Below are 55,047 nucleotides of genomic sequence, written 5' to 3'. Positions count from 1 at the left end.
CTGGTCGTCGCGCTCGAGGGAAACGAGGTCGTCGCCGCGCTGTCCGTCCTGGTCTGCCGGCCCCGGCTGGCCCCGCGGTTCGCGCCGCCGCCCGGTAAGCGCTTGCTGCGGCCGTTCTGGGCCGAGGTCTACCAACCGTGGCTCAGCGGTCACCCCGGGGTGGTCTTCGCGCCCGGTTTCCGCGACCGGGCCGCGGTGCTGCGCGAGTTCGAGCGGCAGGCCGCCCGGCTGCTCGGCCCCGGGCTGATCGCCGTGGTCTACCGCGCGATCGGCGAGGACCTCGCCGGCGGGCTCGGTGGCCGCGGGCGGCTGGTCAAGCGCGTTGACCCGGTGGCCGTGCTGGAGAACCGGTTCGAGTCCGAAGAGGACTGGATCGCGACGCTGTCGAAGTCCCGCCGCGCCGGGCTGCGGCGCCAGCGCCGGCGGCTGGCGGAGGACACCACCCTGGTGGTGCGCGGCGGCCCCGCCCGCACCGACCTCGACGGAGCCGAGCTGGCCCGGCTGATCCGGCAGCACCGCGACCGGTACGGCCGGATCGCCCTGGACACGCGCACGATGCCGTCGTCGACGTTCCTCGACCGGTTCGTCCGGCGGCCGGACGTGCACACGCTGACCTACACCGGCACCGACGGGCGGCTGCTCGCGGTGCAGACCCTGCTCGACCACCCCGACACCCCGGTCCTGCAGCACTGGGCCGCGCTGCCGCCCACGGCGGGCGGCAAGCGGTGGCTGTACTTCGACTCCTACGTCCGCGCCGTCCGCTTCACCGCACGGCGGCGGGCGAAGGAGCTGTCGGCCGGGCGGGGGATGATCGAGCTCAAGCAGGAGCTGGGGTTCCGGCCGCGGCCGGTGTACACGGCCGCGGTGCCGAGGCCGGTGCTGGGCCGATGAGCGCGCCGACGACGACCGCGGTGTCGCAAGTGGACGTCCACGATCCCCGGACCGATCCGCGGCCGGAGGGGTGGGACGCGTTCCGGGCGCGGTGCCTGCCGCCGGTGTGGGACTACGAGCTGCTCCGGCGGGAGGCCTGGCTGGCGAAGAACCCGCCGGTGCTCGCCGTCGTCCGGGCGGGTGGCCGGATCGTGGGCGCGTTGGCGGTGATGGTGTGCCGGGGCTGGGGAGGACGGGCGTTCGGGCCGGTGACCGGCGGGCGCCTGCGGCCGCGCTGGGCCGAGGTCTACCTCCCGCTGCTGAGCGGCTACCCCGCGTGCGTGTTCGACGAGGCGTTCACCGGCCGGCACGCGGCGATCCGCGAGTTCGAGCGCGCGCTGCGGGCGCACGTCGGCCCCGGCCTGCTCGGCGTCGTCTACCGCGCGATGGACCCGGGGCTGGTGCCCGCGCTCGAGGGGCGCGGGCGGGTGGCGCGCGAGATCGATCCCGCCGCGGTGCTGGTCAACCGCTATTCCACTGTGGACGAATGGGCGGCCTCGCTCGCCCCGGAGGTCCGCCGGTACCTGAACCCGGACGTCGCCACCGAGGCGGGGTTCGGGCGCACCGACCTCGACCCGCACGAACTGGCCGTGCTGCTCAACGCCCACCGGACGCGGCAGGACGAGCGCGCCTGGGCGGGCGGCCAGCGGTCGCGGATCGGCGGGCTGCACCTGGACACCCGCAGCCCGATCGCCCCCGCCTACCTCGACGCGCTCGTCCGGCGACCGGACGTGCTGACCCGCACCTACCGGGACGTAACCGGCAGGCTGCTCGGCTTCAACACCATGATCGACCACGAAACCGGGTGCGCGGTGCACCACTGGGCGGCGCTCCCGAGCGCGGCCGGGGGCCGGAAGGGGCTCTATGTCGACTGTTACGCCCGGTGCGTGGCGCACATGATCGCCGGACGCAGGCCCGAACTGACCGCGGGCCGCGCCATGCTGCCGGAGAAGACGGCGCTGGGCTTCGGCAAGCGCAGCCTGTACTCGGTGGCCGCACCGAGGCCGGTGCTGGGCCGATGACGTTCTCGATCCGGGTGCTCGACCCGCGCACCGATCCCGAGCCCGCCGGCTGGAAGGCGTTCCTCGAAGCCCAGCAGGCCCCGCTGACCTGGGACTACTCGCTGCTGTGCACCGAGTCGCGGCCGTCGCGCAGCCCCTACCTGCTGACCGTGGTCACCGAGGGCGCGGACCTCGTCGCGGCGGTGCTCGCGATGGTCTGCCGGCCCACGTCGTCGTCGGACCCCGGTCCGGTCGGCGGCCTGGCCCGGTGGGGGCCGCGCTGGCTGGAGGTCCAGCACGCCTGGCTGTCGGCCTACCCGGCCTGGCTGTTCGCCGAAGGGCTCGACGCGGCCGCGCGCCGCGAGATCCTGCGCCGGTTCGAACGCGCGGCCTGCCGGCGCACCGGCCCCGGCTGCCTCGGCGTGGTGTACCGCGCGGTCCCCCCGGCCGAGGCCGGGCTGGTGTCCGGGCGCGGCAGGCTGGTTCGCGAGATCAACCCGACCCTGGTGCTGGAGAACACCTTCGGCGACCTCGAAGGCTGGCTCGCGTCGCTGAGCCGCAACCGGCGCTCGAGCCTGCGCGGCCAGATCCGCAAGATCGCCGCCGACCCCGGGCTCGTCGTCCGCGCCGGAACGGCCCGCGACGACCTCGACCCGGCGGAGCTGGCGGCGATGCTGCGGGCCCACCGCGACCTGAAGGGCCCGGTGAAGTTCGACCAGCGCGGCCCGGTCACCGCCGAGTACCTCGGTGAGCTCGTCCGCCGCCCCGACGTCGTCACCACGACCTACCACGACGACCGCGGCCGCCTGCTCGCCTTCACCGACCTGCTCGACCACCCGGTGATGCCGCTGCACCAGCACTGGGCCGCACTGCCGCCGGCGGACGGGCGGCCGAAGCACCTCTACTTCGACGTCGTCGTGCGGGGAGTGCGGCACATGATCGAGCACAACCGGAAGTTCCTGTCGCTGGGCCGCGGGGTCACCGACCTCAAGACCTCGCTGGGGTTCACGCCGAGCCCGGTGCTCGGCGTGGTCGTGCCGAGGCCGGTGACCCGGTGGTGATCGACGTGCTCGACCCGCGCCACGACCCGGAACCGGCCTACTGGACGGCGTTGCGCGAACGCGCCGGCCTGCGGGCCGACTGGAGCTGGGAGGTCCTTTCCACCCAGGCTTGGGCCGCGCGGACCCCGCAGCCGGTGACCGTGCTGCGCGAAGGGACCGAGCCCCGCGGGGTGGTCAGCGCGGCCTGGGTCACCGGCCGCACGCGGCGGCACCGGTTCACCGGGCCAGGCCGCGGCCGGCTCGGCGGCCTCGACGTCCGCGGGCCCGGCGCGGGATCGCAGCCCGGCTGGTGGTTCGCGGACGCGGGTGACGACGGCGGCGTCGGAAAGCTGCTGGAGTGCTACGTCCCGGCGATGCGCGCCGAGCTGGGCCGCGGGCTGGGCGGCCTGCTCGTCCGGCAGGTCGGCGAGTCCGGCGTGCCCGTCGTCGGCGGCCGGTTCCGGCTGGTCCGGCGGACCGAGGACGTCGCGGTGCTCGACGTCGCGCGGTTCGGCTCCCGCGACGACTGGATGAACTCCCTGGCCCGCAAGCGGAAGCAGAACCTGCGCAAGATCTTCCGGACCTTCGAGGCCGACCCGTCGGTCGAGGTGCGGTTCGTCCCGGGGAAGGAGTCCGACCCGGTCGCCGTCGCCGAGGTGCTGCGGCACAACGAGCGCAAGCACCACGACGTCCCGATCGTGCCGCTGCCGCACTTCACCGGCTACCTGACGGCGTTGCTGCGGCAGCCGGACGTGCAGGTGATCGAGTACCGCGACACCGGGACCGGCCGGCTGCTCGCGGTGGCGACCCTGCTCGACCACCCGGACCTGCCGATCGCCCGGCACTGGGGTGCGCTGCCACCGGCGGACGGCGGCCGCCCGAACCTGTACTTCCACTTCTACGGCGAGGCGGTGCGCTGGGCGATCGCGACCGGGCGCGCGTCGGTGGTGTTCGGCAAGAAGATGACGGAGATGAAGGCGACGCTCGGGGCACGGCTCGTCCCGCAGTACGCGGCGGCCGTCCCGGTGCTAGCTTCGCGGCGACCCGTCTAGCAGCAGGAGCCGCCATGCCGATGATCAGCGTTGCCATGTTCCCCGGCCGCACGCCCGCCCAGAAGAGCGCCCTGGTCCGGGAGCTGACCGACGCGTTCATCCGCACCTGCGGCGGCAAGCCGGAGGGGGTCCAGGTGACGCTCGTCGAGATCGGCGCCGACCACTGGGCCACCGGCGGCGTCCTGCATTCCGACCGCTGACGCACGCACTTTCACGTGAAAGTGCGGCCCTGGGGGCGGCACTTTCACGTGAAAGTGCGGGGTGTGTCAGCGCAGGCCGAGGGCCCGCAGCGCGAAGTGGACCTCGATCGACGTCTGCTTGATCGTCTCCGCGATCACCAGCGAGCCGTGGCCCGCGTCGTAGCGGTAGAACTCGTGGTGCAGGTCGCGGCCGCCGAGGCGGTCGAGATAGTTCTCGATCTGGCGGATCGGGCAGCGCGGGTCGTTGTCGCCGGCCAGCACGAGCACCGGCGCCGTCACGACGTCGACGTACGTGAGCGGCGAGCACTCCCGGTACACCGCCGGCACGTCCTCCGGTGAGCCGCCGAACAGCGCGCGGTCGAACGAGCGCAGCTGCTCCATCTCGTCCTCGTACGCGGCGACGTAGTCCGCCACCGGCACCCCGGCGACGCCCGCCGCCCACCGCGTCGGCTGCGTGCCGAGCGCGAGCAGGGACAGGTAGCCGCCCCACGAAGCCCCGTTCACGACGCACTTGGCCGGGTCGCTGAGTCCACTTTGGACGGCCCAGTCGTGCACCGAGGCGACGTCTTCCAGCTCGGTCAGCCCGGGCCGGCCCTCGATGGCGTCGCGCCAGGCCGAGCCGTACCCGGTCGAGCCGCGGTAGTTGACCTCGACCACGGCGAACCCGGCGTCCAGCCAGGTCGCCCGATACGCGGAGAAGCGGTCCTCGTCGGCCGCGTGCGGGCCGCCGTGCAGGGAGAACACCGTGGGCAGCGGGCCCTCCGGCGCGCCCGGCGGCCGCGAGACCAGCGCGTGGATCCGCCCGCCGACGCCTTCGACGAACGCGTCGGTCACCGGCTCCGACCCCGGCGCGCGCTCGCCCGGCGGCTCGAGCAGCACCGAGTCGGCGCCGTCGGTGGTGCGCGCCCGGACCGCGGCCGGCTCGGCGGCGCTGGACCACGAGTACTCGACCGTCCCGTCCGGACGGACGCCCGCGCCGCCGATGCGCCCGGCCGGGGTGTCCACAGAGGACAGTTCGGCCGAGTCGAGGTCGTAGCGGTACAACGAGCTGCGGCCTTCGTGGAAGTGGACGACGAGCAGGGCGCGCGCGTCCGGGTACCAGCCCGCGACGACTTCGCCGGGCAGGTCCAGCTCGATCTCGGTCTCGGTGTCCTCGCGAACGTCCCAGACGAGCAGCTCCTCGCGGCCCCGGCGTTCGTGCAGCACCAGCAGGCGCTGGTCGCCGGGCAGCGGGGAGAACTCGAGGGCGGACAGGCCCTTGCCTTCGCCGTCCCACTTCTCGGCGACGGTCCCGAACCCGTCGGTGGCGAGCACCCGCAGGGCGGGGTGGCGCGAGTCGCCGTGCTCGGAGTGGGAGATCGCGATCAGGCTCTCGTCGCGGGAGAGCGACGCGATGCCGGCGTCGTCGGAATGGCTGTAGAAGCGCTTCGTCTCGCCGCCGATGCGGGCGAACAGCTCACTGCCGTCGTCGGTCGAGACGCCGACCGCGACGAGGTTCACGCCGATCTCGAGGCCGGCCGGGTAGCCGTCGTGGACGTCCGGCACGGCCTTTTCGGGCTCGCTGCCCTCGGTCGCGGCGAAGGGCTCGCGCACCCAGGAGCCGAACTCGTCGCCGTCGGTGTCGTCGAACCACCAGATCCACGCGCCGTCCGGGGACGGCGTCGCGTGCAGGGTGCCGTTCGGCCGGTCGGTGACGCGGCGGTGCTCGCCGGTCGCGCGGTTCCAGGCGTAGACCTCCCAGACGCCGCTGGCGTTCGAGACGTAGATGTTGGCGTCGGGCGCGTCACGGGCCCAGTCGGGGGTGGAGATGCGCGGGGCGTGGAAGCGGGCGCGCCAGCGGTTCTCGGCTTCGGCGTCGTCGAACAGCCGGTCCGGGACCACCGCGGGCGGGTATTGGTTCGCTGACTGCGTGCTCACCCCTCGATCCTGCCACCTTCTGGCCGTACTGTGTGCGGGGTGCTGGAGGGTTACGCGCCGGGCTACGGGCGAGACGCGGTTTCGATGATGTCCGCGCGCACGGCGGCGGAGCGCGCGACGTTCGCCCAGCCGCTGTTCGCACCGGGGATGTGGGTGGTCGACCTCGGCTGCGGCCCGGGCTCGATCACCCTCGGGCTGGCGGCCGAGTCCCGCGTCACCGGGGTCGACCTCGACGCGGGTCAGGTCGAGCTCGCCCGGGCCGCCGCCCGCCGAGCGGGCAGGTCCACAGTGGACTTCGTGGTGGCGTCGGCGTACGACCTGCCGTTCGCGTCCGGCAGTGTGGACGTGGCGTTTTCGCACGCGTTGTTCGAACACCTCGCCCGGCCGCTGGACGCGCTGGCGGAACTGCGCCGGGTGCTTCGCCCCGGCGGCAGACTGGCATTGTCCACATCGGACTGGAGCAAGGCGAGGCTGCGCCCGAAGACGGCGAACGTCGACGCGGCGCTGAGAGGGCACTACCTGCTGCGCCGCCAGGCGGGCGGCAACCCGTTCGCGGGCCGGGTGATCGCCGACCAGTGTGCGGCGGCGGGGTTCACGGACGTGGTGTCGAGAGCCCGCTACCGCTCGGACATGAGCTACCGCGACCTGGCGAAGTACGTGGAGTCGCGGTTGGAGGCGGCGCTCAGGGAGGAGGGGCGCGACCGCGACCAGCTGGCAAGCGCGGCCCGCTCGGCCTGGATGTGGACCCGCGGCGGCGACGGTGATTTCAGCCAGTGCTGGGTCGAGGTGACGGCGACGCGATAGCCGGGACGCGCGCGGGGGTCCGGGGGCGAAGCCGCCCGGCGGGGTTTGGGGTTCGACCCCAAAAAACACCGAGAGGGCCAGCATGGTTGGCGTTTTCCGCCAACACACCGGCCCTCTCGGCGCTCTCGTCGGGGTGGCGGGATTCGAACCCACGACCTCCTCGACCCGAACGAGGCACGCTACCAAGCTGCGCCACACCCCGAGGTACTGCTTAACGGGTCGTGGAGAAGTCTAGCGGACGGTGTCGCGGGCTTTTCGGGGGGCCGTCTTACGCGACTTCGGCGACCCCGAGCCGCGCGGGACCAGGGTCAACAAGCTGGCCTCGGGCGGGCACGCGAACCGCGCCGGCGCCCACGGCGACGTCCCCAGGCCGGCCGAAACGTGCAGCCACATGTGCGCTCCCCACCGCGAGGCGCCCCGTGCGCGGCTGCGATCCAGCTCACAGTTCGTGACCAGGGCGCCGTACCCCGGGAGCCGGAGCTGGCCGCCGTGCGTGTGGCCCGCCAGGACCAGGTCGTAACCGTCCGTGGCGAACGTGTCGAGGACCCGCGGCTCCGGTGAGTGCGTCACTCCGAGGCGGACCGCCGCGCCGCTGTCGGCCGGGCCCGCGATGTCGGGGTAGCGATCGCGCCGCAGGTGGGGGTCGTCGACGCCGGCCGCGAACACCGCCTGGCCGCCGACGTCGATCGTGCGGCGGACGTGCGTCAGGTCCGTCCAGCCGTGCTCGACGAACGCCGCGCGCAGGTCACGCCACGGCAGCTGGACGCCGTGGATGCGCTTCTTCTTGCCCTTCGGCATCAGGTACCGGGCCGGGTTCTTGGGCTTGGGCGCGTAGTAGTCGTTGCTGCCGAAGACGAACAGGCCGGGCCGGTCGAGCAGCGGCCCCAGCGCGCGCAGCACGGACGGGACCGCCGTCCGGTGCGACAGGTTGTCGCCGGTGTTGACGACGAGGTCCGGGTTCAGTTCGTCGAGCGCGGCGACCCAGCGCTGCTTGCTGCGGTGGCCCGGCAGCATGTGCAGGTCCGAGACGTGCAGGATCGTGAAGGGCCGCGACCCCGGCGCGAGCACCGGGAGCTCGGCGGTGCGCAGGGTCCAGTGGCGCCGTTCGATGCCGACGGCGTAACCGAGGGTCGCGACACCGAGCGCCACCGTCCCCGCGGCGAGGCGCTTCGCGGTCGCCCCCGACGTGCTTGTGTTACTGAGCGTGCTCACGAAGTCCAGGATACGTGCTCAACGGTTGGGTGAACTCGCCGCCGTTCCGGGGAACCTGCCGCTTAGCATTTGCGTCGGCCCGGAGAAGGGTGTTCAAGCCGGGGGGCTTGGGGAGAACGATGGAGCAGTTCGGGCCGTACCGGATCGAGGGCCTGCTCGGCCGTGGCGGCATGGGCGAGGTCCACCGCGCTTACGACACCGCGCACGACCGCGTCGTCGCGCTGAAGCTGTTGTCCGATCCGTTCATCGCGGACGAGGCCTTCCGCGCGCGGTTCCGCCGCGAGTCGCAGATCGTCGCGCGGCTGCGCGAACCGCACGTGATCCCGATCCACGCCTACGGCGAGATCGACGGCCGCCTGTACCTCGACATGCGGCTCGTCGAAGGCAAGGACCTGAAGGAACTCCTGGCGGACGGGCCGCTCGAGCCGGCCAGGGCGGCCGGGATCGTCGAGCAGGTCGCGGGCGCGCTCGACGCCGCCCACGAGGACGGCCTGGTGCACCGGGACGTCAAGCCGTCCAACGTGCTGGTGACGAGCGCGGACTTCGTGTACCTCGTGGACTTCGGCATCGCGCGGTCGATGACCGCCGAAGGGACGTCGATCACGGGCACCGGCAACGTGATCGGCACGCTCGACTACATGGCGCCCGAACGCTTCGGGGACGCGCCGATCACCGGGCTCGTCGACGTCTACGCGCTCGCGTGCGTGTTCTTCGAGTGCCTCACCGGGCGGCGCCCGTTCCCGGCGGAGGGCGCGGCCGCGCAGATGGGCGCGCACCTGACCGCGGCACCGCCGGTGCCGTCGCAGGAACGGCCGGGACTGCCGCCGGCGCTGGACGCGGTGGTGGCGCGCGGGATGGCGAAGAACCCCGCCGACCGCTACCCGACGGCGAAGGCGTTCGCCGACGCCGTCCGGAGCGCCCTCGCCGTGCCGGCACCGCCGATGCCGACGTGGCAGCACACCACGCCGGCCCCGGCGCCGCTGACCCCGCCGCGCCCGATGCCGATGCCGACCGCGCCTTACGGCGGCCCGCCGACGGGGACGTACGCGGGTCCGCCGACCGGGACGTACGCGGGTCCGCCGACCGGGCCGCGCGGCGTCCCGGCCCCGGTCCGGCCGCAGCCCGGCCGCCCGCCGAAGTCCCAGCGGAACCGGTGGATCGCGCTGTGCGCCGCGCTGGCCGGGGTCGTCGTGGTCGCGTTGGTGATCACGTACGTGGTGGCCAGGGACAAGGCGGTGCAGACGGGCGGCCCCGGACCGACGCCGCCGGTGACGGTCACCAGCTCCCCGCCGCCGTCGCCCGTGACGACTTCGGGAACCACGACCCCACCGTCCACTTCGGAATCGAAACCGGCCGCCGACGAGAAGCTGTTCGCCGCGCTTCCCGCGGTCTACCGGCAGTACACGTGCGTGCCCGCGAAGGCGCCGCCCGGAACGGCCGCGGCGGCCGAGTGCACGGACTCCAACGTCGGCGACGTCAAGATCGGCAACGTGGTGTTCCAGCAGCCGACCGGGGCGAGGTTCCTGCGCTTCGCGGACGCGGCGGCGATGGACGCGTTCTTCCAGGACGTCGTGAAGACCCAGGGGCTCACCCGCAACGACGCCCAGGGCGCGTGCCGGCCGGACAAGTACCCGAAGATCTGGGGGACGTACTACCGCGCGGAGGTCCCGAACCCGGTCCCGGGCGAGTACCTGACGTGCTTCCTCGGCGACCCGGCCCAGCTGGTCTGGACGGAGAAGAAGAACCTGGTGGCCGGGATCCTCCTGTCCACCAAGGTCACGGACAACGACGAGCTCGACAAGCTCTACCAGTGGTGGAACACCGAGATCCTGTCGGAGATGCCGCAGAGCTGAAGAAGGGCCCGCGGTTCCCCGCGGGCCCTTCTTCAGCGCAAGCTACCTTGCGCCACCGCCCATGTACTGCGGATCCGGTTGCGGTAGCGGCAGGACCGGCTGGCCTTCCATGATGTTCTTCATGGCGCCGAACCACGTCCGGGCCGGGGCCTTGCCACCGAAGATGTTGCCGGTGGGACAGACCCGGACCGTTCCCGGTGCGTTGCCGTCGCAGATGCCGCCCTGGCCGCCGCCGAACTTGAACGTCATCGCCGCGCCCGCCAGCTGCGGGGTGCCACCGACGAACGTCGCCGAGACGTTGCCCTGCGTCGTGCCCGTCTTGCCGATCATCGGCCGGTTCCAGCCGGCCGCCCCCGCCGCGCCGGCCGACGTGCCGCCCGGCTGGTCGTCCTTGCTCATGCCGACCGCGAGGGTGTTCGCCAGGCCTTCGGGCACCGCCTGCTCGCACGGCGCTTCCTTGATCGGCACCGGCTGGCCGTTGCGGTCGGTCACCGCGGCGATCGGCGTCGGCGGGCACCAGACGCCGCCGGACAGGATCGTCGCGGCGACGTTGCCCAGCTCCAGGCCGCTCAGCGGGCTGAAGCCCAGGGTGAACGCGCCGTAGCCCGGGCTGCGGCCGTTTGGCCCGTAGGCCTCCGCCTGGCTCGTGTTCTTGGCGCCGTCCTCGGACTTCGGGTCGACCGTCCCGCCGCCGATGTTGCTCGCCATCGTGTCGCGCATGCCGAGCCGCTTCGCCATGTCGATGCCCGGAGCGGTGCTGCCCAGCTGGTCCTCGATCGCGACGAACGCGGTGTTCGGCGAGGTCGCGAGGGCCGTCTGCAGGGTCGCGCCCTGGGCGATCCGGCTGTAGTCACCGGCGTTGCCGACGCAGTACCACTTGGAGTTCAACGGGGGTCCGGTCGGCGGGCAGCTCTTGCCACCGCCGGTGAACACGTGCGAAGTGTAGGTGTCCGGCACGATCACCGGCGAGTAGATCCCCGCGACGCCCTTTTCCATCGCCGCGGCCGACGTGAAGATCTTGTACGTCGACCCCGCGCCACCGGTGTTGTAGACACCCGTCGGCAGTGCGTACGTCGTCTGCCCGGCGTCCTGGTTCTGGCCGTAGTCGCGGTTCGCGGCCAGCGCGACCACCTCGTGCCGGTCCTTACCCGGTTTGACCAGCGACAGTGTGTTCGCGACGTACTTCTGGGTCTTGCCGACCTGCGTCTCCGCCGAGACTTTCGCCTCGTGGTTGGCCCGCTCGTCCAGCGTGCTCTTGATCGTGTAACCGCCGGTGTAGAGCTGGTCCTTCGTCATCCCGCCCGCCTTGAGCAGGTAGTCCTCGACGTACTGGCAGAAGAACCCGGACTCCGGCCCCGCGCCGATGCAGTTGGCCGCGGGCTTCGCCGGGGTGTCCGGCACGACGCCCAGCGGCTCGCCCTTGAAGCGGTCGGCGTCGGCCTTGGCCAGCTTCTTGTTCTCCACCATCCGGTCGAGCACCAGGTTGCGGCGCGCGGTCGCCTTGTCCGCGTGCTTCCACGGATCGTTGTTGATCGGGTTGTTCACCAGCCCGGCCAGCAGCGCGGCCTGCGGCACGGTGAGCTTCTCCGGCGTGGTGTCGAAGTACGCGTGCGCGGCGGCGCCGATCCCGTAGATCTGGCGGGAGAACTCGACGATGTTCAGGTAGCCCGCGAGGATCTGCTGCTTGGTCAGCTTCGTCTCGAGCTGGATCGCGATCCGCGCTTCCTTGAGCTTGCGGGCGATCGACTGCTCCTGGGCCTTCTTCTGGCCGACCTGGTCGTTCCGGTAGACGACGTTGATCAGGTAGTTCTTGACGTACTGCTGGGTCAGCGTCGAGGCGCCCTGCGTGTCGGCGCCCGTGCTGTTGCTGACCGCCGCGCGCAGCGTGCCCTGCCAGTCGACGCCGTGGTGGTCGTAGAACCGCTTGTCCTCGACCGAGACCAGCGCCCACTTCATGGCTTCGTTGATCTGGTTCTCGTTGATCGGCAGCCGGTACTGGTCGTACAGGGTCGCGATCGGCTTGCCGGTGCTGTCGGTGACCGTCGTCACCAGGGGCGGCGGGATGTCGGCGAGGTCGGAGGAGGTCTTCTCCACCGTCTCGCTGGCCTGGTTGGACATGACGCCGGCGGCCCCCACGACCGGGAAGAGCATGCCGGCGACGAGCACCCCCGCGAGCAGACAGAGGCCGATGAGCTTGAACAAACCATCCGCTTTTCGCACGAGGGCCAGGCTACCCGGGGCGCGTGGGGCGCCGGTGACGCCGTGTCTCCGAGGGTGTGAATTCAGTGACAAAACCGACCCCCTTCGGTGACATCTGGTAACGGAAGGCATCCTGGGTCTCGACGGGGGGAACCGAGGGCCCCTACAGTCCGTCAACGTCTCACGAAGAAAAGCCGACGGATGGATCAACGCGGGTGGGAGCTCGCCTGGTCCGGACGGCGGCACCGGCACCGGGGAGGTGCCCGGGAACCGACGTGAGCAGAGGGAGACACGCTCGCGGGGGCAAGGAGCGCAGTGCCTTTCCCCGCTGGTGCGTCGATCACCAGGGTAGGGAGCTGGGGGTATGGAAACCAACCAGTCGAGCTGGCGAATCAACGCGTCCTGCCGGGACGCCGACCCGGACGGCCTGTTCGTCCGGGGCGCGGAGCAGAACCGGGCCAAGGCGGTCTGCATGGGCTGCCCGGTCCGGACGGAATGCCTCGCCGAAGCACTCGACGGCCGGATCAACTTCGGCGTGTGGGGAGGCATGACCGAGCGGGAGCGGCGGGCGTTGCTTCGCCGCCGCCCCGACGTGGTGAGCTGGGCTGACCTGCTCGAAGCGGCCAAGAGGGACGCGGAGGAGCGGGTCGAGGTCGGCTGAGGCCGGCCGTGGGTGGCGCGGCCCTGCCGCCGCGTCACCCACGGCGCTTCACTTACCGGGCCGGCTCACCTCGGGAGCCGGCTCAACCGGCCAGCTTCACGCCGATGTCGCGCAGGCCGTCGAGGTCGTGCACGTCACCGGCCAGCGCGGGCACCCTGGCCAGCGCCACCTCGGGGTGGGCCCGGGTGAACCGCGCCAGCAGCCGCTCCTCGCGGGCGGCCAGGTCGACGCGGTCCGCGTGCAGCCGCAGCACCGCTTCGGCCAGCGGGGCGTTCTGCAGGTTCTCGGCCGCCGCGAGCGCCTCCGCGCCGGACAGCGACGCCAGCACCGGGTGCGTCCGGTTCGCGATCAGCCCGGCCAGCGGCATCGACTCCGACGACAGCCGCTCCACGAAGTAGGACGCCTCGCGCAGCGCGTCCGGCTCCGGCGCGGCCACCACGAGGAACGACGTCCCGGAGGAACGCAGCAGCTCCGCCGTCTTGCGGGCGCGCTCGCGGAAGCCGCCGAACATGCTGTCGAACGCCTGCATGAACGCCGAGGCGTCGGTCAGCAGCTGGCCGCCGATGATCGTCGAGACCGCTTTGGCGAACATCGAGAACCCCGCGTTGACGACCTTGCGCAGCCCCCAGCCGCCGGCCTTCGCCGGGCCCGTCAGGAGCCGGATCATCCGGCCGTCCAAAGCGGACGACAGCCGCGTCGGCGCGTCCAGGAAGTCCAAAGCGGACCGGCTCGGCGGGGTGTCCACGATGATCAGGTCCCAGTCGCCGGTCGCCGCGAGCTGGCCCAGCTTCTCCATCGCCATGTACTCCTGCGTGCCGGAGAACGACGTGGAAATGGTCTGGTAGAAGGGGTTCTTCAGCAGCGCTTCGGACCGCTCGGGGCCGGCGTGCACGCGCACCATGTCGTCGAACGTGCGGCGCATGTCGAGCATCATCGCCCACAGCTCGCCCTTGGGTTCGAACCCGTCGACCTGCACCTGCTTCGGGTGGTTGCCGAGTTCGCGCAGGCCGAGGGCCTGGGCGAGCCGCCGCGCGGGGTCGATGGTCAGCACCACCGTCTGCCGCCCGCGCTCGGCCGCGCGCAGGGCCAGCGCCGCGGCCGTGGTGGTCTTGCCGACGCCGCCGGACCCGCAGCAGACGATCACGCGGCTCTCCGGGTCGTCGAGCATCGCGTCGATGTCGATGGTGGTCACAACCGCACCCCCTGGTCGGTCAGGGCTTCGGCCAGGTCGTACAGGGCCGCGACGTCGACGCCGTCGGTCAGGTCCGGCAGTTCCAGGGTCGGCAGGTCGGCCTCGGCGAGCTGCTCGCGCGCCCGCTGCTCGGCGGCGACCCGCACGGCGTGCTCGACGGTCTCGTCGACCAGCGCGTCCAGGGTCTCCTGCGGCAGTTTCAGCCCGGCCGACGCGAGCCCGTCGCGGACGCGGGAGGCGTCGACGCGCCCGTCCGCGGCGGCGGTCACCGAGCGTGCGGGCAGCCGCGGCGGCCGGACCCGGTTGACCAGCACCGCGCCCGGGCGCAGGTCGGCGCCGTCCAGCTCGGCCACGGCCTCGACGGTCTCGCGGACCGGCATCTCCTCCAGCAGCGTCGCCAGGTGGATCACCGTCTCGCCGGAGTGCAGCAGCCGCACGACCCCTTCGGCCTGGCCGCGGATCGGGCCGGTCTTCGCGAGGTCGGTGAGGGCCTTGGTGACGTCGAGGAACTTGACGACCCGGCCGGTCGGCGGCGAGTCGACGACGACGGCGTCGTAGGTGTGCCGCCCGTCGGACTCGGTGCGTCCGACGCACTCCTTGATCTTCCCGGTGAGCAGGACGTCCCTGAGCCCGGGCGCGAGCGTGGTCGCGAACTCGATCGCGCCCATCCGCCGCAGCGTCCGGCCGGCGAAGCCCAGGTTGTAGAACATCTCGAAGTACTCGAGCAGCGCGGCTTCGACGTCGACGTGCAGCGCGCGCAGCTCGCCCCCGCCGGGGACGGCGGCGATGCGCTGCTCGGCGTAGGGCAGCGGCTCGGTGTCGAAGAGCTGCGCGATGCCCTGGCGGCCTTCGACCTCGATGAGCAGCACACGCCGGCCTTCGCGGGCGAGCGCGAGGCCGAGCGCGGCGGCCAGCGTCGTCTTGCCGGTCCCGCCCTTGCCGGTGACGAAGTGCAGCCGGGCGCGGGCAAGCTCGTCGGTCCAGCCGGCATGGGGAATGGTCACTTCTTCACCCTAAATCAGCTCTCAGCTGGCCAGCAGCATGACGCTGACCGCAGCGGCGACCGCCGCGACCAGCACCCAGGCGACGGGCCCGGGCAGCACCGTGAGGGTGAGCACACCCACGACGAGCAGCAGCGTGAAGGTGATCACGCCGCCGAGCGCGACCTGGCCGGAGCTCTGCGTCCGGTCGCGCACTTTCGCCATCACGACGAGCACCAGGGGCAGCCCGGCCGCCGCGAGCAGCGCCGTCGCGATCACGCGCCATGTCTCCACCCGCTCACGCTAGCGGCGTGAGATGAACCACACCCCGGCGCGTCGCGCGTCGTTTTCCGGCGGCGGCCCCCGGCGGTCTTGCCCGCTTGGCTACGCTCCCGGTTCATGAGCGCCACCAAGTGGGAGTACGCGACCGTCCCCCTCCTGATCCACGCGACGAAGCAGATCCTCGACCAGTGGGGCGAGGACGGCTGGGAGCTGGTGACCGTGCTGCCGAACCCGAGCGGCGAGCAGCACGTCGCGTACCTCAAGCGTCCGAAGGGCTGATCCGCGTGAGCTGGAGCGAACGGCTGAAGGAGCTCGGCATCGAGCTGCCCGGCGTGGCCGCCCCGCTGGCCGCCTACGTGCCCGCCGTCCAGAGCGGGAACCACGTGTACACCTCCGGCCAGCTGCCCTTCGTCGACGGCGTGCTCGCCGCGACCGGCAAGGTCGGCGCGGAGATCAGCCCCGAAGAGGCGAAGGGCCACGCCCGCACGTCGGCGCTCAACGCGCTCGCGGCCGTGCACGCCCTGGTCGGCATTGACAACGTCACGCGGATCGTCAAGGTTGTCGGCTTCGTGGCTTCCGCGGAGGGCTTCACCGGCCAGCCGGCGGTCGTCAACGGCGCGTCCGAGCTGCTCGGCGAGGTCTTCGGCGACGCGGGCATCCACGCCCGCTCGGCCGTCGGCGTCGCGGAGCTGCCCATCGGGTCGCCGGTGGAGGTCGAACTGATCGTGGAGGTGCAGTGATGGACCCGGACATCGAGCAGTCCACCCACGAGCTGCTGCTCCGGCTGGCCGGGCGGCTGCCCGACCAGCTGCTGTGGCGGTTCCGCGACTGGCTCGGCGAGGGCGCGATGGGCACCCTCGCCCGGACCCTGCCGAGGTCTTTGCTTAAGCACAGGATTGACCTCGACCAAACGGAGTACCGCCTGCTCGTGGCCGGTCTCATCCCGCACGGCGCCGACTGGCACCAGGTCAGTTCGACGCTGGGGGTAGACGACGTTGCCGAGAACCGGTACACATTCACGGCGAGTGCGCCCGAATGGGTTAACTCGGTCGACTCCGTATCCGTGTTGATCCACGCAACGTTGCGAGGTCGCCCGGACGTGGGGGAAGTGCGGCAGAGCTGGCGACACGTCGGTGTGGTCGGGCAGGGCACGGCCAAGCGCGTCCTGCTGATCACCGCGCTCACCGGTCTGCCGAGGTTGACCGGCGAACTGCAGCGGGTGCTGCGCGTGCTGGGCGACGAAGAGCCCAGCGTCGAGGTCATCCCGCCGCGCTTCGACCTGCCGGAGTACCACCGGGCCGCGCTGGCCGATTCGGAACTGGTCTGCGTGGGCGCCGCTGCGGGGAACCGGCTAGTAGCCGCATAACGCTCGCCCGCCAGCGAGCTGGGAGGGAGCAAGGCAATGGTGGAGGTCCACGACGGCCCGCCCATGGACGGGTTTTCGGTGCCCCTGCGCCTGCACAACCTGTTGCTGGCCCTGGCGGGCCGGATCGACGACAGCGCACTCACCGAAGCGCGTGAGCTGATCGCCCGGGCCCACATCGACGAGGCGGTCGAGCTGACCACCGGCACGCTCATCGCGGGCCGGATCCCGGTCAGCTCCGCCGAGCAGCGCGAGCTCGCGCTCGTCCTCGAGATGAGCCGCTCGGACGCGACGCTGGCGAACGACCTGCTGGTCGACGAGGCCGAACCGGTCAACACGCACCGGTTCAGCGGCGAGAACTCCCCGGAGTTCGGCATCGCCGAGGCGCTCGACCGGACGCTGCAGGTGCTGCCGGACGTCCGGTCGGTGCACGCGGTGTGGCGCAACACGCCGGCCGGCAGCGTGCCGGGCGCGCTGCCGCAGCGGGTGGTGCTGGTCGAGCTGGGGCCGGAGGGCAACCCGCCCGCCGTCGCGTTCCGCGTCGACACGGCGCTGCGCCGGGCCGGGATCCACTCCGTCGTCGAGGTCAGCGGTCCGGGTGTCGCGCACTCCGAGTACCACCAGGCCGCTTCGGCGGCCGCATCACCGGCGTGGGTGACCGGGAACACGACGTCGTCCGCTTCGGCGTACCGGCCGTCCGAGCCCGTCAAGCCGGCCGCCACGGTGAAGGCCGAGCCGGTCGCGGAGTCCTCGGGCAGCAGGCACAGCATCCGGTCGAGCACGGCCACGACGACCCCGCCGGAGCCGGTCGCCCCGGTGGTGCCGATCGTGTCGCCGCCGCCCGCCCCGGAGCCGCCCCGCCAGTCGCGGGCGGACCGGTCGTCCGACCGGTCCGAGACGCGGGCGGAGCGCACCGCCGACCTGACTCCGGCCGAGGTCGCGCAGCTGCGGCAGGCGCTGGCCGAGGACCCGGAGAAGGGCCGTGAGATCGCCGCGGGCAAGCCGTCGATGCACGAGGTCGTCGAGCTGCCCGCGCTGGACCTCGACGACCCGAGCCTGAGCGAGCGCGACCGGGCGCTGCTGCGCGAGCTGCACGCCGAACTGGCCGAGCGCGAGCGGGCCGAGGCGGCGAAGATGCGGCTCAACGGCGCTTCCCGCTCCGGCGGCGACCAGCGCGGCTGGACCGCACCCTAGGTTCGTCTACGGCGAAGGCGGCACTTTCACGTGAAAGTGCCGCCTTTCCGCTGTCCGGAATGCCACAACCGCGCGACGGAACGCGGGGGTTCGGAGGTATGTTCCGGTGGTGGAGCAGCCAACGGAGTTTGTCTTCGACCTCCCCGTCGGTGCCGGGGTAGCCACCCGCGCCAACGCCGACGGGCCGCCCGTCGTCCCGAAGGACGCGGCCACCGTGATCCTGGTCCGGGACGGCGCCGACGGCGTCGAGATCTTCCTGCAGCACCGGGTCAAGGGCATGCCGTTCGCGGGCGGGATGACCGTCTTCCCCGGCGGCGGGGTCGACAAGCGCGACGCCGACGCGTCGGTGGCGTGGGCCGGCCCGGAGCCGTCCTGGTGGGCGTCGCGGTTCGGCTGCGACGACGCGCTCGCGAGGGCGCTGACCTGCGCGGCCGTGCGCGAGACGTTCGAGGAGTCCGGCGTGCTGCTCGCGGGCAGCGCGGACGCGGTCCTCACCGACGTCACGCCGTACGCGGCGGCCCGTCAGGCCCTGGAGACGCGTGAGGTGTCGCTGGCCGGCTTCCTCGCCGACGCGGGCCTGACCCTGCGGGCCGACCTGCTGCGGCCGTGGGCGCACTGGATCACGCCCGAGCAGGAGCCGCGCCGGTACGACACCCGCTTCTACGTCGCGAAGCTGCCGGACGGGCAGCAGGCCGACGGCGCGACGTCGGAGGCGTCGAGCTCCGGCTGGCAGCGCCCCGAGGACGCGATCGCCGACGCGCGCGAAGGCCGCCGGATGCTGATGCCGCCGACCTGGCTCACGCTGAGCGAGCTGGCGAAGTTCGCGACCGCCGACGACATCTTGAACGAGCGGCGCGAGATCGTCCGGATCGCGCCGACGCTCGTCCGCGAAAACGACCACGTCCGCGTCGTGCTGGAGAAGCGATGAGTGCCCCCGCGTACGGCGTGCTGCGCCAGGTTTCCGAGACGGCGTCGGTGCTGCTGGAGAACAACCCGTCGTCGATGACGCTCGAAGGCACGAACAGCTGGGTGCTGCGGGCGGCCCCGGACTCGCCGGCCGTCGTCGTCGACCCCGGCTACCACGACCTCGAGCACCTCGAACTGCTCGCCGGCGTCGGCGACATCGAGTTGGTCCTGCTGACCCATTTCCACCCGGACCACGCCGAGGGCGCGCCGTGGTTCGCCGAGCGCGTCGGCGCGCCGGTGCGGGCGTTCGACCCGGCTCTGTGCGTCGGCGCTTCGTCCTTTGTGGACGGTGAAGTGCTCTCGGCGGGCGGCCTCTCCCTGCGTGTCCTGCACACGCCGGGGCACACCGACGACTCGGTGTCGCTGGTGCTCGACGGCCAGGTGCTGACCGGCGACACCATCCTCGGCCGCGGCACGACGGTGCTGCACGACCTCGGCGACTACCTGCGCTCGCTGCGCAGGCTGATCGAGCTGCCGCCGGGCACGCTCGGGCTGCCCGGGCACGGTCCAGAGCTGCCCGATCTGGCCACGACCGCCGGCGAGTACCTTGCCCACCGGGAACAGCGGCTGGACCAGGTGCGTTCGGCTCTGAAGCAGCTCGGTGCGGACGCCACCCCGCGCCAGGTCGTCGAGGTGGTCTACGCCGACGTCGACCAGGCGCTCTGGGCGCCCGCCGAACTGAGCGTGCAGGCGCAGCTGGACTACTTGCGGTCGGAGGAACAGGGATGAGCAACGTCGAGGTCGAGTTCTACTGGCGGCCGGGGTGCGGGTTCTGCGCCGCGCTGGACCGGCCGATGTCACGCAGCGGCTTCAACATCCGGAAGATCAACATCTGGGAGGACCCGGACGCCGCGGCGCGCGTGCGCGAGGTCGCGAACGGCAACGAGACGGTGCCGACCGTGATCGTCGGCTCGACGGCGATGGTCAACCCGTCCTTCGCCGAGGTCGAGGCCGCGGTCAAGGCAGCTTCGGCGGGCTGAGCGTGCCGGGCCGCTCTCCGTGGAGGAAGGCGGCCCACACTTCGCGCAGCAGGCGAGCGGCTGGGCAGGTGCACTGGCTGGTCCGGCCACCCGGCGCCCTTCGTCAGCCAGTTCGAGATCTTCGGCACCCTGTCGCCTTAGCGGGCCAGCATCGGCATGAGGTAGTACGTCAGCTCCACCTCCCCGGGCTCCGCCGCTCGCAGGATGCACGCCCGCATCCCCGGTTGGATCGACAACTCCACCCGCTCGCCCGTGAACGCCTGCAGCGCGTCCAGCAAGTACCGGGCCTGGAACGACGGCGATGTCCGCCCGCCGCTGACCTCGGCCTTCAGCGTCTCCTCCGCCTCGCCCGTGTCCTGGCGGGCGCTTGCCAGCCGGACCTGCGCGTCGCCGACCTCCAGCGTCAGCACTCGCCGGTCCTCCGCGTACACCCCGACCCGGCGGACCGCCGCCGCCAACGCGTCCGCCGAAAGCGTCACCTTCGTGTCGACCGCCGATGACGGGATCGAGTCCTCCGACAGGAAGCCCGCGTCGAGCACCGCCGTGCTCACCAGGCCGCCCGGCCAGCTCAGCCCGAACCGGCCCGGCCCCGCGTGCAGGCCTACCGTGCCCTTCGCCTGGCGCGCCGCCTCCGTCAGCAGCGTTGCCGGGACCAGGACGTCCAACGACCCCGGTGCGCGCAGCGGCAGCCGGGCCACCGCCATCCGGTAGCGGTCCGACGCCGTCAGCGTCAGCCGGTCGCCCGCCTGGAGCCGGACGCCGGTGAACAGCGGGAGCGGGTCGTCCTTCGATGCCGTGCCCGCGACGATCCGCAGCGCCGACGCGAACGCCGATCCGTCCACTTCGGACACCAGGGGTGGCTCGGGAACCGGTGGGCCGGCCTCGGTGGACAGCAACGGCAGCGCGAACCGGGCGTTGTCGACCCGCAGGGCCAAGCGGCTGCCTTCGACGACCAGGCGCACCACATCCGCGTCGAGCATGCGAAGCGTCTCGGCCAGCGGGGCCGCCGGGACGGTGACCGAGCCGTCCGTGTGGGCGGTCGCCGGGCAGTCGAACCGGACGGCGAGATCCGGGTCGCTGCCCGCGACCGTCAGCCCGGCCGCGTCCGCCCGCAACCGCAGCCCGGCGCGGGCGGGCAGCAGCCGCGAAGCGGCGGAAACGGCCGCCGAGAGGCGGTGGGCAGGCGCGGTGACGTCCATGCCGCAAAGCTAGCGGCGACCACCGACAAAAACGGCTCGGCAAGCCTCTGACCAGTACTAACGACCGGCGCCGACCAGCTGCCGAGCCGCGTCGGCCGGAGCGGGTGCCCGGACCGTCCCCCGCAACAGCCAGACCAGCGCGGCGAGCACCAGCCCGGCCACGCTCGCGGTCAAGAACGCCGCCGAAGGGCCGGCGTGCTCCACGACGTACCCGCTGATCGACTGCCCGGCGGCCAGCCCCAGCGTCACCGCCGTCAGCACCCAGCCGAACGCCTCCGCCGCGGTCCCGGACGGCGCGACCAGCTCGATCGCCGACGAGTGCGCCGTCGACTGGGGCGTGATCAACGCACCCGCCAGCAGCATCATCAGCGCCAGCCCCCACAGCGACGACGGCCACGCGAGCAACGCCACCAGCGCCCCGAAGCCGCCGAGCAGGGCCGGCAGCCGCAGGCCCATCCGGCGCGGCCACGGCCGCAGGCTGTACGCGACGCCGAACGCCACCGAGCTCAGCGACCACGCCGACAGCAGCAGCCCGCCGAACGAAGGCGCACCGGCTTCGGTCGCCGACGCCGGCACCGCCACCTCGACGAACCCGATCACCATGCCGAAGCCGAGCGCGGCCAGCGCCAGCGTCCGCATCCCCGGGCCGGCCAGCGCGCCCAGCAGCGAGCCGGCCGAACCCGCGGCCGGTCCCCACGCCCGCACCGCCGGGCTCAGCGCGAACAGCACCGCGCCGGTGAACTGCAGCGCGACGCCCAGCACCAGGCCGGTGCCCGCCCACGGGGCCAGCACCAGCAGCCCGGCCACGCCGGGGCCGAGGATGAAGAACACCTCCATGCTGATCGCCTCGTACGAGAACGCCGCGTTGCGCGCCCCACCCGGGGGCAGCAGCCGCGTCCACAGGGCCCGCGACGCCGAGCCGACCATCGGCTCCGACAGCCCGGTCGCCGCGGCGAACGCCACGAGCACCGTCGTCGAGGCGTGCGACTCGATCGCCGTGACCAGCGCGGTCATGGACAGCGCGAGCAGTGCCGAGACGACGAGCAGCGGCCGCGTCGGGCCGAACCGGTCGATCAGCCTGCCCTGGATCACCGCGCCCACCGAGACGCCGACGAGCGAGCCGGCCGAGACGAGCCCGGCGGCGGCGAAGGACCCGGTCTCGCGCTGGACGTAGAGCAGGGCCGAGATGCCGATCATGGCGATCGGCAGGCGCGCGAGCACGGACGCGACGGCGGGCCACCGGGCGGCGCGGGTCGTCAGCGCGTCGCGGTAGTCGGCCAGAGACGTACGACCTTCAGAGTGGGACACGCGTACCAGTATGCCGCAGAGTGGTACGTGGGTACCAGTTATTTACGGGTCAGGTGCGTCACCAGGTCTCGATCGGGTAACACTCACGATATTCTCCGTCAACTCGTGCAACGAAACGGCCGGGACGGCGTCCTTGAGAGTGAATGGCCTTGAATTCGTGGGTATGGGCCGTGATGGTTGAACAACAGCACAGAACCCAGCTCCCTCCGGCATATGGGTCGGGGCCTGATCCGGAGGGCGGGGAGCGCGGATCGTCGGGGGATGGTCCGCGCGACAAACGAAGAGCCGGTGCGCCACGTCGGGGGTGGCGCCCGGCTCTTTGTTTTGACCATCAAGACACGAAGACGGCCCCTCGGCAAGCCGAGGGGCCGTCGACGTCAAGACTCAGCGAGCCCGGCGAGCCAAGCGCTCCGGGTCGAGGATCAGCACGCTCTTGCCCTCGAGCCGCAGCCAGCCGCGGTGGGCGAAGTCGGCGAGCGCCTTGTTGACGGTCTCGCGGGACGCGCCGACGTACTGGGCGATCTCTTCCTGCGTCAGGTCGTGCGTGACCCGCAGCAGGCCCGCCTCCTGGCTGCCGAAGCGCTGCGCGAGCTGCAGCAGCGCGCGCGCCACGCGGCCCGGGACGTCGGTGAAGATCAGCTCCGCGACCATGTTGTTCGTCCGGCGCAGGCGGCGCGCGACCACGCGCAGCAGCTGTTCCGCTATCTCCGGGCGGGTCGAGATCCACTGGCGCAGCGCCGGGCGGTCCATGGTGACCGCGCGGACCTCGGTGACCGTGGTCGCGCTCGACGTCCGGGGGCCGGGGTCGAAGATGGACAGCTCGCCGAACATGTCGGACGGGCCGAAGATGCCCAGCAGGTTCTCGCGGCCGTCCGGGGACTTGCGGCCGATCTTCACCTTGCCGGACTGGATGATGTACAGCTTGTCGCCGGGTTCACCCTCGTTGAAGATGACATGGCCGCGGGGGAACTCCACGGATTCCAAGGTCTGGGCCAGCGCCTCCGCCGCTGCCGGCTCCACACCCTGGAAAATGCCCGCACGGGCCAGGGTTTCGTCCACCTCGGGTGCCTCCTCGTCGAGAAACGTTCACGCCCTCCCTTGGCTGGAAGAGCGTGACGCCGATCACTTGCGCGTCAGTCTAGGGCGTACTCACGAGATCGCCCGTCGGACGCGCGCGCCCCCCGGATGATCTCGTTCGAACGTGGAGCCTAACTCCGCACGCGTCGCGCGCGTAGCCTGGCTGCCCGTCCGCCCAGCCTACGCAGCCGGAACAGCTCCAGCGCGCGGCCGATGCCGTGCCCGTAGAGCGCCCTGACCTCGTTGGGCTGCGCCTGCTCGAGGAACTCTTCGACCTCGTTCTCCTGCACCGCGACGTGCTTGAGCCGGCTTTCCACGCGCTCCATGAACAGCGCGAAGAACATGATCACCAGGGGGACCAGGATGACGAACCAGACAGTCATGACCGGACCCCGAAACACTCAGTGAAAAGCATCTACTCCAGATCCTCGCTCATGGCGGCCGGAAAACTGCGCCGAGGTGGTGCTCTGGCGTGTCGGTCGTCCACCGGTGCACTGACCGGCCCGTCCGACGGCGCCCGTAGGCTATCGGGGTGCCACCTGCCACCACGAACGCCCCCCGTGAGGGCGCTGGTGAAAGCCGGTTAGCTCTGGTGAGACGCGCCAGGCGGATGAAGCGTTGCTTGGACGACGTGTATCCGGACGCCCACTGCGAGCTCGACTTCACCACTCCGCTGGAACTGCTGGTCGCGGTCGTGCTGTCCGCGCAGACCACCGACGTCCGGGTGAACCTCGTCACGCCCGCCCTGTTCAAGCGCTACCGGACCGCCGCCGACTACGCGGGCGCCGACCGCACCGAGCTGGAGGAGTACCTCCGCAGCACGGGCTTCTACCGGGCCAAGGCGAACTCCGTCATGGGCCTGGGCGCGGCGCTGGTCGAGCGCTTCGACGGCGAGGTCCCGGCCAAGCTCGAGGACCTCGTCACGCTGCCCGGCGTCGGCCGCAAGACCGCCAACGTCGTGCTCGGGAACGCCTTCGACGTCCCGGGCATCACAGTCGACACCCACTTCGGCCGGCTGGTCCGCCGCTGGGGCTGGACGGCCGAGGAGGACCCGGTCAAGGTCGAGCACGCGGTCGGCGAGCTGATCCCCCGCAAAGAGTGGACGATGCTCTCGCACCGGGTGATCTTCCACGGCCGGCGCGTCTGCCACGCCAAGAAGCCCGCCTGCGGTGCCTGCCCGCTGGCCAGGGACTGCCCCTCCTACGGCACCGGCCCGACCGGCTTCGACGAAGCCGCGAAGCTGGTCAAAGGGGTCGAAAAGGACCACATCCTCAAGCTGGCGGCGCCCCGGTGACGACCGTCACCAAATGGGCGCTCGCTGTCGCCGTGCTGGCGGTGGCGCTCATCGTCGCGCTGTTGCCCCGGGGAGGGGACGACAGCGCCGCGAAGCCGTCCGATGACGCCGCAGTCCTGGCCCCGGCCCGGTCCGCGGCGGCGCTCCAGCCGTGCCCGGCGGCGAGCCCGGCACAGCCCGTGAAGCAGCTCGAAGGTGTCACCGCGGACTGCCTCGGCGACGGCGCGAGCGTCGACGTCGGCAAGGCCCTCGCCGGGGCTCCGGTGCTGGTCAACGTGTGGGCGTCGTGGTGCGAGCCGTGCCGGACCGAGCTGCCCGTGCTCCAGGAGTACGCGAAGCAGCCGGGTGCCGTGCGCGTGCTCGGCGTCCAGGTGCAGAGTCCCGCGAAGGACGGCTTGGACCTGCTGGCCAAGCTGGGGGTGCACCTGCCGTCGGTCTACGACGGCGACGGGCGGAGCGGGCCCGTCCGGACGGCGCTCAAGGTGCCCTCGTCGCTCCCGGCGTCCTACCTCGTGACCGCGTCCGGTGAGGTCAGGTTCATCGCGAACCCGCGGGTCTTCGGGAACACTGACCAGGTGCGCGCGGCAGTGGGAGGAACTTCATGATCGGACCGCTGGTCGAGCCGGAGTCCGTCCCCGAGTGGCTCCGGCCGCTGGTCAAGGTCAGCGGCGAGGTCGATTCGAAGACGTTCACCCGCTTCAGCCCGCCCGAGGACACCTACACGCGCGCCGCCGCGGTCCTCATCCTCTTCGGCGAACGCGAGGCCGACGGCGAGCCCGACGTCCTGCTGCAGCGCCGTGCCGACACGCTGGGCTCGCACGCGGGCCAGGTCGCCTTCCCGGGCGGCGGCGCCGAGGACGGCGACGACGGCCCGGTCGGCACCGCGCTGCGCGAAGCCGAAGAGGAGACCGGGGTCGTCCCGGCCGGCGTCCGGCCGGTCGCGGTGCTGCCGGAGCTGTTCGTCCCGGTCTCGAAGTTCGCGGTGACGCCGGTGCTGGCGCACTGGGCGGAGCCGTCGCCGGTGCACGCGGTGGACCCGGCCGAGACCGCGTCCGTCGCCCGCGTCGCGCTCGCGGAGCTGGCCGACCCGGCCAACCGCTTCATGGTCCAGAAGGCCGGCGCGCCGTGGAAGGGCCCGGCGTTCGAGGTCTCCGGCCTGTTCGTCTGGGGTTTCACCGCCGGGTTGCTGTCCGTCCTGCTCGGCCTGGGAGGCTGGGAGCGCGATTGGGACTCGGGCGACGTCCGGGACCTCGACGAGGCGCTCGCCGCCTACCGGGCGCGGTTGACGGAAGGGTGACGCGGTGAACTGGGTCGATGTGCTGGTGCTGCTGCTGGCCGTGCTGGCGGCGGTGTCCGGCGCGTACCAGGGCGTGATCGTCGCGCTGCCGTCGCTCGTCGGCGTCGTGCTCGGCGCCCTCGCCGGGATCAAGCTCGCGCCGGTGATCGTCGCGTTCTTCGACGACCCGGTCTGGAAGGTCGCCTTCGCGGTCGCGACCGTCGTCTTCCTGGTCGCCTTCGGCGAGGCGATCGGCGTCTACGTCGGCCGCAAACTGCGTCAGAAGATCAACCCGGACAAGCTCTCGGGCGTCGACAAGACGCTCGGCGCGATCGTGCAGGCCCTCGTCGTCTTCGTGGTGGCGTGGCTGATCGCGACGCCGCTGACGACCGTGTCCGCCGTCCCCTGGCTGGCCAAGGGGATCAACGGCTCGGTCGTGCTCGGCAAGGTCAACGACGCCATGCCGGAGGCCGCGCAGGGCTTCCCGAACCAGCTGCGCAAGCTGCTCGACGCGTCCGGCTTTCCGTCCATCGTCGACCCGTTCCAGAAGGCCCCGACCGCCGACACCTCGCCGCCGGACCCGGCGCTGCAGAGCAGCGGGATCGTCCAGCAGCTGCACGGCAGCGTCGTCAAGATCCGCGGCAGCGCCAGCTCGTGCTCGCGGTCGCTGGAAGGCAGCGGGTTCGTGATCGCGCCGCAGCGGGTCATGACGAACGCGCACGTCGTGGCCGGCACCGACACCGTCGGCATCGAGACCACCCAGGGCGACTACCCGGCGCGGGTCGTCTACTTCGACCCGGAGGTCGACATCGCGGTGCTCGCCGTGCCGCGGCTGCGCGCCCCGGCCCTGCAGTTCGCGCCCGAGACGGCCAGGGCGGGCGACAGCGCGGTCGTGCTCGGCTACCCGCTCGACGGCCCGTACCGCGCGACGCCGGCCCGGGTGCGCGGCCGGATCAACCTGCGCGGCCCGGACATCTACGACGCCAACACCGTGCAGCGGGACGTCTTCACGGTCCGCGCCGAGATCCGCAGTGGCAACTCGGGCGGCCCGATGGTGACGCCGGACGGCCGGGTCATCGGCGTCGTCTTCGGCGCGGCGGTCGAGGACCCGGAAACCGGCTTCACGCTGACCGCCGAGCAGGTGCGGGCCGAGGTCGACGCGGCGCCGTCGCAGACGACGAACGTGTCCACCGGGTCCTGCGCCGCCTAACGCCCGAACCGCAGCGCGAGGCCGTCCAGCAGCGCCCGCATCCCGGACTCGAAGACGTCGTCGAGGACCAGGTCGTAGCCGTCGCCGCCGAGGTCGCGGAGCATCTTGGCGAACACCGGCCGCCCGGCGGTCATCACCTCCATGGCCGGGGCCTGCAGGTCGAGCCACTGCTCTTCGGACAGCCCCGACGAGGCCAGTGCGCTTTGCTCGCGTTCGAGGTGGATCGCGATGCCCTGGACGTAGCTGAAGAACAGCACGTGCAGGTCGCACAGCGTCGCCGCGTCGACGTCCAGTTCGGACAGCGCGGAGAGGGCCCATTCGCCGTGCATGCCGAGGTTGCGCAGGGCCAGCGGCCGGGTGAGCGGCGCGAGCTGGGCGAGCCACGGGTGGCGCTTGTAGAGCGACCAGAGCGTGCGGCCGCCGAGCGTCAGGCGGTCCCGCCAGTCGCCCCGCGGGATGGCCGGGTAGCCGCGCTCGCCGAACGCGGCGTCGGCCATGAGCATGACCAGCTCGTCCTTGCCCCGCACGTACTTGTACGGCGCCATCGCCGCGACGCCGAGGCGCGCCGCGACCCCGCGCATGGACAGCGCGCCGAGGCCCTCGGTGTCCGCGATCGCGATGGCGGTCCGCACGAGCTGCTCGCGGGTCAGCCCGCGGGGCCCGCCGCGGCGCTCCCGGCCCGCGACGATCGTGCCGGACCGCGGCTCGGCCCGCACGACGCCTTCCTGGCCGAGCAGGGCGAGTGCCTTCGCGGCGGTCGCCATGGCGACGCCGTGGTCGGTCGCGAGCCGCCGGACCGAGGGCACCCGTGCGCCCGGCGGAAGCTCGCCGTGCGCGATCCGGTCGCGCAGCTCGTCGGCGATGGCCACGTACTTCACGGCTGTCTCCTGACCTAGTACAGCCGGCCATCTGTACTAGTACAGAATTGGCCTTCCAGCTCTGTGAACCCCAGTGTTGTCGCCATCAGCGTACGACTCTGGAGGAACTCATGCGAAACGTTCTGATCTCCGGCGCGGGTGTCGCCGGCGGCACCCTGGCCTGGTACTTGGCGCGCGCGGGCTTCGACGTGACCGTCGTGGACCGGGCGCCCGGCATCCGCAGCGGCGGGCAGGCGATCGACGTGCGCGGGGTCGCGCTCGACGTCGTCGAGCGGATGGGTCTCGGCGAGCGGCTGCGCGCGGTGCGCACCCGGATGCGCGGGATGTCCATGGTGGACGGTGACGGGCACGAGCTGTTCCGGTCCGAGGAGTTCGCCTTGAGCAGCGGCCGGCTCGACAGCGACGACATCGAGGTGCTCCGCGACGACGTCGTCGCGATCCTGCACGAGGCCACGGACGCCGAGTACGTCTTCGGCGACTCGATCACGGCGCTCACCGAAGAGGCGCACGGAGTCCGCGTCGAGTTCGAGCACAGCGGCTTCCGCACCTTCGACCTGGTCATCGGCGCGGACGGGCTGCACTCGGCCGTCCGGCGGCTGGCGTTCGGGCCGGAGGCGGGCTTCCTCCACCACCTCGGGCAGTACCTCGCGATCTTCCCCACGGCCAACTTCCTCGGCCTCGAGGACTGGCAGGTCTGGTTCCGGCACGAGGAGACCGGCGGCGTCGCCTACCCGGTGCGCGGCAACAGCGAGCTGCGCGTGACGCTCGGCTTCGGCTCGGAGCCGTTGCCGCGGTTGACCGTGCCGGAACAGAAGAAGCTGGTCGCCGAGCGGCTCGCCGGAGTCGGCTGGGAGGTGCCGAAGCTGCTCGAAGCGATGGCCGGGGCGGAGGTGTTCTACTTCGACGCCATGGCGCAGATCCGGATGGACCGGTGGACGACGGGCCGGGTCGCGCTGGTCGGCGACGCCGGTTACTGCGCTTCGCCGTTGTCCGGCCAAGGGACGAGCTTGGCGTTGGTCGGCGCGTACGTCCTGGCTCAGGAGGTGGGACGGGCGAGTCACGAAGAAGCCTTCGCGGCTTACGAGCGGCGGATGCGGCCCTTCGTCACGCTCAACCAGGCCCTGGCGACCGAAAACCCGGGTGGCCCGGCGTCCGAGGAGTCGTTGGAGCGGGCGAAGTCCGCCATCGACCTCACTTGAGGAAGTCCGCCAAAGCGGCCGACGTGCGCTCGGGCGCTTCGAGGTGGGGGAAGTGCCCGACGCCGGGCCAGAGCTCCGGTTCGGCGTGCGGGCCCGCCCAGCGCACCGACGCCGTCGCCGTCTCGGGGAGGATGCAGGTGTCGTCGGCGCCGTGCAGCTGCAGGGTCGGCGCCGCGATCCGCCCGCCGACGGCGTCGGTGAACCGGCGGCCCTCACCGCGGAACTGGGCGCGGAACGCCCACCGGTAGTACTCGAGCGCGCTGTGCGCGACGCCGGGGACGAGCATGGCGTGCCGGAACTCCTCGACGGTGTCGGAGAAGTCCGAAGTGGATCGCCACCGGCTCCCGGCCCAGCCGGTGAACAGGTCCGCGACGGCTTGGGCGTCGTCTTTCACGAGCCACTTCTCCGGCGCCATCGGCACCTGGAAGCGGAAGAGGTGCCCGGCCGCGCGGCCCTGGCCGCGCCACGGGCGGACCGACGAGCGCAGCGCGAGGGGGTGGGCGGCGCCGATCGCCGTCACCGACGAGACGAGCCGGGGGTGCAGCGACGCGACCGTCCACGCGAGCATGCCACCCCACGCGTGCCCGACGAGGTGGGCGCGGCGCGCCCCGAGGGACTTGATCAGGCCGCCGACGTCGCCGGCGAGCGTCCAGGCGTCGTAACCGCGGGGCGGCTTGTCCGAGTCGCCGTAGCCGCGCAGGTCGACGGCGACCGCGCGGAACCCGGCGGCAGCGAGCGCCCGCAGCTGGTGGTGCCAGGTCCACCAGAACTCGGCGAACCCGTGCAGCAGCACCACGACGGGCCCCTCGCCGAGCTCGGCGACGTGCAGCCGGATGCCGTTGGCGGACACGTCGCGGTGCGCCCACGGGCCGTCGAGCCGGACGCTCGACGGGTCGGGGGACGGGTGCAACTCAGTCGCGGGTGGTCGTCAAGTCGGCGTCGGGCGCCTTGTGCGGCTTGAGCGCGGCGGCCGTCTCCTTGACGCTGGCGATCGTCCGCTCGGGCGCCTTGAACTTCTTCACCTTGCGGTAGCCCAGGAACCCGGCCGCGGCCGTGACCAGCAGCATCAGCCCGAACACGATGGCGAACGCGCCCCAGCGGTGCAGCGGCCGGAACCAGTCCGCGAAGCCTTCGGCCAGGAAGAAAAAGAAGAAGAACGAGCTGTACAGCAGGACCGTCAGCGCGATCAGGAAGTAGACGGCCCCCTTGAGGCCCTTCTTCACCTCGCCGACCAGCTCGGACTTCGCGAGCTCCATCTCGGCCCGGACCAGGGTCGAGATGTGCTGGGTCGCGTCGCCGACGAGCCTGCCGATCGACTGGTCGCCGGGGACGTCGGTGTCGGAGGACAGCGGGAGGTAAGGCACGGCCCCCACGCCGTCGGGGCCGGTGCGTTCGTGTTTGGGGCTGCTCACCGGGTCATCGTGCCATGTGTCCGGAAACCGGGCGCGGCGGAGTCACAGTGTGTCGGAGATTCGGGCGTGCACTTTGCTACGGCGGAGTAGCAAGGCCGCCGCCAGCAGGGACGCGATCGCCGACGCGATCAACACCGCCGCCTTGGCCTGCTCGCTCGCGTCGCCGGGCAAAGCCAGCTCCGCGATCAGCAGGCTGACCGTGAACCCAACCCCGCCGAGCACCGACAACGCGGCCATGTCCCGCCAGCCCATCCCGCGCGGTTGTTCCGCCACGCCGAGCCGCACCGCGAGCGCGCTGGCGCCGAGGATCCCGATGACCTTCCCACCGAGCAGCCCGGCGAGCACCGCGAGCGGCACCGCCGTCGTGAAGACCGCGCCAAGGGCGTCGCCACCGACCGAGATCCCGGCCGCGAACAGCGCGAACGCCGGCACGGCGACGGCCGCCGACCAGGGCTGGAGCCGGTGTTCGAGCCGCAACGCCGGTGCCTCGGCCTCGCCTTCGTCGGCGCGGACGCGGGTGAGCAGGCCCAGCGCGACGCCGGCGATCGTCGCGTGGATGCCCGCCGAGTGCACGGCGACCCAGACGACCAGCGCGAGCGGCACGTACAGCCACGGCGTGCGGACCCGGCGGTGCTGCAGGAAGGCGTACAACGCGAGCGCGGCCACCGCCACGGCCGCCGCGACCAGGTTGAAGCCCGTCGTGAAGACGACGGCGATGACGACGATCGCGCCGAGGTCGTCCACCACGGCCAGCGACAGCAGGAAGACGCGAGCACTCGAGGGCAGGTTCGACGCGGTCAGCGCGAGCACGCCGAGCGCGAACGCGATGTCCGTGGCCACCGGGATCGCCCAGGCCCGCTCGATGCCCGGCGCGCCCCAGCCGACCGACAGCGCGACGAGCGCGGGCACGACCATGCCGCCGACGGCGGCCACGACCGGCAGGATCGCCTGCTTGAACCGGGACAGCTCGCCGACGACGAGCTCGCGCTTGAGCTCGAGCCCGGCGACGAAGAAGAACAGGGCGAGCAGGCCGTCCTTCGCCCAGTCGTCGAGGGTCAGGTTCAGGTGCAGGAACTCCGGGCCGAGCCGGAGCTCGCGCAGCGCGTGATAGCTGTCGCGCAGCGGCGAGTTGGCCCAGACCAGGGCGATCGCGGTCGCACCGAGCAGGATGAGCCCGCCGGTCGTCTCGGTGCGCAGGTAGCGGGCGAACTCGGTCAGGGGGCGGGACACGGGCGGCTCCTGGGGTCGTCGAACACCGTTGCCGACCAGACTTCCCGGCGCACCTTTGACGGTATTTTAATGCGCCTTTGTCACCGACCGTTATGGCCGCCGCCACAGGGGGTACCGGTGGTGAGTTCACCGGAAGTGCTCATAGCATGCCAAGCGACAACGAAGTCCCTAGACGAAGGATGACGACAGTTGTGAGCACCTCTACCGAGGTCCAGCAGGACACGAGGTTCTTCGGGCACCCACGAGGGCTGGCGAACCTCTTCGGCGTGGAGATGTGGGAACGCTTCTCCTACTACGGGATGCTCGGCATCCTGCCGATCTACCTCTACTACAAGGTCGAACAGGGCGGTCTCGGCCTGGCGCAGGACTCCGCGCTCGGCATCGTCGGCGCGTACGGCGGCCTCGTCTACCTCTCCGCCGTCGTCGGCGCGTGGGTGGCCGACCGGCTGCTCGGCTCGGAACGGACGTTGTTCTACAGCGCCGTGCTGATCATGATCGGCCACATCAGCCTGGCCCTGCTGCCGGGCCTGGCCGGCATCGGCGTCGGCCTGGTGTGCGTCGCGGTCGGCAGTGGCGGGCTCAAGTCCAACGCGACGGCGATCGTCGGCACGCTCTACGCCGAGGGCGACGAGCGGCGCGACGCCGGCTTCACGATCTTCTACATGGGCGTCAACCTCGGTGGTTTCGTCGGCCCGCTGCTGACCGGGCTGGCGCAGACGGAGGTCGGCTTCCACCTCGGCTTCGGCCTCGCCGCGATCGGCATGGCGCTCGGCCTGATCCAGTACACGTTCGGCCGCAAGAACCTCGGCGACAAGGCCAAGGAGGTCCCGAACCCGCTGCCGTCGTCGCAGCGCGCGCTCGCGACCGGCGCCGCCGCCGTGCTGGTCGCCGCGATCGTCGTGCTGGTGGTCACCGGGGTCGTCAACCCGGGCAACCTCGCCGACGTCGTCGTCGTGGTGGTCGGCGTGATCTCGGTGATCTACTTCCTCGTCATCCTGACCAGCCGCAAGATCACCGGCGTCGAGCGCAGCCGGGTGTTCTCGTTCATCCCGATGTTCATCGCCAGTGCGGTGTTCTTCTCCCTCTACCAGCAGCAGTTCACGGTCGTCGCGGCCTACACCGACCAGCGGCTGAACCGGAACCTGTTCGGCTGGGAGCTGCCGGTGTCCTGGGTCAACTCGATCAACCCGGTGTTCATCATCGTGTTCGCCCCGATCCTCGCGGCGCTGTGGACGAAGCTCGGCGAGCGCCAGCCGTCGACGCCGATGAAGTTCGTCCTCGGCACCGTGCTGATGGGCGCGGCGTTCCTGCTGTTCCTGCCGATGGTCGGCAGCGGCAAGAACGCGAGCCCGATGCTCGCGATGGTCGGCATCCTGTTCGTCTTCACGATCGCCGAGCTGTGCCTGTCGCCGGTCGGGCTGTCGCTGTCGACGAAGCTCGCGCCGGAGGCGTTCCGGACGCAGATGGTCGCGCTGAACTTCCTGTCGATCTCCTTCGGCACCGCGATGTCCGGCAAGCTCGCCGAGTACTACACCGTCGACGACGAAGCGCCGTACTTCAGCACGGTCGGCGGGGTCGCCATCGGGGTCGGTGTGCTGCTGTTCCTGGGCATCCCGTTCATCCGCAAGCTGATGAAGGGCGTGCACTAGCTAGCCGACGGTGACCCCGAAGATCACCCCGACGAAGTAGGTCACGACCATGGTGAGGGCGCCGACGCCGACGTTGCGGAGGATCGCGCGCCCGACCTGCGCGTCGCCGAGCCTGGCGCTGATGTACCCGGTCAGCGTCAGGCCGACGACGACCGCGGCGGCGCACGCCCACACCCGCAGGGAGACGCCGGCCCAGGCGATGGACAGGATGGGCAGCAGCGCGCCAACGGAGAACGCGACCAGCGACGCCCAGGCCGCCTGCCACGGGCTGGTGAGGTTGTCCGGGTCGATGCCCAGCTCGGCTTCCGCGTGCGCCTGCAGCGCGTCCTTTTCGGTCAGTTCCCGCGCGACCTGGCTCGCGAGCTCCGGGGAAAGGCCCTTGTCCTCGTAGATGCCGGCGAGCTCGCGCTCCTCGGCCTCCGGCATGGTCTTGAGCTCCTGCTTTTCCAGCCGGAGCAAGGCCTGTTCGGTGTCGCGCTGGGTGCTCACCGAGACGTATTCCCCGCCCGCCATGGAAAAGGCGCCGGCGACGAGCCCGGCGATTCCGGCGGTGAGGATGGTGGTGCTTTCGGTGGTCGCACCGGCGACCCCGACGACGATGCCCGCGACGGACACGATCCCGTCGTTCGCCCCGAGAACCCCGGCCCGCAGCCAGTTCAGCTTCCCGCCGACGCCCTGGTGCGGTTCATGGGCGTGTTCCACGGCGTCACCGTCAATCGTTTCGGTCACCCGACAAGTGAAACACGAACGCGGAATCGTGGCGAGACTTGGTCTTTTTGTCAGGTACGCCTAATTAACGCGTGCCTTACCTAAGCCGTCCTGTGTGGACTCTCAGCCGCCATGGGTCATGATGGCGGGCATGGAGGAGCAGGAGTGGCGGCCGCTGCGGACGGTGGAGGGCCTCCCGCTGCACGGCGGCGAGGGCCGCTTCCGGCTGCTGGAGACGGCGTCGAGCGGGCTGGCGTACTTGATCCACTACCCGGCGGGGGTGGCCTCACCGACGCACGCGCACGACCACGACTCGATCGTCTACGTGCTGTCGGGCCGCCTGCGCGGCGCGGTCGAGGGGGTGGAGGCGGTTCTCGAGCCCGGCGATTCGGTGGTCCACCCGCGCGGCGTGGAGCACTACGTGGAGGCGCTGACGGACTCGATGTGGGTGGAGTTCAAGTCGCCGTTGCCGGGTACGCCGCCGATCGCCTGAAAAGCGGAAACGCCCGGCCCCGCTCGAAGCGGAACCGGGCGCCTCCCGGAGTGAAGCCTCAGGCGTCCAGCTCGGCGAGGGCCTGCTTGGCCTTCTCGAGCTCGGCCTCGAGCGCCGCGACCTTCGCCGCCTGCGCCTCGCGGGCCTGGTTGATCACCTCGTCGATCGGGCCGGACAGGTCCGCGTGCAGCTCCTTGGCCGCGCGCGACACCGCCGCCGCGGGGATCTCCAGGCCCTTCGCGACCCACTTCGAGCCGTTCTTCAGCTCGGCCTGCCACTCGCCGTCGGCGGTGCCGGTGACCGTCAGGATCAGCTCGACCGTGCGGGTCTTCTTCGCCGTCGACGCCGTCGCACCCTTCGGGCGGCCGCGCTTCGGCTTGGGGGCCTCCTCGGCGGCGGGCTCGGGCGAGCCCTCCGAAGAAGCCGGGGACGCGGACTCGGTGACGGTCGCCTCGTCGGAAGAAACCTCCGGAGCCGAAACCGGAGCAGCCGAAGCCGTTTCCTCGTCGTGCGTCAGGACATCCACGGTCATCGTCGTGTCGTCTCCTTGCCCGGGGAAGGGGGTGTGGTTCGCGGCACAGCGTAGAACATGCGTTCGAGCCGTGCCACTCGGGGGTCATGACAGAGCCCTCCCGGCGCGAAGCCGGAAGGGCTCTGACGGGAGAACGCTAGCTCACTCCTCGGACTTGCCCGACTTCAGGCCCGACGAGATCAGGTCCATCACCGACGAGTCGGCCAGCGTGGTGACGTCGCCGACCTGCCGGTTCTCCGCGACGTCGCGCAGCAGCCGGCGCATGATCTTGCCCGAGCGCGTCTTCGGCAGCTCCGGCACGACCATGATCTGCCGCGGCTTCGCGATCGGCCCGATCTCCTTGGCGACGTGGTTGCGCAGCGCCTGGATGGCCTCCTCGCCGCCGTCGACCGCGTTGCCGCGCAGGATCACGAACGCCACGATGCCCTGGCCCGTCGTCGGGTCGGTCGCGCCGACGACCGCGGCCTCGGCCACCGTCGGGTGCGACACCAGTGCCGACTCGACCTCGGTCGTCGAGATGCGGTGGCCGGACACGTTCATCACGTCGTCGACGCGGCCCAGCAGCCAGACGTCGCCGTCGTTGTCGTACTTCGCGCCGTCGCCGGCGAAGTAGAAGCCCTGGTCCTTGAACCGCGACCAGTACGTTTCCTTGAAGCGCTCCTCGTCGCCCCAGACGCCGCGCAGCATCGACGGCCACGGCTTGTCGAGCACGAGGTACCCGCCACCGCCGGGCCCGACCTCGACGCCCTGGTCGTCGACGACCTTCGCGGAGATGCCCGGCAGCGCCTTCTGCGCGGAGCCCGGCTTGGTCGAGGTGACGCCCGGCAGCGGTGAGATCATGATCGCGCCGGTCTCGGTCTGCCACCACGTGTCGACGATCGGGGTCTTGCCCGCGCCGATGTTCTCGCGGTACCAGATCCACGCCTCGGGGTTGATCGGCTCGCCGACCGAGCCCAGCACCCGCAGCGACGAGAGGTCGTACTTCTCGGGGATTTCCGCGCCCCACTTCATGAAGGTGCGGATCAGCGTCGGCGCCGTGTAGTAGAGGGAGACCTTGTACTTCTGGACGATCTCCCAGTGCCGTCCCTCGTGCGGGGTGTTCGGCGTGCCTTCGTAGACGACCTGCGTGACGCGGTTGGCGAGCGGGCCGTAGACGATGTAGCTGTGGCCGGTGATCCAGCCGATGTCCGCGGTGCACCAGTAGACGTCCTCGCCGGCCTTGTGGTCGAAGACGTTGTGGTGCGTGTACGCCGTCTGCGTCAGGTAACCGCCCGAAGTGTGCAGGATGCCCTTCGGCTTCCCGGTCGTGCCGGACGTGTAGAGGATGAACAGCGGGTGCTCGCTGTCGAAGGCTTCGGGAGTGTGCTCTTCGGACTGTCCGTCGACGAGTTCGTGCCACCAGAGGTCACGGTCGTCGGTCCACGGGACGTCGCCCTCGAGCTGGTCGCCCGTGCGCTTGACGACGATGACCTTCTCGACGGTTTCGGCGCCTTCGAGCGCTTCGTCGACATTGGCCTTCATCGGCGCGGCCTTGCCGCGGCGGAACTGGCCGTCGGAGGTGATCACGATCTTCGCGGCGGCGTCGTCGACGCGGGCCCGCAGGGCCGTCGGCGAGAAACCGCCGAAGACGACGTTGTGCAGCGCGCCGATCCGGGCGCAGGCGAGCATCGCGAAGATGGCCTCGGGGACCATCTGCAGCTGGATGGCCACGACGTCGCCCGCGGTGACGCCCAGCGACGTGAGTGCGTTGGCGGCCTTGGAAACTTCGGTCTTCAGCTCGGCGTAGGTGATGTCCCGGGTGTCGCCCGGCTCGCCGACCCAGTGGATCGCGACCTGCTCCCCGTGCCCGGACTCGACGTGCCGGTCGACGCAGTTGTACGCGACGTTCAGCTTGCCGCCGACGAACCACTTCGCGAACGGCGCATTGGTCCAGTCCAGTACCGTGGTCCACTTCGTGTCCCACGTCAGCCGCTCCGCCTGCTTGGCCCAGAACGCTTCGCGATCGGCGTCCGCCTCGGCGTAGAGATCGGCCTTCGCATTGGCCTGGCCAGCGAATTCGTCGCTGGGCGGGAACGTGCGGCTCTCGGTGAGCAGGTTGTCCAGGGCGGGGGACTGCTCGGTCATGGTTGCAAGGCCTCCTGTAGTGCGCCGACATGACGGCTAGCGGCACGCTAGCGACGTTAGTCCGCCTTGTAAAAGGTTGCACCCACGTTGCCCGGTCGTTTCACCGAGGCAGGCGAGCCCCGGTGACTAAGCGTTCGTTCAGCCGCGCCTTCGCCGCGGGCCACTCCGGCGCCAGCATCGAATAGAGGACGGTGTCTCGCGACGAGCCGTCCGGCCGGATCCGGTGGGCCCGCTGGATGCCTTCGCGAAGCGCACCAAGCCGTTCGATGGCGCGTTGCGAGCGCAGGTTGCGGATGTCGGTCTCCCACGCGACCCGTTGCGCGCCAAGGGTTTCGAACGCGTGCGTGAGCAGGAGCAGCTTCGACTCGGTGTTCAGCCCGGTGCGCTGCCAGTCCGCACCGATCCAGGTGTGCCCGATCGAGAGGATCCGGTGCTGCTCGACGACCTGGTAGTACGACGTCGTCCCGGCGACCCGGCCGGAGGTGGCGTCGATCTGCGCGAACGCCCGGCGCGCGGGGTCGGCGAGCGCGTGGGCGACCATCCGCTCCGCGGCCGGAAGATCCCCCGGCTGCCGGATGCTCAGCCACGCCCAGATGCCCGGGTCGGCGCCGGCCTCGAGCAGGCCCTTGGCGTGCTCGGGCGCCAGCGGCTGCAGGCAGACGTGCTCGCCGGACAAGGTCGGTCGGGTGCTCCAGTCGCTCACCTGATCACGGTAAACGTGGCTTTGGCTCTGCCGGATAGCCAATTTCCGAGCATTTTCGAAGGCCACTTCGGCGTTGCCTATGCTCGGCTGACCACGACGAAGGGCGAGATCGATGGCCGAAGAGCGCGAAGAGCTGAGCTGGGAGCTGTTCGGCACCGCGAGCCGTGAACTGGCTCACACCATCGCCGACGACGGCTTCGCGCCGGACCTCATCCTGTCCATCGCCCGCGGCGGTCTCTTCGTCGCCGGCGCGCTCGGCTACGCGCTCGACGTGAAGAACCTGCACGTGATGAACGTGGAGTTCTACACCGGCGTCGACCAGCGCCTCGACCTGCCGGTGATGCTGCCGCCGGTGCCCAACGTCGTCGACCTGACGAGCAAGAAGGTGCTGATCGCCGACGACGTCGCCGACACCGGCGCCACGCTCAAGCTCGTCCGCGACTTCTGCCTCGAGCACGTCGCCGAGGTGCGCTCGGCCGTCGTCTACGAGAAGCCGCACTCGACGGTGAAGTGCGAGTACGTCTGGCGGCACACCGAGAAGTGGATCAACTTCCCGTGGTCGGTCCTGCCGCCCGTGGTGCAGCGCGCGGGGCAGGTGCTCGATGCCTGATCCGCTGAAGCCCCTCCTCGACCTCGAAGGCGTCGCGGCCGCGGCGAAGTCCGCGCAGGACGCGGTGTTCGCGGTCCACCGCCTCCCGGCCAACCTCCGCGGCGGCGCGGCGACGGCGGCGGAAGCGTCGGTCCGCGCGGCGCGCGCGTCCGCCGGGATCGAAGGCGCCAACCCGGAACTGCCTGCCGACGGCGCGGTCGCCGACCCGGTCCTCGCCGGCGCGCTGCGTGTCGCGGAGACCCTCGAAACGCTGCTCCCGACGTGGCGCCGGGCGCCGCTGCAGGCGTTGGCGCGCCTGCACGTCTTGGCGGCGGCGGACCTCGTCGACGACCTGGATGCGTTGGGGCGCCCGCGGTCCGGCGGCGGGCGCCTGGAACTGCTCGCCCAGCTCGTGACGGGCGCGACGTCCGTGCCGGGGCCGGTCCTGACGGCCGTCGTGCACGGGGAACTGTTGGCGCTCAAGCCTTTCGGCAGCGCGGACGGCGTCGTCGCGCGCGCGGCGGCACGGCTGACGATGGTCGCGACGGGCCTGGACCCGAAGGCGCTGAGCGTTCCCGAAGTCGCGTTCTTCCGCCGGGTGCCGCGTTATCTCGAAGCGGCCGAAGGATTCGCGAGTGGCGAGCCCGAAGGGGTCCGCGCGTGGCTGCTTTTCTGTTGTGAGGCTTTCGAAGCAGGTGCGCGGGAAGCGAAGAGCATTTCGGACGCCGCTTCCTAACCGGACAGTTTCGCGGACCACTTCTCTTCGATCCGCCCGAACCGCCACACGGCCAGCGCGATGACCCAGGTCAGCACGAACAGCCCGACGATCCCGAAGCCGACGTAGTCCAGGTCCACCGACGCGATCGCGGCCAGCGGCCCGGACGTGATGGCCAGCTTCTCGGCGAGGATCGACACCAGCTCGATGGTGCCGATGACGAACGCGACGGCGACCGACAACGTCGTCACCGTGATGTTGTAGAAGATCTTGCGCACCGGTTTCGCGAACGCCCAGCCGTAGGCGAAGTTCATGAAGCACCCGTCCACGGTGTCGAACAGGCTCATCCCGGCCGCGAACAGGATCGGCAGCACGAGGATCGCGTACCAGGGGAGGGCGAACGTCGCGGCGCCCGCGGCCAGCACCAGCAGACCGATCTCCGTCGCGGTGTCGAAACCCAATCCGAACAGCAGGCCGACCGGGTAGATGTGCCACGGCTTGCGCACGGCCTTCGTCGCGCCGCGCAGCAGCCGGTTCATGACGCCGCGGTTGTCCAGCTGGTGCTCCAGCGCGGCTTCGTCGAATTCGCCGTGGCGCATCTTCTTGAACACCCGCAGGATCCCGACGAGCACGACGAGGTTGAGGATCGCGATCACGTACAGGAAGACGCCGGACACCGACGTCCCGATGAGGCCGGTCGCGGTGTGCAACGCCGAGGAGTCGTCCTCGATCTGCCCGGCCAGCGCGCGCACGCCCAGCGACAGCAGCAGGCACAACGCGAACACGATCGTCGAGTGCCCGAGCGAGAACCAGAACCCCACCGAAAGCGGGCGCTGGCCGTCGGCCATCAGCTTGCGGGTCGTGTTGTCGATCGCCGCGATGTGGTCGGCGTCGAACGCGTGCCGCATGCCGAGCGTGAACGCCGTGACGCCCAGCCCGATCCCGAACACGCCCGTCGTGCCCAGCGCGTAGTGGTGGGGTGCGACGAAGACCGCCAGCACCACCCAGCCCACGACGTTGAGGAGCAGGACGGCCCCCGCCATCCCGCCGATGGACACCCACTCGCGGCGCGACAGCCCGCGCCGCGAGTCCTCCGTGCCCGCCATCGCCCACCCGCCTTCCCTCATCTGAGAGGTTAGACAGGTGAGCAGATGAAGAGCAATCAGCTGGCGCGCACGCGCACCAGATCAAGCGCCTTGCGAACGTGTCCGCCCGACGTGTGCAGTGCCTTCGCGGCGCTCTTGACGTCCTCGCCGGACAGCAAGTGCACCAGCGCCACCTTGAGGTCGCCCCCGGCCTCGGTGAGCGCGTCCGAGCAGTCCGCCATCGTCATCCCGGTGGCTTCCTGCAGGATCCGGATGGTTCGGCCGCGCAGCTTCGCATTCGTCGCCCGCATGCTGACCATCAGGTTGGAGTAGGTCCGGCCCAGCTTGATCATCGTCGCCGTGGAGAACGACGTGAGGATCATCTTCTGCGCCGTGCCCGCCTTCATCCGGGTCGAGCCGGCGATCGCCTCCGGGCCGGTGTCGACGGCGATGAGCACGTCGACGCCGGTGGGCTTGGCGGCCTTCGGGTTTCCGGAGACCAGCCCGGTGCGGGCACCCTGGCGCGACGCCGCGGCCAGCGCGCCCAGCACGTACGGCGTCCTGCCCGACGCCGTGAGCCCCAGCACGAAGTCGCCCGGCTGGACCATGGCGGCCATCTCGGCCGCGCCGGCCCCGTCGTCGTCCTCGGCGTTTTCGACGGCGCTGCGCAGGGCCTTCTCGCCGCCGGCGTGATGCGCGATGAACCAGTCCGCCGGCACGTTGAACGTCGGCACGAGCTCGGCGGCGTCCAGCGTGGCCAGGCGCCCCGACGTGCCCGCGCCGACGTAGTGCACCCGCCCGCCGGACCGCAGGGCGTCCACCGCGTAGTCCACCGCGCGCGCCACCTGGGGCAGCACCGCGGCGACCGCGCCGGGGACCGTGCGGTCCTCGGCGTTGATCGCGCCCAGGATCCCCGCGGTGGACATCAGGTCGATGTCCGTGGTGCGGGGATTGCGGGTTTCGGTCGGCGAATCGACGTGCACCGCCTGGGTGGGGACGGTCATCATGCGCCTCACATTTTCTCCGGTCATTACTTGCCGGTTTCCCGCGGACGGCGACGACCGTCCGGCCTGACCCCCAAGCGGTGCGAGCCGACCGCGTCCCTGGTCGCGTCCAGGGCGCTGACCGACGCGTCCATGTGCCGCTGCGCGACGCCGATGAACAGGCAGTCGATGACGGTGAGCTGGGCGATGCGGCTCGCCGTGGCCCCCGAACGGAACGTGGTTTCCCGCGCCGCGGTCGTCAAAACGTAGTCGGCGACCTCGGTGATCGGGGACCGCGGGAAGTTCGTCACGGCGATGGTGATCGCGCCGTGCTCCCGGGCCACCCGCAGCGCCTCGACGGTGTCGGTGGTCGCGCCGGTGTGCGAGACGCCGATCGCGACGTCACCGGGGCTCAGCACCGCGGCCGAGGTCAGCATGATGTGCGTGTCCGACCACGAGAAGCAGACGCGGCCGATGCGGTGCAGCTTCTGCTGCAGGTCCGCGGCGACGAAGGCGCTCGCGCCCACGCCGTAGACGTCCACGCGGCCGGCGTTCGCGACGAGCTCGATCACGCGCTCCAGCGTGGCGACGTCGAGCTGGTCGGCCGTCTCCTCGACGGCGCGCGCGTCGGCGAAGCTGACCTTGCCGATGACGGCGGCCAGGTCGTCCTCCGGACCGATCTCGCCGCCGAGGTTGCGGGTGGTCCGCGCCTCGGTGCGGGCGGTGTCCGCGGCCAGCGCGATGCGCAGCTGCGGGTACCCGCCGACGCCCACGGCCTTGCAGAACCGCGTCACGGTCGTCTCGCTCGTGTTGGCGGCCAGCGCCACCTCGGTGATGCTGCGTCTGGCCACCGCGGCCGGATCCTCCAGCACCACCTTCGCCACGCGCTGCTCGGCGCGGGCCAGGCCGGGGAGCAGGGACCGGATCCGGACCAGCGGGCTCGCGTCCGCGTCCCGCACGGCCGGCTGGACCGATACGGGCTCGGACGGTGCCGTGCCGACTACGGATTCGGTATCACTCACCGTCGGAAAGTTACTAACCGTTGGCATCTGCGACAAGGCTACCCACACCCTTCGGTCGGATCGCAACCCGTCCGTGTCTGCGGATCTGGATTTGCGATTAATCACTGACCAGAAAGTCGCCAACCAGGTCGGTCTTGTTAACGAGCTCAAGCTAACGACTTGGCAACTTAGTGTCGCGGTGCAAACGGCAAGCAGACGGTAAATTCGGCCTTGAGTTCGACGGTCGGCGACCGCCTCGTCACCTTGCGCTCAAGTGCCAACCCTCCGCGACGAACGCGGCCGGGTTTCGTTCACCGTCGAGGAGTGATCGGCCGCTCTCGGTGACTTTCACACCGTCGACCGAAACACCGCGGCCCGTGTAACTCGGATCGGTGCTGTAACGCCAGCGCAGGCTCACCGAAGCGCCCTGCGGCAGCGTGCCCGCCGCCCGCCACCAGGCACGGTGTCCGTGCCCGGAGAGCGACGTCACATCTCCGGAGGGTGCGCCCGGGCCGGATACCGATAGCGCGATCGGTTGCCAGTTCACCCCGTCGGTCGACGCCTGCAGCTGAAGTGGATCAGTGCTTCCCTCGGTGTCCACGAAGGCGTAAAAGGTCACGCGCGCTTGATCACTTTGCGTAGTAAACGGGCTGGTACTGAGCGTGGCGACGCTCGCGTTACCCAGCGTGCTCGTCCAGGCGTCCTTCCCCGCCTTCGGCTCGACAGCCATCGCCCTGGCCAGCGACGTGGCCCACACCTGGCGCGCGGTGTTGATCGAGCCCCAGTTCCGCGTCGGGTGCACGCGGTTGGTCAGCAGGATCGCGAAGGAGCGCGATTCGGGGTCGATGACCAGCGTCGTTCCGGTGAAGCCGGTGTGCCCGGCGGTGACCGGGGACGCCAGCGCGCCCATGTACCAGGGCTGGTCGAGCTCGAAGCCGAGGCCGTGGGAGTCGTCCGGGAACTGCTGGTTGTAGTTCGTCAGCATCTGCCGCACGGTGTCGCCGCCGAGGATCCGGTGCCCGCGGTAGCTGCCGCCGTTGAGGATCGTCTGGGCGAGGACGGCCATGTCGTTCGCGGTGCTGAAGACGCCCGCGTGCCCGGCGACGCCGCCGAGGGACCACGCGTTCTCGTCGTGCACGCTGCCGCGGACCATCCCGCGCGGCGGGTTGGCCTCGTACTCCGTCGCGGCGACCCGGTTCAGCTTCGACGCGGGCGGGTTGTACCCGGTGTCGACCATGCCCAGCGGCGCGGTGATCCGGTCGTGGACGACCTTGTCGAGGCTCTGCCCGGTCAGCTTCTCGACGATGAAGCCGAGGGTGAGCAGGTTGATGTCGGAGTAGAGGTAGGTCGTGCCCGGCTTGTTCTTCAGCGGGCTGTCGAGCACGGCCTGCCGGCGCGAGAGGATGTCCGGGTAGCCGGCCCACAGCGACGGGATCGGGTCGGCGTCGAACCCGGAGACGTGCGTGAGCAGCATCTTCACCGTGATGGCTGCCTTGTCGCCGGTGGCGAACTCCGGGAAGAACTTCGACACGGGCGTGTCGATGGTGAGCTGCCCGCGTTCGACCAGCTGCAGCACGGCGATCGAGGTGAACAGCTTCGAGATCGACGCCATGTCGAAGATGGTGTCGTTCTTCATGGGGACCTGCTGGTCCGCGGGGAGTTCGGTGCCCGCGGCGTCGGCGTACCGCAGCGCGCCGCCGACGGCGTAGCGGTCGACGACCACGCCGTCGTGGGCGAGCAGGCCGACCGCGCCGGAGAAGTGCGGGTGCCCGGTGGTGTCCGGTTTCGTCCAGCTCGCCAGGAACTCTTCGGCGGCCTTGAGCGGCGCCGGGTCGAGGTTGACCTCCTGCGGCCGTCCGTCGCGCAGGGTCGTCCACGGCGCGGCGAAGCCGTGCTGCGGCCGGTCGAAGCGACCGGCGTCGTCGTGGCGTCCGATGGCGCTGGCTCCCGAGGTCAACGTGGTCAGTGCGACCAGCACTCCGGTGGCCGCGGCGATGACCTTCCTAGCACGCACGAGTTCCCCCTCAGCGGTAGAGCAGGTAGTGACGACGTCTGCGGTCGAACTCGGCGAGCTCGGCCCGCCAGGCCCCGGTGACCTCGTCGACGCCCGCGCCGGCGTCGACCATGGTCCGCAGCCGGTCGGACCCGGAGAGCTTGTCGATGTAGTTGTCCGGGCGCCACGCGAAGACGTCCGGGTGCAGCGCCTTCGCCGTCACGAGCATGGCGACCGCGGTGCGGATGGCGTCGAAGGACCGTGGGTCGTCGACGCCGACCTGCACGCCTCCGCAGGTCTGGTTGACGAACTTGCTGAACGTCGGCACGAAGTAGATCTCGCGGAACTTCGCCCCGGGCAGCCGCAGGTCCTCGAGCTTCTCGCGCCAACGCCAGTCCAGCCCGGGCGCGCCGATGATCTCGAACGGCCTGGTGGTGCCGCGGCCTTCGGAGAAGACCGTGCCCTCGAACATGCCGGTGCCGGGGTAGACGAGCGCGGTGTCCGGCGTCGGCATGTTCGGGCTCGGCAGTACCCAGTTCAGGCCGGTCTGCGCGAAGAGCGTGTCGCGCTGCCAGCCGCGGACTCCTACGACGTCGAGGTGCTCCAGCTGCACACCCTCGCCGGGCAGGAACTCCGCGGCGAAGAAGCGGGCGAGCTCGCCGACGGTCATGCCGTGCTGCTGGACGATCGGTTTCCGGCCGATGCCCGAAGCGAACTTCGGGTCGAGCAGCGGGCCGGCCGCCCGGCCGCCGATGGGGTTCGGCCGGTCGAGCACGACAAAAGCCGCTTTGACCTGCGCGGCGGCGACCATCGCGGTGTAGAGCGACCAGATGTAGGTGTAGAAGCGCGCGCCGACGTCGGCGATGTCGAAGACGACCGTGTCGACGCCCGCTTTGGTGAACAGCGTCGCGAGCTTCGTCGCGTCGACGCCGTACGCGTCGTACACGGGCACGCCGGTGCGCGGGTCGGTGTAGTCGCCTTCGGAGCCACCGGCCTGCGCGCTGCCGCGGAAGCCGTGCTCGGGCCCGAAGGCCGCGACCGGCTTGACGCCGGCCGCGACCATCGAGTCGACGATGTGGTCGCCGTTCAGCAGGACGCCCGTCGGGTTCGACAGGACGCCCAGCTTGCGGCCCTTCAACGACCGCCAGCCCTGGGCGGCCAGCTGCTCCGCGCCGGTGAGGACCCGGCCGTGGCTCTGACTCGTGGCCGGGGCCTGGGGCTGGGCTCCGGCCACCGCGGAGCCGCCCGCGAGAGCCGGGACCGCCAGCGCGCCCGCGCCGAGGAAGTGGCGCCGGTTCAGGTTCACCAGGTCAGCCCGTGGCCGAAGGGGTACTTGACGGTGTGCACGTCGGCGCCCGCCGGGATGTCGACCGGCAGCTTCCCGACCGGCTTCGTCTCGCCGAGGATCACCTTGGCCAGTGCCTCGAGCGTCGGCCCGATGTAGCCGTAGGTCGCCAGCCAGGTCTGCACGGCGCTCGGGTAGCCCGCGTCGTACGGGATCTGCGCGGCGACCGCGACGACCGGCTTGCCGGTGGCCTGCAGCGCGTTCAGCAGCTTGGTCTGCAAGGGGAAGCCGCCGATGTTGTTCGTCAGCACCACGACCAGGTCGACGTTCTTGGCGTTCGCGACCGACTGCGCGATCTGGGCGTCCGTCGGGGCCTGACCGGTCTGGTACGCCGTCGCGGCCGTGCCGTGGGCGGTCAGCTTCTGCGCGAGCGTCGCCGTCGTGGTGGCGCCCCAGCCGGTGACGAGCGCCGTGGCGGGCTTCTGCTTCAGCGGCAGGAGGCCGGCGTCGTTCGCGACGGCCGTGATACCGCGGTCGGCGATGTCCTGCGCGGTGGCCAGGTTCGCCGGCGTGCCGACGGTCTTCATCACCCGGTTCGGGTCGACGAACGGCGCGAAGAGCATGCCGCTCTTTAACTTGAGCTTCAGCACGCGCAGCACGCTCTGGTCGATCCGCTGCACCGGGATCTCGCCGGACTTCACGGCGGCGAGCACCGCGTTGATGGCGACGTCGAGGTGCACCGGCATGAGCAGCTGGTCGACGCCGGCCTTGAGGGCGAGGACGGGGATCTCGGCGTCGCTGTGCAGCTCGCGCACGCCCTGCATCTCGAGGGAGTCGGTGATGACGACGCCGTTGTAGCCCAGTTCGCCCCGCAGCTTCCCGGTGACGATCGGCTTCGACAGCGTCGCGGGTTCGAGCGACGGGTCGAGGCTGGGGAACTGGATGTGCGCGGTCATGATCGAATCGACGCCTGCCTTGATGGCGGCCTTGAACGGCGGCACGTCGGTCGCCCGCCACTGGTCCTCGGTGCTGTCGATCCGCGGCAGCCCGGTGTGGCTGTCGGTCGGCGCGGCGCCGTGGCCGGGGAAGTGCTTCGCGGTCGCGGCCACGGACTTCTGGAAGCCCCCGACCTCGGCCGTCACGAAGTCGCCGGCCAGGCCGGGCTGCCCGGCGAAGGACCGGACGCCGATGACCGGGTTCACGGGGTTGGAGTTGACGTCGGAGTCGGGCGCGAAGTCCTGGTTGATGCCGACGGCCCGCAGCTCCTGGCCGAGGATGGTCGCGGCCTTGGTCGCGCGGCTCGTGTCCCGCCCGGCGGAGATGGCCATGGCGTTCGGGAACTCGGTGGCCGGCGCGCCCATCCGGGTGACGGTGCCACCCTCCTGGTCGGCGGCGACCTGCAGCGGGATGTGCGCCCCGCTGGTGATGGCGGCCTTCTGGAGGCCGTTGGACAGCTTCGCGACCTGGACGGGGTCGTCGAAGTTGTCGCGGGTGTCGTTGTTGAAGTAGATGACCCCGCCGAGGTGGTACTTCCGGACGACCTGAGCCGGGGTGTCGACCCCGAAGTCGGTCTGGTTCTTGGGGTTCACCTCGTCGGCCGACTTGCCGTTCACCCACGTCACGAACAGCTGCCCGACTTTTTGCTCCAGCGTCAGCCCCCGCAGCACCTGCGACGCCGCGGCTTCCGCCTGCGCGTCGGCGCTCACCCGCGGTGCGCTCGCCGCGGTCGCGACACCCACACCGGTGAGGGCGAGCACCCCCGCGACGGGCAGGGCGAGCGCATGGAACCTCCGATTTCGGGTCGTCACGACCAGCCTCCCAGAAAGTTGCGGGCGCCCGGCGGACGTCAGAAGTCCACTCGGAGGCGCCAGTATCGGGAAGCTACTCACCGAATCCGTCGATGTCCATCGACCGACCGCACGAACGGTCCAGTCGTACCCGGATCGGTAGGAAAGTCGCCGTTCGCAACATGTGCGGCGGCCGAACGGATGGCGGACCACCTCGGCGACTGGGCTGTACCCGGCTTTCCCGCCGCCGGGCTTTCCGCATAGACGAGGCGGCGCCCGTGACCCCGAAGGGTCAACGGGCGCCGCCTGCAAGCGCGAACTTCTCGGGCGACCAAGCGTGCAACTCTGGTCGTACCTACATGGACTCGGCGTGTGGCGTCCCACTACGCAGTCCCTAGACGACGAGCCTCCCGCGGCGCGCTGCGCGTGGGTACCCGGAGTCCGCGCACGGAGGTTTGCCGGGGTGGAACAGGCTTCTCTTCTACCTGCTCCCTGGCCGACCGAACGTCCGCACCTACTTTCTACGCCGTGAGCCCGGTCACTTCAAGTGCGCGGATGGGTGCACCGGTACAGAGGCTGGATCGGGTGACACCGGCACCCTCCGCGACGGACAATTCGGGGCTGGGCCAAGCAAAGTGGCGGCCCTGCGGCCGTGTGGGTGGCGGTTGATCGGCTATCGGGACCGACGGCGACGGTTGAGGCCGTACCAGGTCGCCCCGGCGGCCACCGCGCCGCCGAGCGCGACCATCCCCGCCGATCGGGTCGGGATCCGGCTGCGCAGCGACATCGGCCGGTCGAACGCCAGGATCGGCCACCCGCGCTCGAGGGCCTCGCGCCGCAGCAGCTTGTCAGGGTTGACCGCGTGCGGGTGCCCGACGACCTCGAGCAGCGGGATGTCGGTGCTCGAATCGGTGTAGGCGAAGCACTCGGCGAGGTCGTAGCCGTGGGTCGCGGCGAGCTGCTTCGCGGCGACGGCCTTGTTGGCGCCGTAGCAGTAGAAGTCGACTTCGCCGGAGTAGCGGCCGTCGACGATCTGCATCCGCGTGGCGACGCTGCGGGTCGCGCCGAGCATTTCCGCGACCGGCGCGACGACCTCCTCACCGGTCGCCGACAGCACGATGACGTCGTGCCCGTCCTCGCGGTGGCGCGCGATCAGCTCCGCCGCCTCCGCGTACACGAGCGGGTCGACGACGTCGTGCAGCGTTTCGCGGACGATCGCCGAAACCTGGGCGACGTCCCAGCCCGCGCACAGCGCGGAAACCTCGGCCCGCAGCCGCTCGGTCTTGTTTTCGTCGGCGCCGGCGAGCGAAAACACCAGCTGCGCGTAGGCACTCCGCAACGCGGCGCGACGGTTGATCAATCCTTCTTTCAGCAAGGGCTTGCTGAACGCCAGCGCGCTCGACGAGGCGATGATCGTCTTGTCCAGGTCGAAGAACGCGGCCACCGCGTGCTCCGGGCCCGGTTTCCGGATGCGCGACGGCGCGCTGCTCGGTTCGGCCACGTGCCCAGGATAGGAGCTTGATCGCGGCGCGTCCCGTTGATCCACCACCCGCGCGGCGCGGCGGGCGGAAAATCCATGACAGGAAGGCACTTCCGGCGCGCCGTGCCGTTATCGAACTGTGTGCCTCGCCCGGCGCGCGAACCGGCCACCGGCGGAGTTACAGTGATGGAGCCCGGTGTCCAACCGGGCCGGTTCAGTCCGACCCCCCGGGGCTGAACCCACGGCGGCCCTCGTCCCTCCCCCCTGGCGAGGGCCGCCCTCTTAACTTTCCTCTTACCTTTCGGTGTGCGCCTTCCGCGCGCGCCGATTTGCCTTCCTCTAACCTTTCTCGATTCCGTTTCCCCAGGGCGTTTCGCGCATTCTTCGATATGGTCGAAACCTTCGAATGCGGATATTCGTCCGGCTCTCCGCCGCAAGTGCGCCGCGGGCGGGCGCGATCCTGCCACACCCCACCGACAGAACCGGCTCCCGAGCCGTGCGCCGGGCGCCGGTTGTCCACAACACCCCGGTTGTCCACAGCCGCCCGTCCGCCCCGTTGCGCCCCCGAGCCGCCGCCCGCGACGGTGGAACCCGGGCCACCCACGGCCCGCACCGACGACGGGGGAGGAACGCATGACGGGGGAACGACCGCTCGTGGTCGCCGCGGACGAAACCGTGCTCGACGAGATCCTGCGCGTGGCCGCGGTCGCGGGCTGCGAGCTCGACCGGGCACCGGACCTGACCGCGGCCCGCGGCCACTGGGCCAGAGCGCCACTGGTGGTCCTGGACGAAGAAGCCGCGCGGCTGCCACCGGTGCTGCCGAGGCGGAGCGGGGTCCTCCTCATCTGCAAGGGCAGTCCGGGGCCGCGGACGTGGGAGAGCGCGTTCCGCGGCGGCGTCGAGCGCGTGATCACGTTGCCGGACGAGGAGTCCGCGCTCGCGGGCGCTTTCGCCGACGTCGTCGAGACCCCGGCGGAGGAGGCCGGCCTGGTGCTCGGCGTGGTCGGCGGCCGGGGCGGCGCGGGCGCGTCCGTCTTCGCCGCGGCGCTGGCGCTGGCGGCCGACCGCGATCCCGGCGGTGCCCTGCTGGTCGACTGCGATCCGCTCGGCGGCGGTCTGGACCTGTTGCTGGGACTGGAAAAGACGCCGGGGCCACGGTGGTCGGAGGTCCGGCTGAGCGGCCGCGTTTCGGTACCCGCGCTCGCGGCGTCGCTTCCGCAGCGAAGACATCGCGGTGGCAGCCTGCCGGTGCTGGCGTGCGGCCGGGAGGGCGAAGGCCCCGCGGTCGAATCCCTCTCGGCGGTCCTCGCGGCCGGCCGCCGATCGGGCCGCACGGTGGTCTGCGACCTCCCGCGCGCACTGGGTGACGCGGCGGCGGAAGCGGTCGCGGTGGCCGACCTCGTCGTCCTGATGGTGCCTGCGGAGTTCCGCGCCTGCATGGCGGCGAAACAGGTACTGCGGCCACTGTCGGCATTGACGGCCCGCCTCGGCGTGGTCGCGTGTGGACGGTCCCGGGCCGGCGTCGCACCGGCCCAGACGGCCGGCCTCCTCGGCCCGCCGTTGCTGGCGTCGATGGAGCCCGAGCGCGGCCTGGCAACGGCGATCGAGCGCGGCGAGTTCCCGGCCAAGCCGGCGGGCCCGCTGGCGGCAGCGGCGGCGGAGATCCTGGCGGTGGCGCGCCGCGAAGCCCGGGCGGCGGCCCGATGAGCGCCCGCCTCAGCCCGCCGGCCTCGGTTTCCCTGCCGGCCCCGTCGGTCCTGCCGGTGCCGTCGGCCTCGTCGACCCCGTCGGTCCTGCCGGTCCCGTTGGCCCTGCAGGTCCCGTCGGCCTCGTCGGCCTCGTCGGTTCCGCCGTTTCCGTCGGCCCTGCCGGTGCTGCCGGTTCCGTCGGCCCCGTTGGCCCTGCAGGTCCCGTCGGCCTCGTCGGTTCCGCCAGTCCCGTCGGCGCTGCCGGTGCCTTCGGCCCTGCCGGTCCCGCCGGCCCCCTCGGCCCCGCCGGTCAGGGTGGCCGACCTCCTGCTGCCCACGGTCCTGGCCATCGCCGGCCGCGGCCCGGTGAGCGCGGCGAACTTCCTGACCGCACTGGCAGGCACCCGCGTGACGGCCCACCCCGGTGACACCCCGGCCCCGGCGGTGCGCCCGTGACCACCGACTTCGTCGACCGCGTCCGCAACCGCCTCGCCGGTGACCGCCGCCAAGCCGATCCGGTCGCGGTCGCGACGGCCGTCCGGGCCGAGGCAGGCGGCGCACTCGGCCACGACGCGGTGCTCGACGCGGCCCGCCGGGCCCGCGACGAGTTCGTCGGCGCCGGCCCGCTGGCCCCGCTCCTGGAGAACCCGGCGACGACCGACGTGCTCGTCACCGGTCCGGCCGAGGTCTGGACGGACGGCGCGGAAGGGCTGACTCGCACCGGCATCCGGTTCCAGGACGAAGAAGCCGTCCGACGGCTGGCCCAGCGCCTCGCGCTCGCGGCCGGGCGCCGGCTCGACGACGCACAGCCCTATGTGGACGGCTGGCTCCCCGGGGCCGGCCCCCACGGCCGCATCCGCGTGCACGCCGTGCTGCCACCGGTCGCGGCGAACGGCACGTGCCTGTCGCTGCGCGTCCTGCGCCCGGCGACGCACGACCTCGCGAAGCTGCAGGAGCTCGGCGCGTTCGACGAGAACGGCGCGAAGGTGCTGCGGACGGTCGTCTCGCGGCGCATGGCGTTCCTCGTCACGGGCGGCACGGGCGCGGGCAAGACGACGCTCCTGGCCGCGCTGCTCGGCGCGGTCGACCCGGCCGAGCGGATCGTGTGCGTCGAGGACGCGGGCGAGCTGCACCCGGCGCACCCGCAGTTCGTCAGCCTCGTCGCCCGGCCGGCCAATGTGGAGGGTGCGGGCGCGGTGGGCCTGCCGGAACTCGTCCGCCAGGCGCTGCGCATGCGGCCCGACCGCCTGGTGGTCGGCGAAGTCCGCGGCGCCGAGGTGGGCGCCCTGCTCGCGGCGATGAACACGGGCCACGACGGCGGCGCGTGCACGGTCCACGCCAATTCCCCGGCCGAGGTACCGGCCCGCATGGAGGCACTGGCCGCACTCGGCGGCCTGAGCCGCGACGCGGTCCACAGCCAGCTGGTCGCGGCGATCCGCGTGGTCCTCCACATGCGACGCGACCCAGGCGGCCGCCGCCGCCTCGCGGAGGTGGGCGTGCTGCGGGCGGAACACGGCCGCGCACGAGTCGTACCGGTGTGGCGCGCGGGTCGCTGGACAGTCGACCGCCACCTCTTCGCCACGAAGGGAGCGATCGCGTGCTGACCGTGATCACCCCGTGGTTCCCGCTGTGCGTGGGAGCGGCCTTGGCGTGCTGGCCCGCGGCGCCGACCCGCCTCCAGGCCGCGGTCGAGCACCCGGCGACGTTCCGCCTCCCCGACCTGTGGCGTGTGCTCCGCTGGCTGCTGCCCGCAGCCGGGGCAGGCGTCCTGGCGGGCGTGGGAGGCGTGATCGCGGCGGGCGTGCTGACGCTGGCCTGGCACCAGGAGCGAAAAGCCCACCGCCGGACGTCGGCGGAAATCGAGCTGGCAGCCCACACGGCGACGGCATTGCGCACGATGGTCTCAGAGCTGCGTTCCGGAGCCCACCCCGTGACGGCGGCGGAAGCAGCGGCCGAGGTGGTCCCGGCGGTATCGGCCGATTTGCACGCGCTGGCGACATCGGCCCGCCTCGACGGAGAGCTGAAGGCACCGGCCCTCCCGGAGCTGGCGACGGCGTGGACATTGGCCAAACGCCACGGCCTCCCGATGGCCGAAGTCCTCCAAGCCACTCGCCGAGACGCGGAGTCGACGTTGACGGCAGCCCGCCGAACCCGGGCAAAACTGGCAGGCCCCCGAGCAAGCGCGGCGGTCCTCACCGGCCTCCCGGCCCTCTGCGTGCTGCTAGGCCAAGCAATGGGCGCCTCCCCGCTGGAGGTCCTGACGGAAAGCGCACCAGGCCAGCTGCTGCTGGTGGCGGGCAGCATCCTCCTCTGGGCGGGGACGGCCTGGTGCAGAGCGTTGACGGGCCGGGTGCACCCCGATGACCGCCACCGCCTTCCCGGCCACCGCACAAGGTGCCCTGAGCGACCGGAGGCGTAGGCGATGACCGCCACCGCCCTCGTGCTCTGCGCCACCGCTCTCCTAGTCTGGCCGACCGACTCGGCGGCCGCGAGACGGCTCGCCTGGCTGTCCGGCGCCCCGGCCCCCGAGGCTCGCAAGTGGCCCCGGGCGATCCCTCACATCGCGACCACCCTCGGCGGCCTCTCGACGGCGGTCCTCATCGGCGGAGTGCCCGGCGTGGTCGTCGGCGCCGTCGTGACCGCCGCCGGGTGGTGGGCCGTCCGTCGCACTCGGCGGCCGCGCGCACCCACGCTCGGCTTGGCGGCCAAACTCCGCCTCGCCCGGACGCTCGATCTCCTCGCGGCCTGCCTCCGCGCCGGGCTGCCGGTGCCCTCGGCCCTCGACGCGGTAGCCGATACCGCGCCGGCCGGGGCGGCCGCGGCCATCCGTTCGACCGCCGGCCTGCTCGCCCTCGGCTCCACCGCGGAGGAGGCCTGGGCACCGGTGCAACCCGTCGCGGGGTTCGGCGAACTGGCGGCCGCGGCGATCCGGACGTCCCGTTCCGGCGCCGCGTTCGCCACGGCGGCCGCCGACCTCGCCGGACGGTTCCGCGACGAACTCGCCACCGAAGCGGAGGAACGCGCGGAGCGAGCAGGAGTGGCTCTGGCGCTGCCGGTCGGTCTGTGTTTCCTTCCGGCCTTCTTCTGCCTGGGCGTGCTGCCGGTCGTGCTCGGCCTGGCCGGACGTCTCGGCCCCCTCTTCTGACCACCGACAAGTACCGAAGGGAAAACCCATGCGCGCGCCCCGCTCCGACGACGGCTCCACCACGGTCGAGTACGCGATCGTCACGGTCGCCGTCGCGGCTTTCGCGGCTGTCCTCTACACCCTCCTCACCGGCGACTCGGTCGTCTCGTGGCTGACGAACCTGGTCATGAAGGCCCTGACGGTGCCGTCGTGAGCCGAAGAGACGAAGGAGCGGTGACGGTCGAAGCCGCCCTCGGCCTGGCCGGCCTGACGGTGGTGACGGTCCTCCTGGTGGCGGGCCTGACGCTCCTGACGAGCCAGCTCCGCTGCACGGACGCGGCCCGCGAAGCGGCGCGGCTCCTGGCCAGAGGCCAGCCCCAGGAGGCGGCATCGGCGGTCCACCGGATCGCCCCACCGGGCGCGAACCTCACCATCCACCACGACGGCGACGCGATAACGGTCGAGGTGAGCGCCCACCCGGCGGGCGGCCTGCTGCCCTCGATCAACCTGGACGCGACGGCCTACGCGGTGGCCGAACCGGGAACGGAGGCCACCAGTGCACCAGGCTGACCAGCACCGGGACAGCGGCGTGGCCACTATCTGGACGGCAATGGCGATAGCGGCACTGACGGGAGTAGCGGCCCTCGGCTGCTGGCTCGCCACGGCGGTCATAGCCCGCCACCGCGCAGAGACGGCCGCCGACCTGGGCGCGCTGGCGGCTGCCTCACACGCCGTGGAAGGCCCAGCCCAGGCCTGCGAGCGCGCCAGGTGGGTGGCGGACCGGATGGGGGTCACCCTCGTGAGCTGCAGATGGCAGCGGCTGGACGCGTTCGTGGAGGTAAAGGCGAGAGGCCTGGCGTTCGGCGGACTGCCCGGCCCATCCGCCAGGGCTCGCGCCGGACCGGCCGACCCGCCGCCGTGACCGACCCGCCGCCGTGACCGGACCCGCCGCTGTGATCGGCCTGCCGCCGTGGCCGGACCCGCTGCTGTGGTCGGCCCGCCGCCGTGGCCGGACCTGCCGCTGTGGTCGGCCCGCCGCCGTGACCGGACCCACTGCTGTGATCGGCCTGCCGCCGTGGCCGGACCTGCCGCTGTGGTCGGCCCGACAGCCAGGACCTCTCGCCGGACTTGCCTCCGACCGCCGTGACCAGAGCGCCCGGAGGGGTGGCGCCGGACCCACCGGCCAGGCAATCCTGACC

Annotated in this window: 57 protein-coding genes and 1 tRNA gene (1 of these 58 running past the window's edge); 32 read left to right on the top strand and 26 right to left on the bottom strand. The window is 71.6% G+C overall.

The window, feature by feature from the left end:
• The 5 genes in view from ACWEVP_RS26310 to ACWEVP_RS26290 are tightly spaced (at most 14 nt apart) and all read left to right on the top strand, a layout consistent with a single transcriptional unit that may run on beyond the window.
• Positions 1–891, top strand: partial view of a GNAT family N-acetyltransferase gene (locus ACWEVP_RS26310; RefSeq protein ID WP_452065199.1) — the 3' portion only. It extends 141 nt beyond the left edge of the window; the window shows 891 of its 1,032 coding nt (coding positions 142–1,032); its start codon lies off the left edge, out of view; the stop codon is at positions 889–891.
• A complete protein-coding gene (locus ACWEVP_RS26305; protein WP_452065198.1) occupies positions 888–1,952 on the top strand; it encodes a hypothetical protein in 1,065 nt (354 codons plus the stop codon). Before ACWEVP_RS26310 ends, ACWEVP_RS26305 begins: the two co-directional genes overlap by 4 nt.
• The gene (locus ACWEVP_RS26300; RefSeq protein WP_452065197.1) at positions 1,949–2,992 is read left to right on the top strand and encodes a GNAT family N-acetyltransferase; all 1,044 of its coding nucleotides are present in this window, start codon (positions 1,949–1,951) and stop codon (positions 2,990–2,992) included. The genes ACWEVP_RS26305 and ACWEVP_RS26300 overlap by 4 nt, the downstream gene beginning before the upstream one ends.
• Positions 2,986–4,023, top strand: a complete 1,038-nt coding sequence (locus ACWEVP_RS26295) for a GNAT family N-acetyltransferase (protein ID WP_452065196.1) — start codon at positions 2,986–2,988, stop codon at positions 4,021–4,023. The genes ACWEVP_RS26300 and ACWEVP_RS26295 overlap by 7 nt, the downstream gene beginning before the upstream one ends.
• Before the next feature lie 14 nt (positions 4,024–4,037).
• Entirely contained in the window at positions 4,038–4,223 is a 186-nt protein-coding gene (locus ACWEVP_RS26290; protein WP_086679218.1) for a tautomerase family protein, read from the top strand.
• A gap of 66 nt (positions 4,224–4,289) precedes the next feature.
• Here the strand turns inward: ACWEVP_RS26290 and ACWEVP_RS26285 are convergent, their stop codons facing one another.
• Positions 4,290–6,140 (bottom strand): prolyl oligopeptidase family serine peptidase, encoded by a 1,851-nt coding sequence (locus ACWEVP_RS26285; protein ID WP_452065195.1) that lies wholly within the window; start codon positions 6,138–6,140, stop codon positions 4,290–4,292.
• 39 nt (positions 6,141–6,179) lie between these two features.
• Here ACWEVP_RS26285 and ACWEVP_RS26280 point away from each other — a divergent pair, with 39 nt between their 5' ends.
• Positions 6,180–6,944, top strand: coding sequence for a methyltransferase domain-containing protein (locus tag ACWEVP_RS26280; protein ID WP_452065194.1), 765 nt, complete (start codon positions 6,180–6,182; stop codon positions 6,942–6,944).
• A gap of 128 nt (positions 6,945–7,072) precedes the next feature.
• Here the strand turns inward: ACWEVP_RS26280 and ACWEVP_RS26275 are convergent.
• Positions 7,073–7,146, bottom strand: a tRNA-Pro gene (locus ACWEVP_RS26275).
• Positions 7,147–7,175: 29 nt separating this feature from the next.
• Positions 7,176–8,156 (bottom strand): metallophosphoesterase, encoded by a 981-nt coding sequence (locus tag ACWEVP_RS26270; RefSeq protein ID WP_452065193.1) that lies wholly within the window; start codon positions 8,154–8,156, stop codon positions 7,176–7,178.
• Positions 8,157–8,275: 119 nt separating this feature from the next.
• Here ACWEVP_RS26270 and ACWEVP_RS26265 point away from each other — a divergent pair, with 119 nt between their 5' ends.
• Positions 8,276–10,009, top strand: a complete 1,734-nt coding sequence (locus ACWEVP_RS26265; RefSeq protein ID WP_452065192.1) for a protein kinase domain-containing protein — start codon at positions 8,276–8,278, stop codon at positions 10,007–10,009.
• 42 nt (positions 10,010–10,051) lie between these two features.
• Here ACWEVP_RS26265 and ACWEVP_RS26260 read toward each other — a convergent pair whose 3' ends face one another.
• Positions 10,052–12,229 (bottom strand): transglycosylase domain-containing protein, encoded by a 2,178-nt coding sequence (locus ACWEVP_RS26260; protein WP_452065191.1) that lies wholly within the window; start codon positions 12,227–12,229, stop codon positions 10,052–10,054.
• A 343-nt stretch (positions 12,230–12,572) separates the two neighbouring features.
• Here ACWEVP_RS26260 and ACWEVP_RS26255 point away from each other — a divergent pair, with 343 nt between their 5' ends.
• The gene (locus tag ACWEVP_RS26255; RefSeq protein WP_329054225.1) at positions 12,573–12,869 is read left to right on the top strand and encodes a WhiB family transcriptional regulator; all 297 of its coding nucleotides are present in this window, start codon (positions 12,573–12,575) and stop codon (positions 12,867–12,869) included.
• Positions 12,870–12,951: 82 nt separating this feature from the next.
• On the opposite strand, the gene ACWEVP_RS26250 is transcribed toward ACWEVP_RS26255, so the two are convergent.
• Genes ACWEVP_RS26250 through ACWEVP_RS26240 form a run of 3 tightly spaced genes read right to left on the bottom strand, consistent with a single transcriptional unit; the run spans position 12,952 to position 15,335 of the window.
• A complete protein-coding gene (locus ACWEVP_RS26250) occupies positions 12,952–14,037 on the bottom strand; it encodes an ArsA family ATPase (RefSeq protein ID WP_452065280.1) in 1,086 nt (361 codons plus the stop codon).
• Positions 14,038–14,057: 20 nt separating this feature from the next.
• A complete protein-coding gene (locus tag ACWEVP_RS26245; protein WP_452065190.1) occupies positions 14,058–15,065 on the bottom strand; it encodes an ArsA-related P-loop ATPase in 1,008 nt (335 codons plus the stop codon).
• Between the two features lie 21 nt (positions 15,066–15,086).
• Positions 15,087–15,335, bottom strand: coding sequence for a hypothetical protein (locus ACWEVP_RS26240; protein WP_452065189.1), 249 nt, complete (start codon positions 15,333–15,335; stop codon positions 15,087–15,089).
• Positions 15,336–15,440: 105 nt separating this feature from the next.
• Between ACWEVP_RS26240 and ACWEVP_RS26235 the strand changes: the two genes are divergently transcribed.
• The 7 genes from ACWEVP_RS26235 to ACWEVP_RS26205 all read left to right on the top strand — a co-directional run bounded on the left by ACWEVP_RS26235 (position 15,441) and on the right by ACWEVP_RS26205 (position 19,826).
• Positions 15,441–15,602, top strand: a complete 162-nt coding sequence (locus tag ACWEVP_RS26235; protein ID WP_003068074.1) for a DUF4177 domain-containing protein — start codon at positions 15,441–15,443, stop codon at positions 15,600–15,602.
• A 5-nt stretch (positions 15,603–15,607) separates the two neighbouring features.
• Entirely contained in the window at positions 15,608–16,063 is a 456-nt protein-coding gene (locus ACWEVP_RS26230) for a RidA family protein (RefSeq protein ID WP_364465571.1), read from the top strand.
• A complete protein-coding gene (locus tag ACWEVP_RS26225) occupies positions 16,063–16,689 on the top strand; it encodes a hypothetical protein (RefSeq protein ID WP_364465569.1) in 627 nt (208 codons plus the stop codon). The genes ACWEVP_RS26230 and ACWEVP_RS26225 overlap by 1 nt, the downstream gene beginning before the upstream one ends.
• A 36-nt stretch (positions 16,690–16,725) precedes the next feature.
• Positions 16,726–17,880 carry a hypothetical protein gene (locus tag ACWEVP_RS26220; protein ID WP_452065188.1) on the top strand — a complete coding sequence of 385 codons (1,155 nt, stop codon included), beginning with the start codon at positions 16,726–16,728 and terminating at the stop codon, positions 17,878–17,880.
• A 109-nt stretch (positions 17,881–17,989) separates the two neighbouring features.
• The gene (locus tag ACWEVP_RS26215) at positions 17,990–18,808 is read left to right on the top strand and encodes an NUDIX hydrolase (protein ID WP_452065187.1); all 819 of its coding nucleotides are present in this window, start codon (positions 17,990–17,992) and stop codon (positions 18,806–18,808) included.
• A complete protein-coding gene (locus ACWEVP_RS26210; protein ID WP_452065186.1) occupies positions 18,805–19,575 on the top strand; it encodes an MBL fold metallo-hydrolase in 771 nt (256 codons plus the stop codon). The genes ACWEVP_RS26215 and ACWEVP_RS26210 overlap by 4 nt, the downstream gene beginning before the upstream one ends.
• Positions 19,572–19,826 (top strand): glutaredoxin family protein, encoded by a 255-nt coding sequence (locus tag ACWEVP_RS26205; protein WP_086679231.1) that lies wholly within the window; start codon positions 19,572–19,574, stop codon positions 19,824–19,826. Before ACWEVP_RS26210 ends, ACWEVP_RS26205 begins: the two co-directional genes overlap by 4 nt.
• Positions 19,827–19,963: 137 nt before the next feature.
• Here ACWEVP_RS26205 and ACWEVP_RS26200 read toward each other — a convergent pair whose 3' ends face one another.
• The 4 genes from ACWEVP_RS26200 to ACWEVP_RS26185 all read right to left on the bottom strand — a co-directional run bounded on the left by ACWEVP_RS26200 (position 19,964) and on the right by ACWEVP_RS26185 (position 23,793).
• The gene (locus tag ACWEVP_RS26200; RefSeq protein WP_452065185.1) at positions 19,964–21,025 is read right to left on the bottom strand and encodes a DNA polymerase III subunit beta; all 1,062 of its coding nucleotides are present in this window, start codon (positions 21,023–21,025) and stop codon (positions 19,964–19,966) included.
• A 57-nt stretch (positions 21,026–21,082) separates the two neighbouring features.
• Entirely contained in the window at positions 21,083–22,333 is a 1,251-nt protein-coding gene (locus ACWEVP_RS26195; RefSeq protein WP_452065184.1) for an MFS transporter, read from the bottom strand.
• A 384-nt stretch (positions 22,334–22,717) separates the two neighbouring features.
• Positions 22,718–23,392 carry a Crp/Fnr family transcriptional regulator gene (locus tag ACWEVP_RS26190; RefSeq protein ID WP_003081747.1) on the bottom strand — a complete coding sequence of 225 codons (675 nt, stop codon included), beginning with the start codon at positions 23,390–23,392 and terminating at the stop codon, positions 22,718–22,720.
• A 149-nt stretch (positions 23,393–23,541) separates the two neighbouring features.
• Positions 23,542–23,793 carry a hypothetical protein gene (locus tag ACWEVP_RS26185; RefSeq protein WP_013230551.1) on the bottom strand — a complete coding sequence of 84 codons (252 nt, stop codon included), beginning with the start codon at positions 23,791–23,793 and terminating at the stop codon, positions 23,542–23,544.
• Between the two features lie 227 nt (positions 23,794–24,020).
• Between ACWEVP_RS26185 and nth the strand changes: the two genes are divergently transcribed.
• Genes nth through ACWEVP_RS26165 form a run of 4 tightly spaced genes read left to right on the top strand, consistent with a single transcriptional unit; the run spans position 24,021 to position 27,190 of the window.
• Entirely contained in the window at positions 24,021–24,704 is a 684-nt protein-coding gene (gene nth, locus ACWEVP_RS26180; protein WP_452065183.1) for an endonuclease III, read from the top strand.
• Entirely contained in the window at positions 24,701–25,309 is a 609-nt protein-coding gene (locus ACWEVP_RS26175; protein ID WP_452065182.1) for a TlpA family protein disulfide reductase, read from the top strand. The genes nth and ACWEVP_RS26175 overlap by 4 nt, the downstream gene beginning before the upstream one ends.
• Positions 25,306–26,001, top strand: a complete 696-nt coding sequence (locus ACWEVP_RS26170; RefSeq protein WP_452065181.1) for an NUDIX hydrolase — start codon at positions 25,306–25,308, stop codon at positions 25,999–26,001. The genes ACWEVP_RS26175 and ACWEVP_RS26170 overlap by 4 nt, the downstream gene beginning before the upstream one ends.
• A gap of 4 nt (positions 26,002–26,005) precedes the next feature.
• Positions 26,006–27,190, top strand: a complete 1,185-nt coding sequence (locus ACWEVP_RS26165; RefSeq protein WP_452065180.1) for a MarP family serine protease — start codon at positions 26,006–26,008, stop codon at positions 27,188–27,190.
• Here the strand turns inward: ACWEVP_RS26165 and ACWEVP_RS26160 are convergent.
• Positions 27,187–28,068, bottom strand: coding sequence for a GntR family transcriptional regulator (locus tag ACWEVP_RS26160; RefSeq protein ID WP_452065179.1), 882 nt, complete (start codon positions 28,066–28,068; stop codon positions 27,187–27,189). The two genes, ACWEVP_RS26165 and ACWEVP_RS26160, sit on opposite strands and share 4 nt — an antisense overlap.
• Before the next feature lie 110 nt (positions 28,069–28,178).
• Here ACWEVP_RS26160 and ACWEVP_RS26155 point away from each other — a divergent pair, with 110 nt between their 5' ends.
• Entirely contained in the window at positions 28,179–29,267 is a 1,089-nt protein-coding gene (locus tag ACWEVP_RS26155; RefSeq protein WP_452065178.1) for an FAD-dependent monooxygenase, read from the top strand.
• Here ACWEVP_RS26155 and ACWEVP_RS26150 read toward each other — a convergent pair.
• Genes ACWEVP_RS26150 through nhaA form a run of 3 tightly spaced genes read right to left on the bottom strand, consistent with a single transcriptional unit; the run spans position 29,260 to position 31,909 of the window.
• Positions 29,260–30,177, bottom strand: coding sequence for an alpha/beta fold hydrolase (locus tag ACWEVP_RS26150; RefSeq protein WP_452065177.1), 918 nt, complete (start codon positions 30,175–30,177; stop codon positions 29,260–29,262). The two genes, ACWEVP_RS26155 and ACWEVP_RS26150, sit on opposite strands and share 8 nt — an antisense overlap.
• A 1-nt stretch (position 30,178) precedes the next feature.
• Entirely contained in the window at positions 30,179–30,679 is a 501-nt protein-coding gene (locus ACWEVP_RS26145) for a phage holin family protein (protein ID WP_452065176.1), read from the bottom strand.
• Positions 30,680–30,721: 42 nt separating this feature from the next.
• Positions 30,722–31,909: a Na+/H+ antiporter NhaA gene (nhaA, locus tag ACWEVP_RS26140; RefSeq protein ID WP_452065175.1), complete on the bottom strand. Its 1,188-nt coding sequence runs from the start codon at positions 31,907–31,909 to the stop codon at positions 30,722–30,724.
• A 191-nt stretch (positions 31,910–32,100) separates the two neighbouring features.
• Here nhaA and ACWEVP_RS26135 point away from each other — a divergent pair, with 191 nt between their 5' ends.
• Complete coding sequence (locus ACWEVP_RS26135) at positions 32,101–33,558, top strand: peptide MFS transporter (protein WP_452065174.1); 1,458 nt, start codon at positions 32,101–32,103, stop codon at positions 33,556–33,558.
• Here ACWEVP_RS26135 and ACWEVP_RS26130 read toward each other — a convergent pair whose 3' ends face one another.
• The gene (locus tag ACWEVP_RS26130; RefSeq protein ID WP_452065173.1) at positions 33,559–34,287 is read right to left on the bottom strand and encodes a VIT1/CCC1 transporter family protein; all 729 of its coding nucleotides are present in this window, start codon (positions 34,285–34,287) and stop codon (positions 33,559–33,561) included. It abuts the gene before it with no gap.
• A gap of 118 nt (positions 34,288–34,405) precedes the next feature.
• On the opposite strand from ACWEVP_RS26130, the gene ACWEVP_RS26125 reads away from it, so the two are divergent.
• Entirely contained in the window at positions 34,406–34,759 is a 354-nt protein-coding gene (locus ACWEVP_RS26125; protein WP_452065279.1) for a cupin domain-containing protein, read from the top strand.
• A 58-nt stretch (positions 34,760–34,817) separates the two neighbouring features.
• On the opposite strand, the gene ACWEVP_RS26120 is transcribed toward ACWEVP_RS26125, so the two are convergent.
• The 3 genes from ACWEVP_RS26120 to ACWEVP_RS26110 all read right to left on the bottom strand — a co-directional run bounded on the left by ACWEVP_RS26120 (position 34,818) and on the right by ACWEVP_RS26110 (position 38,118).
• The gene (locus ACWEVP_RS26120) at positions 34,818–35,291 is read right to left on the bottom strand and encodes a DUF6319 family protein (RefSeq protein ID WP_452065172.1); all 474 of its coding nucleotides are present in this window, start codon (positions 35,289–35,291) and stop codon (positions 34,818–34,820) included.
• A 141-nt stretch (positions 35,292–35,432) separates the two neighbouring features.
• Positions 35,433–37,415 (bottom strand): acetate--CoA ligase, encoded by a 1,983-nt coding sequence (gene acs, locus ACWEVP_RS26115; protein ID WP_452065171.1) that lies wholly within the window; start codon positions 37,413–37,415, stop codon positions 35,433–35,435.
• Between the two features lie 100 nt (positions 37,416–37,515).
• Positions 37,516–38,118, bottom strand: coding sequence for a GNAT family N-acetyltransferase (locus ACWEVP_RS26110; RefSeq protein WP_452065170.1), 603 nt, complete (start codon positions 38,116–38,118; stop codon positions 37,516–37,518).
• Between the two features lie 112 nt (positions 38,119–38,230).
• On the opposite strand from ACWEVP_RS26110, the gene ACWEVP_RS26105 reads away from it, so the two are divergent.
• Together ACWEVP_RS26105 and ACWEVP_RS26100 are read left to right on the top strand one after the other, a co-directional pair.
• A complete protein-coding gene (locus tag ACWEVP_RS26105) occupies positions 38,231–38,728 on the top strand; it encodes a phosphoribosyltransferase (protein WP_452065169.1) in 498 nt (165 codons plus the stop codon).
• Complete coding sequence (locus ACWEVP_RS26100) at positions 38,721–39,443, top strand: oxidoreductase (RefSeq protein WP_452065168.1); 723 nt, start codon at positions 38,721–38,723, stop codon at positions 39,441–39,443. Before ACWEVP_RS26105 ends, ACWEVP_RS26100 begins: the two co-directional genes overlap by 8 nt.
• On the opposite strand, the gene ACWEVP_RS26095 is transcribed toward ACWEVP_RS26100, so the two are convergent.
• From ACWEVP_RS26095 to ACWEVP_RS26065, 7 genes are all read right to left on the bottom strand, one after another.
• Positions 39,440–40,528: a HoxN/HupN/NixA family nickel/cobalt transporter gene (locus ACWEVP_RS26095; protein ID WP_452065278.1), complete on the bottom strand. Its 1,089-nt coding sequence runs from the start codon at positions 40,526–40,528 to the stop codon at positions 39,440–39,442. The two genes, ACWEVP_RS26100 and ACWEVP_RS26095, sit on opposite strands and share 4 nt — an antisense overlap.
• Positions 40,529–40,584: 56 nt before the next feature.
• The gene (locus tag ACWEVP_RS26090; protein ID WP_452065167.1) at positions 40,585–41,514 is read right to left on the bottom strand and encodes an N-acetylmuramic acid 6-phosphate etherase; all 930 of its coding nucleotides are present in this window, start codon (positions 41,512–41,514) and stop codon (positions 40,585–40,587) included.
• Between the two features lie 23 nt (positions 41,515–41,537).
• Positions 41,538–42,512 carry a MurR/RpiR family transcriptional regulator gene (locus ACWEVP_RS26085; RefSeq protein ID WP_452065166.1) on the bottom strand — a complete coding sequence of 325 codons (975 nt, stop codon included), beginning with the start codon at positions 42,510–42,512 and terminating at the stop codon, positions 41,538–41,540.
• A gap of 238 nt (positions 42,513–42,750) precedes the next feature.
• Positions 42,751–44,469 carry a serine hydrolase gene (locus ACWEVP_RS26080; RefSeq protein ID WP_452065277.1) on the bottom strand — a complete coding sequence of 573 codons (1,719 nt, stop codon included), beginning with the start codon at positions 44,467–44,469 and terminating at the stop codon, positions 42,751–42,753.
• A 46-nt stretch (positions 44,470–44,515) separates the two neighbouring features.
• Positions 44,516–45,790, bottom strand: a complete 1,275-nt coding sequence (locus ACWEVP_RS26075; protein ID WP_452065165.1) for an exo-beta-N-acetylmuramidase NamZ family protein — start codon at positions 45,788–45,790, stop codon at positions 44,516–44,518.
• On the bottom strand, positions 45,787–47,526 hold the full coding sequence (locus tag ACWEVP_RS26070) for a glycoside hydrolase family 3 protein (RefSeq protein WP_452065276.1): 1,740 nt from the start codon (positions 47,524–47,526) through the stop codon (positions 45,787–45,789). The genes ACWEVP_RS26075 and ACWEVP_RS26070 overlap by 4 nt, the downstream gene beginning before the upstream one ends.
• Positions 47,527–48,229: 703 nt before the next feature.
• Positions 48,230–49,057: an HAD family hydrolase gene (locus tag ACWEVP_RS26065; RefSeq protein ID WP_452065164.1), complete on the bottom strand. Its 828-nt coding sequence runs from the start codon at positions 49,055–49,057 to the stop codon at positions 48,230–48,232.
• 612 nt (positions 49,058–49,669) lie between these two features.
• Here ACWEVP_RS26065 and ssd point away from each other — a divergent pair.
• The 8 genes from ssd to ACWEVP_RS26025 are packed head-to-tail and all read left to right on the top strand — an operon-like array spanning position 49,670 to position 54,770.
• Complete coding sequence (gene ssd, locus ACWEVP_RS26060) at positions 49,670–50,743, top strand: septum site-determining protein Ssd (RefSeq protein WP_452065163.1); 1,074 nt, start codon at positions 49,670–49,672, stop codon at positions 50,741–50,743.
• Positions 50,740–51,180, top strand: coding sequence for a hypothetical protein (locus ACWEVP_RS26055; RefSeq protein ID WP_452065162.1), 441 nt, complete (start codon positions 50,740–50,742; stop codon positions 51,178–51,180). Before ssd ends, ACWEVP_RS26055 begins: the two co-directional genes overlap by 4 nt.
• Positions 51,177–52,328, top strand: a complete 1,152-nt coding sequence (locus ACWEVP_RS26050; RefSeq protein WP_452065161.1) for a TadA family conjugal transfer-associated ATPase — start codon at positions 51,177–51,179, stop codon at positions 52,326–52,328. The genes ACWEVP_RS26055 and ACWEVP_RS26050 overlap by 4 nt, the downstream gene beginning before the upstream one ends.
• Positions 52,329–52,330: 2 nt before the next feature.
• On the top strand, positions 52,331–53,143 hold the full coding sequence (locus tag ACWEVP_RS26045; RefSeq protein WP_452065275.1) for a type II secretion system F family protein: 813 nt from the start codon (positions 52,331–52,333) through the stop codon (positions 53,141–53,143).
• Between the two features lie 3 nt (positions 53,144–53,146).
• Positions 53,147–53,869 (top strand): type II secretion system F family protein, encoded by a 723-nt coding sequence (locus ACWEVP_RS26040; protein ID WP_452065160.1) that lies wholly within the window; start codon positions 53,147–53,149, stop codon positions 53,867–53,869.
• A 28-nt stretch (positions 53,870–53,897) separates the two neighbouring features.
• Entirely contained in the window at positions 53,898–54,062 is a 165-nt protein-coding gene (locus tag ACWEVP_RS26035; protein ID WP_091389387.1) for a DUF4244 domain-containing protein, read from the top strand.
• A 20-nt stretch (positions 54,063–54,082) separates the two neighbouring features.
• Positions 54,083–54,418: a TadE family type IV pilus minor pilin gene (locus tag ACWEVP_RS26030; protein ID WP_452065274.1), complete on the top strand. Its 336-nt coding sequence runs from the start codon at positions 54,083–54,085 to the stop codon at positions 54,416–54,418.
• Positions 54,405–54,770, top strand: coding sequence for an Rv3654c family TadE-like protein (locus ACWEVP_RS26025; protein ID WP_452065159.1), 366 nt, complete (start codon positions 54,405–54,407; stop codon positions 54,768–54,770). The genes ACWEVP_RS26030 and ACWEVP_RS26025 overlap by 14 nt, the downstream gene beginning before the upstream one ends.
• The last annotated feature ends 277 nt before the right edge of the window (positions 54,771–55,047 follow it).

This window comes from Amycolatopsis sp. NPDC003865 (assembly GCF_053605345.1).
Note: the sequence above shows the minus strand (reverse complement) of the source record. Positions and strands in the feature narration are given on the sequence as shown.

What these genes read in the sequence shown, in the direction of transcription:
- ACWEVP_RS26305 (WP_452065198.1), top strand. Translation starts at nt 888, where the DNA reads ATGAGCGCGCCGACGACGACCGCGGTGTCGCAAGTGGACGTCCACGAT.
- ACWEVP_RS26300 (WP_452065197.1), top strand. Translation starts at nt 1,949, where the DNA reads ATGACGTTCTCGATCCGGGTGCTCGACCCGCGCACCGATCCCGAGCCC.
- ACWEVP_RS26290 (WP_086679218.1), top strand. Translation starts at nt 4,038, where the DNA reads ATGCCGATGATCAGCGTTGCCATGTTCCCCGGCCGCACGCCCGCCCAG.
- ACWEVP_RS26265 (WP_452065192.1), top strand. Translation starts at nt 8,276, where the DNA reads ATGGAGCAGTTCGGGCCGTACCGGATCGAGGGCCTGCTCGGCCGTGGC.
- ACWEVP_RS26255 (WP_329054225.1), top strand. Translation starts at nt 12,573, where the DNA reads ATGGAAACCAACCAGTCGAGCTGGCGAATCAACGCGTCCTGCCGGGAC.
- ACWEVP_RS26250 (WP_452065280.1), bottom strand. Translation starts at nt 14,037, where the DNA reads ATGCTCGACGACCCGGAGAGCCGCGTGATCGTCTGCTGCGGGTCCGGC.
- ACWEVP_RS26235 (WP_003068074.1), top strand. Translation starts at nt 15,441, where the DNA reads ATGAGCGCCACCAAGTGGGAGTACGCGACCGTCCCCCTCCTGATCCAC.
- ACWEVP_RS26225 (WP_364465569.1), top strand. Translation starts at nt 16,063, where the DNA reads ATGGACCCGGACATCGAGCAGTCCACCCACGAGCTGCTGCTCCGGCTG.
- ACWEVP_RS26220 (WP_452065188.1), top strand. Translation starts at nt 16,726, where the DNA reads ATGGTGGAGGTCCACGACGGCCCGCCCATGGACGGGTTTTCGGTGCCC.
- ACWEVP_RS26210 (WP_452065186.1), top strand. Translation starts at nt 18,805, where the DNA reads ATGAGTGCCCCCGCGTACGGCGTGCTGCGCCAGGTTTCCGAGACGGCG.
- ACWEVP_RS26205 (WP_086679231.1), top strand. Translation starts at nt 19,572, where the DNA reads ATGAGCAACGTCGAGGTCGAGTTCTACTGGCGGCCGGGGTGCGGGTTC.
- ACWEVP_RS26200 (WP_452065185.1), bottom strand. Translation starts at nt 21,025, where the DNA reads ATGGACGTCACCGCGCCTGCCCACCGCCTCTCGGCGGCCGTTTCCGCC.
- ACWEVP_RS26185 (WP_013230551.1), bottom strand. Translation starts at nt 23,793, where the DNA reads ATGACTGTCTGGTTCGTCATCCTGGTCCCCCTGGTGATCATGTTCTTC.
- nth (WP_452065183.1), top strand. Translation starts at nt 24,021, where the DNA reads ATGAAGCGTTGCTTGGACGACGTGTATCCGGACGCCCACTGCGAGCTC.
- ACWEVP_RS26170 (WP_452065181.1), top strand. Translation starts at nt 25,306, where the DNA reads ATGATCGGACCGCTGGTCGAGCCGGAGTCCGTCCCCGAGTGGCTCCGG.
- ACWEVP_RS26155 (WP_452065178.1), top strand. Translation starts at nt 28,179, where the DNA reads ATGCGAAACGTTCTGATCTCCGGCGCGGGTGTCGCCGGCGGCACCCTG.
- ACWEVP_RS26125 (WP_452065279.1), top strand. Translation starts at nt 34,406, where the DNA reads ATGATGGCGGGCATGGAGGAGCAGGAGTGGCGGCCGCTGCGGACGGTG.
- ACWEVP_RS26120 (WP_452065172.1), bottom strand. Translation starts at nt 35,291, where the DNA reads ATGACCGTGGATGTCCTGACGCACGACGAGGAAACGGCTTCGGCTGCT.
- acs (WP_452065171.1), bottom strand. Translation starts at nt 37,415, where the DNA reads ATGACCGAGCAGTCCCCCGCCCTGGACAACCTGCTCACCGAGAGCCGC.
- ACWEVP_RS26105 (WP_452065169.1), top strand. Translation starts at nt 38,231, where the DNA reads ATGGCCGAAGAGCGCGAAGAGCTGAGCTGGGAGCTGTTCGGCACCGCG.
- ACWEVP_RS26100 (WP_452065168.1), top strand. Translation starts at nt 38,721, where the DNA reads ATGCCTGATCCGCTGAAGCCCCTCCTCGACCTCGAAGGCGTCGCGGCC.
- ACWEVP_RS26095 (WP_452065278.1), bottom strand. Translation starts at nt 40,528, where the DNA reads ATGGCGGGCACGGAGGACTCGCGGCGCGGGCTGTCGCGCCGCGAGTGG.
- ACWEVP_RS26090 (WP_452065167.1), bottom strand. Translation starts at nt 41,514, where the DNA reads ATGATGACCGTCCCCACCCAGGCGGTGCACGTCGATTCGCCGACCGAA.
- ssd (WP_452065163.1), top strand. Translation starts at nt 49,670, where the DNA reads ATGACGGGGGAACGACCGCTCGTGGTCGCCGCGGACGAAACCGTGCTC.
- ACWEVP_RS26055 (WP_452065162.1), top strand. Translation starts at nt 50,740, where the DNA reads ATGAGCGCCCGCCTCAGCCCGCCGGCCTCGGTTTCCCTGCCGGCCCCG.
- ACWEVP_RS26040 (WP_452065160.1), top strand. Translation starts at nt 53,147, where the DNA reads ATGACCGCCACCGCCCTCGTGCTCTGCGCCACCGCTCTCCTAGTCTGG.
- ACWEVP_RS26035 (WP_091389387.1), top strand. Translation starts at nt 53,898, where the DNA reads ATGCGCGCGCCCCGCTCCGACGACGGCTCCACCACGGTCGAGTACGCG.